Source organism: Blastococcus sp. TML/C7B (assembly GCF_016612845.1).
Classification (GTDB): Bacteria; Actinomycetota; Actinomycetes; order Mycobacteriales; family Geodermatophilaceae; genus Blastococcus.
Map to the genome: position 1 here is coordinate 280,086 of NZ_JAEOAA010000001.1, position 55,854 is coordinate 335,939.

Annotated in this window: 57 protein-coding genes, 1 tRNA gene and 3 pseudogenes (1 of these 61 cut by a window edge); 32 read left to right on the forward strand and 29 right to left on the reverse strand. The window is 74.5% G+C overall.

Features of this window, described 5'->3' with window-relative positions:
- The 22 genes from fliG to JKP76_RS01500 form a co-directional block, all read left to right on the forward strand.
- Positions 1–95, forward strand: the 3' end of a protein-coding gene (gene fliG, locus JKP76_RS01395; protein ID WP_242471143.1) for a flagellar motor switch protein FliG. Its footprint begins 973 nt before the window's first position; the window shows 95 of its 1,068 coding nt (coding positions 974–1,068); its start codon lies off the left edge, out of view; it ends in the stop codon at positions 93–95.
- Positions 92–919 carry a FliH/SctL family protein gene (locus tag JKP76_RS01400; RefSeq protein WP_309229462.1) on the forward strand — a complete coding sequence of 276 codons (828 nt, stop codon included), beginning with the start codon at positions 92–94 and terminating at the stop codon, positions 917–919. The genes fliG and JKP76_RS01400 overlap by 4 nt, the downstream gene beginning before the upstream one ends.
- Entirely contained in the window at positions 916–2,229 is a 1,314-nt protein-coding gene (locus tag JKP76_RS01405; RefSeq protein WP_200489262.1) for a FliI/YscN family ATPase, read from the forward strand. Before JKP76_RS01400 ends, JKP76_RS01405 begins: the two co-directional genes overlap by 4 nt.
- Positions 2,226–2,675 carry a flagellar export protein FliJ gene (locus JKP76_RS01410; protein WP_200489263.1) on the forward strand — a complete coding sequence of 150 codons (450 nt, stop codon included), beginning with the start codon at positions 2,226–2,228 and terminating at the stop codon, positions 2,673–2,675. The genes JKP76_RS01405 and JKP76_RS01410 overlap by 4 nt, the downstream gene beginning before the upstream one ends.
- Entirely contained in the window at positions 2,663–3,616 is a 954-nt protein-coding gene (locus JKP76_RS01415) for a transglycosylase SLT domain-containing protein (protein WP_200489264.1), read from the forward strand. The genes JKP76_RS01410 and JKP76_RS01415 overlap by 13 nt, the downstream gene beginning before the upstream one ends.
- Positions 3,613–4,905: a flagellar hook-length control protein FliK gene (locus tag JKP76_RS01420; RefSeq protein WP_200489265.1), complete on the forward strand. Its 1,293-nt coding sequence runs from the start codon at positions 3,613–3,615 to the stop codon at positions 4,903–4,905. Before JKP76_RS01415 ends, JKP76_RS01420 begins: the two co-directional genes overlap by 4 nt.
- Before the next feature lie 15 nt (positions 4,906–4,920).
- Positions 4,921–5,376: a flagellar hook assembly protein FlgD gene (locus JKP76_RS01425; RefSeq protein WP_200489266.1), complete on the forward strand. Its 456-nt coding sequence runs from the start codon at positions 4,921–4,923 to the stop codon at positions 5,374–5,376.
- Positions 5,377–5,412: 36 nt separating this feature from the next.
- The gene (locus JKP76_RS01430; RefSeq protein ID WP_200489267.1) at positions 5,413–6,654 is read left to right on the forward strand and encodes a flagellar hook protein FlgE; all 1,242 of its coding nucleotides are present in this window, start codon (positions 5,413–5,415) and stop codon (positions 6,652–6,654) included.
- 224 nt (positions 6,655–6,878) lie between these two features.
- Positions 6,879–7,148 carry a flagellar FlbD family protein gene (locus tag JKP76_RS01435; protein ID WP_309229461.1) on the forward strand — a complete coding sequence of 90 codons (270 nt, stop codon included), beginning with the start codon at positions 6,879–6,881 and terminating at the stop codon, positions 7,146–7,148.
- Between the two features lie 3 nt (positions 7,149–7,151).
- Complete coding sequence (locus tag JKP76_RS01440) at positions 7,152–7,922, forward strand: motility protein A (protein WP_200489269.1); 771 nt, start codon at positions 7,152–7,154, stop codon at positions 7,920–7,922.
- Positions 7,919–8,818: a flagellar motor protein MotB gene (locus JKP76_RS01445; RefSeq protein ID WP_200489270.1), complete on the forward strand. Its 900-nt coding sequence runs from the start codon at positions 7,919–7,921 to the stop codon at positions 8,816–8,818. Before JKP76_RS01440 ends, JKP76_RS01445 begins: the two co-directional genes overlap by 4 nt.
- Positions 8,815–9,273: a flagellar basal body-associated protein FliL gene (gene fliL / locus JKP76_RS01450; protein ID WP_200489271.1), complete on the forward strand. Its 459-nt coding sequence runs from the start codon at positions 8,815–8,817 to the stop codon at positions 9,271–9,273. Before JKP76_RS01445 ends, fliL begins: the two co-directional genes overlap by 4 nt.
- 200 nt (positions 9,274–9,473) lie before the next feature.
- The gene (locus tag JKP76_RS01455; RefSeq protein WP_309232793.1) at positions 9,474–10,457 is read left to right on the forward strand and encodes a flagellar motor switch protein FliM; all 984 of its coding nucleotides are present in this window, start codon (positions 9,474–9,476) and stop codon (positions 10,455–10,457) included.
- On the forward strand, positions 10,454–11,185 hold the full coding sequence (fliN, locus tag JKP76_RS01460; protein ID WP_200489273.1) for a flagellar motor switch protein FliN: 732 nt from the start codon (positions 10,454–10,456) through the stop codon (positions 11,183–11,185). The genes JKP76_RS01455 and fliN overlap by 4 nt, the downstream gene beginning before the upstream one ends.
- The gene (locus JKP76_RS01465; protein WP_200489274.1) at positions 11,182–11,619 is read left to right on the forward strand and encodes a flagellar biosynthetic protein FliO; all 438 of its coding nucleotides are present in this window, start codon (positions 11,182–11,184) and stop codon (positions 11,617–11,619) included. The genes fliN and JKP76_RS01465 overlap by 4 nt, the downstream gene beginning before the upstream one ends.
- Positions 11,616–12,452 (forward strand): flagellar type III secretion system pore protein FliP, encoded by an 837-nt coding sequence (fliP, locus tag JKP76_RS01470; protein WP_200489275.1) that lies wholly within the window; start codon positions 11,616–11,618, stop codon positions 12,450–12,452. Before JKP76_RS01465 ends, fliP begins: the two co-directional genes overlap by 4 nt.
- A gap of 3 nt (positions 12,453–12,455) precedes the next feature.
- Positions 12,456–12,731, forward strand: coding sequence for a flagellar biosynthesis protein FliQ (gene fliQ / locus JKP76_RS01475; protein WP_200489276.1), 276 nt, complete (start codon positions 12,456–12,458; stop codon positions 12,729–12,731).
- Between the two features lie 3 nt (positions 12,732–12,734).
- A complete protein-coding gene (gene fliR / locus JKP76_RS01480; protein WP_200489277.1) occupies positions 12,735–13,499 on the forward strand; it encodes a flagellar biosynthetic protein FliR in 765 nt (254 codons plus the stop codon).
- Positions 13,500–13,515: 16 nt separating this feature from the next.
- Positions 13,516–14,667: a flagellar biosynthesis protein FlhB gene (locus tag JKP76_RS01485; protein WP_200489278.1), complete on the forward strand. Its 1,152-nt coding sequence runs from the start codon at positions 13,516–13,518 to the stop codon at positions 14,665–14,667.
- A gap of 84 nt (positions 14,668–14,751) precedes the next feature.
- On the forward strand, positions 14,752–16,797 hold the full coding sequence (gene flhA, locus JKP76_RS01490) for a flagellar biosynthesis protein FlhA (protein WP_200489279.1): 2,046 nt from the start codon (positions 14,752–14,754) through the stop codon (positions 16,795–16,797).
- The gene (locus JKP76_RS01495) at positions 16,778–19,612 is read left to right on the forward strand and encodes a hypothetical protein (protein WP_200489280.1); all 2,835 of its coding nucleotides are present in this window, start codon (positions 16,778–16,780) and stop codon (positions 19,610–19,612) included. Before flhA ends, JKP76_RS01495 begins: the two co-directional genes overlap by 20 nt.
- On the forward strand, positions 19,609–19,872 hold the full coding sequence (locus JKP76_RS01500) for a hypothetical protein (protein ID WP_200489281.1): 264 nt from the start codon (positions 19,609–19,611) through the stop codon (positions 19,870–19,872). The genes JKP76_RS01495 and JKP76_RS01500 overlap by 4 nt, the downstream gene beginning before the upstream one ends.
- An 18-nt stretch (positions 19,873–19,890) precedes the next feature.
- Here the strand turns inward: JKP76_RS01500 and JKP76_RS01505 are convergent, their stop codons facing one another.
- The gene (locus JKP76_RS01505; protein WP_255522491.1) at positions 19,891–20,865 is read right to left on the reverse strand and encodes a PhoH family protein; all 975 of its coding nucleotides are present in this window, start codon (positions 20,863–20,865) and stop codon (positions 19,891–19,893) included.
- On the opposite strand from JKP76_RS01505, the gene JKP76_RS23115 reads away from it, so the two are divergent.
- Positions 20,864–21,145 (forward strand): hypothetical protein, encoded by a 282-nt coding sequence (locus tag JKP76_RS23115; protein WP_309232794.1) that lies wholly within the window; start codon positions 20,864–20,866, stop codon positions 21,143–21,145. The genes JKP76_RS01505 and JKP76_RS23115 overlap by 2 nt on opposite strands.
- Here JKP76_RS23115 and JKP76_RS23120 read toward each other — a convergent pair.
- The 4 genes and pseudogenes from JKP76_RS23120 to JKP76_RS01520 all read right to left on the reverse strand — a co-directional run.
- Positions 21,050–21,337, reverse strand: a pseudogene (locus tag JKP76_RS23120) (PIN domain-containing protein); the annotation flags it as partial. The gene JKP76_RS23115 and the pseudogene JKP76_RS23120 sit on opposite strands and share 96 nt — an antisense overlap.
- A gap of 84 nt (positions 21,338–21,421) precedes the next feature.
- Positions 21,422–21,793, reverse strand: a complete 372-nt coding sequence (locus tag JKP76_RS01510) for a hypothetical protein (protein ID WP_200489282.1) — start codon at positions 21,791–21,793, stop codon at positions 21,422–21,424.
- 5 nt (positions 21,794–21,798) lie between these two features.
- The gene (locus JKP76_RS01515) at positions 21,799–23,016 is read right to left on the reverse strand and encodes a DUF885 domain-containing protein (protein WP_200489283.1); all 1,218 of its coding nucleotides are present in this window, start codon (positions 23,014–23,016) and stop codon (positions 21,799–21,801) included.
- A gap of 24 nt (positions 23,017–23,040) precedes the next feature.
- A complete protein-coding gene (locus tag JKP76_RS01520) occupies positions 23,041–23,820 on the reverse strand; it encodes an isoprenyl transferase (RefSeq protein WP_200489284.1) in 780 nt (259 codons plus the stop codon).
- 115 nt (positions 23,821–23,935) lie between these two features.
- Between JKP76_RS01520 and JKP76_RS01525 the strand changes: the two genes are divergently transcribed.
- Positions 23,936–24,751, forward strand: a complete 816-nt coding sequence (locus JKP76_RS01525; RefSeq protein ID WP_200489285.1) for a hemolysin III family protein — start codon at positions 23,936–23,938, stop codon at positions 24,749–24,751.
- Positions 24,752–24,758: 7 nt separating this feature from the next.
- Here JKP76_RS01525 and JKP76_RS01530 read toward each other — a convergent pair whose 3' ends face one another.
- From JKP76_RS01530 to mca, 7 genes are all read right to left on the reverse strand, one after another.
- Positions 24,759–25,805, reverse strand: a complete 1,047-nt coding sequence (locus JKP76_RS01530) for a hypothetical protein (protein WP_200489286.1) — start codon at positions 25,803–25,805, stop codon at positions 24,759–24,761.
- The gene (locus JKP76_RS01535; protein ID WP_200489287.1) at positions 25,802–26,137 is read right to left on the reverse strand and encodes a PadR family transcriptional regulator; all 336 of its coding nucleotides are present in this window, start codon (positions 26,135–26,137) and stop codon (positions 25,802–25,804) included. Before JKP76_RS01535 ends, JKP76_RS01530 begins: the two co-directional genes overlap by 4 nt.
- 88 nt (positions 26,138–26,225) lie before the next feature.
- Complete coding sequence (locus JKP76_RS01540) at positions 26,226–27,476, reverse strand: geranylgeranyl reductase family protein (RefSeq protein ID WP_200489288.1); 1,251 nt, start codon at positions 27,474–27,476, stop codon at positions 26,226–26,228.
- A 42-nt stretch (positions 27,477–27,518) separates the two neighbouring features.
- Positions 27,519–28,184 carry a maleylpyruvate isomerase N-terminal domain-containing protein gene (locus tag JKP76_RS01545; protein WP_200489289.1) on the reverse strand — a complete coding sequence of 222 codons (666 nt, stop codon included), beginning with the start codon at positions 28,182–28,184 and terminating at the stop codon, positions 27,519–27,521.
- Between the two features lie 69 nt (positions 28,185–28,253).
- Positions 28,254–28,871, reverse strand: coding sequence for a hypothetical protein (locus tag JKP76_RS01550; RefSeq protein WP_200489290.1), 618 nt, complete (start codon positions 28,869–28,871; stop codon positions 28,254–28,256).
- A 159-nt stretch (positions 28,872–29,030) separates the two neighbouring features.
- Entirely contained in the window at positions 29,031–29,354 is a 324-nt protein-coding gene (locus JKP76_RS01555; RefSeq protein WP_200489291.1) for a hypothetical protein, read from the reverse strand.
- Positions 29,351–30,238, reverse strand: coding sequence for a mycothiol conjugate amidase Mca (gene mca / locus JKP76_RS01560; RefSeq protein WP_200489292.1), 888 nt, complete (start codon positions 30,236–30,238; stop codon positions 29,351–29,353). The genes JKP76_RS01555 and mca overlap by 4 nt, the downstream gene beginning before the upstream one ends.
- A 244-nt stretch (positions 30,239–30,482) precedes the next feature.
- Here mca and greA point away from each other — a divergent pair, with 244 nt between their 5' ends.
- Complete coding sequence (greA, locus tag JKP76_RS01565) at positions 30,483–30,986, forward strand: transcription elongation factor GreA (protein ID WP_200489293.1); 504 nt, start codon at positions 30,483–30,485, stop codon at positions 30,984–30,986.
- Positions 30,987–30,994: 8 nt separating this feature from the next.
- Positions 30,995–31,315, forward strand: coding sequence for an RNHCP domain-containing protein (locus JKP76_RS01570; RefSeq protein WP_200489294.1), 321 nt, complete (start codon positions 30,995–30,997; stop codon positions 31,313–31,315).
- A 168-nt stretch (positions 31,316–31,483) separates the two neighbouring features.
- Here the strand turns inward: JKP76_RS01570 and JKP76_RS01575 are convergent, their stop codons facing one another.
- The 3 genes from JKP76_RS01575 to JKP76_RS01585 all read right to left on the reverse strand — a co-directional run bounded on the left by JKP76_RS01575 (position 31,484) and on the right by JKP76_RS01585 (position 35,480).
- Entirely contained in the window at positions 31,484–33,538 is a 2,055-nt protein-coding gene (locus JKP76_RS01575) for a M3 family metallopeptidase (RefSeq protein ID WP_200489295.1), read from the reverse strand.
- Positions 33,539–33,678: 140 nt separating this feature from the next.
- A complete protein-coding gene (locus JKP76_RS01580) occupies positions 33,679–34,485 on the reverse strand; it encodes an ABC transporter permease (RefSeq protein WP_200489296.1) in 807 nt (268 codons plus the stop codon).
- Positions 34,482–35,480, reverse strand: coding sequence for an ATP-binding cassette domain-containing protein (locus JKP76_RS01585; protein WP_200489297.1), 999 nt, complete (start codon positions 35,478–35,480; stop codon positions 34,482–34,484). Before JKP76_RS01585 ends, JKP76_RS01580 begins: the two co-directional genes overlap by 4 nt.
- A 178-nt stretch (positions 35,481–35,658) precedes the next feature.
- On the opposite strand from JKP76_RS01585, the gene JKP76_RS01590 reads away from it, so the two are divergent.
- The gene (locus JKP76_RS01590; RefSeq protein ID WP_200489298.1) at positions 35,659–37,125 is read left to right on the forward strand and encodes a sigma 54-interacting transcriptional regulator; all 1,467 of its coding nucleotides are present in this window, start codon (positions 35,659–35,661) and stop codon (positions 37,123–37,125) included.
- Between the two features lie 441 nt (positions 37,126–37,566).
- Here JKP76_RS01590 and JKP76_RS19955 read toward each other — a convergent pair whose 3' ends face one another.
- Positions 37,567–37,809: a hypothetical protein gene (locus tag JKP76_RS19955; protein ID WP_242471144.1), complete on the reverse strand. Its 243-nt coding sequence runs from the start codon at positions 37,807–37,809 to the stop codon at positions 37,567–37,569.
- Positions 37,810–37,916: 107 nt separating this feature from the next.
- On the opposite strand from JKP76_RS19955, the gene JKP76_RS19960 reads away from it, so the two are divergent.
- The 3 genes and pseudogenes from JKP76_RS19960 (at position 37,917) to JKP76_RS22870 (ending at position 41,584) form a co-directional block, all read left to right on the forward strand.
- Complete coding sequence (locus tag JKP76_RS19960) at positions 37,917–39,116, forward strand: VWA domain-containing protein (protein ID WP_242471145.1); 1,200 nt, start codon at positions 37,917–37,919, stop codon at positions 39,114–39,116.
- A gap of 101 nt (positions 39,117–39,217) precedes the next feature.
- Complete coding sequence (locus tag JKP76_RS01600; RefSeq protein ID WP_200489299.1) at positions 39,218–40,228, forward strand: SGNH/GDSL hydrolase family protein; 1,011 nt, start codon at positions 39,218–39,220, stop codon at positions 40,226–40,228.
- Positions 40,229–40,361: 133 nt separating this feature from the next.
- Positions 40,362–41,584 (forward strand): annotated as a pseudogene (locus JKP76_RS22870) (acetyl-CoA C-acetyltransferase).
- Between the two features lie 136 nt (positions 41,585–41,720).
- Here JKP76_RS22870 and JKP76_RS01610 read toward each other — a convergent pair.
- The 10 genes and pseudogenes from JKP76_RS01610 to eno all read right to left on the reverse strand — a co-directional run bounded on the left by JKP76_RS01610 (position 41,721) and on the right by eno (position 48,544).
- Positions 41,721–42,518 carry a Bax inhibitor-1/YccA family protein gene (locus tag JKP76_RS01610; RefSeq protein WP_200489300.1) on the reverse strand — a complete coding sequence of 266 codons (798 nt, stop codon included), beginning with the start codon at positions 42,516–42,518 and terminating at the stop codon, positions 41,721–41,723.
- Positions 42,519–42,693: 175 nt separating this feature from the next.
- Positions 42,694–44,232: a M28 family metallopeptidase gene (locus tag JKP76_RS22875; protein WP_200489301.1), complete on the reverse strand. Its 1,539-nt coding sequence runs from the start codon at positions 44,230–44,232 to the stop codon at positions 42,694–42,696.
- A gap of 81 nt (positions 44,233–44,313) precedes the next feature.
- Positions 44,314–44,387 (reverse strand) — tRNA-Leu (locus JKP76_RS01620).
- Between the two features lie 43 nt (positions 44,388–44,430).
- Positions 44,431–45,171, reverse strand: a complete 741-nt coding sequence (locus JKP76_RS01625; RefSeq protein ID WP_309229457.1) for a uracil-DNA glycosylase — start codon at positions 45,169–45,171, stop codon at positions 44,431–44,433.
- Positions 45,172–45,201: 30 nt separating this feature from the next.
- A complete protein-coding gene (locus JKP76_RS01630; RefSeq protein ID WP_200489303.1) occupies positions 45,202–46,152 on the reverse strand; it encodes a Ppx/GppA phosphatase family protein in 951 nt (316 codons plus the stop codon).
- Positions 46,149–46,397, reverse strand: a complete 249-nt coding sequence (locus tag JKP76_RS19975) for a DUF501 domain-containing protein (protein WP_242471354.1) — start codon at positions 46,395–46,397, stop codon at positions 46,149–46,151. The genes JKP76_RS01630 and JKP76_RS19975 overlap by 4 nt, the downstream gene beginning before the upstream one ends.
- Before the next feature lie 67 nt (positions 46,398–46,464).
- Positions 46,465–46,659, reverse strand: a pseudogene (locus JKP76_RS19980) (DUF501 domain-containing protein); the annotation flags it as partial.
- Complete coding sequence (locus JKP76_RS19985) at positions 46,656–46,826, reverse strand: hypothetical protein (protein ID WP_242471146.1); 171 nt, start codon at positions 46,824–46,826, stop codon at positions 46,656–46,658. The gene JKP76_RS19985 and the pseudogene JKP76_RS19980, both read right to left, overlap by 4 nt.
- Positions 46,813–47,163, reverse strand: a complete 351-nt coding sequence (locus JKP76_RS19990) for a hypothetical protein (RefSeq protein WP_242471147.1) — start codon at positions 47,161–47,163, stop codon at positions 46,813–46,815. The genes JKP76_RS19985 and JKP76_RS19990 overlap by 14 nt, the downstream gene beginning before the upstream one ends.
- Positions 47,164–47,263: 100 nt before the next feature.
- Entirely contained in the window at positions 47,264–48,544 is a 1,281-nt protein-coding gene (gene eno, locus JKP76_RS01645) for a phosphopyruvate hydratase (RefSeq protein WP_200489304.1), read from the reverse strand.
- Positions 48,545–48,895: 351 nt separating this feature from the next.
- Between eno and JKP76_RS01650 the strand changes: the two genes are divergently transcribed.
- Entirely contained in the window at positions 48,896–50,092 is a 1,197-nt protein-coding gene (locus tag JKP76_RS01650) for a glycosyltransferase family 2 protein (protein ID WP_200489305.1), read from the forward strand.
- 5 nt (positions 50,093–50,097) lie between these two features.
- A complete protein-coding gene (locus JKP76_RS01655) occupies positions 50,098–50,253 on the forward strand; it encodes a hypothetical protein (protein ID WP_200489306.1) in 156 nt (51 codons plus the stop codon).
- Between the two features lie 42 nt (positions 50,254–50,295).
- Here JKP76_RS01655 and JKP76_RS01660 read toward each other — a convergent pair whose 3' ends face one another.
- Genes JKP76_RS01660 through mfd form a run of 3 tightly spaced genes read right to left on the reverse strand, consistent with a single transcriptional unit; the run spans position 50,296 to position 55,828 of the window.
- Positions 50,296–51,213 carry a MazG family protein gene (locus tag JKP76_RS01660; protein WP_200489307.1) on the reverse strand — a complete coding sequence of 306 codons (918 nt, stop codon included), beginning with the start codon at positions 51,211–51,213 and terminating at the stop codon, positions 50,296–50,298.
- Positions 51,214–51,217: 4 nt separating this feature from the next.
- The gene (locus JKP76_RS01665) at positions 51,218–52,216 is read right to left on the reverse strand and encodes a peptidylprolyl isomerase (RefSeq protein ID WP_200489308.1); all 999 of its coding nucleotides are present in this window, start codon (positions 52,214–52,216) and stop codon (positions 51,218–51,220) included.
- Between the two features lie 60 nt (positions 52,217–52,276).
- Positions 52,277–55,828, reverse strand: a complete 3,552-nt coding sequence (gene mfd / locus JKP76_RS01670; RefSeq protein WP_200489309.1) for a transcription-repair coupling factor — start codon at positions 55,826–55,828, stop codon at positions 52,277–52,279.
- Positions 55,829–55,854: the final 26 nt, after the last annotated feature.

The following is a 55,854-nucleotide window of genomic DNA, read 5'->3' on the forward strand; positions in this document are numbered from 1 at the left end:
AGGCCCAGGCCAAGGTCGTCGGCGTCATCCGGACGCTCGAGGAGCAGGGCGTGCTCACCATCTCGCGCGGCGGCGACGACGAGTTCGTCTCGTGAGCCAGGCCCCCGTGGACTCCCTGCCCGTCGTCCTCCGCTCGGCGGAGGCGGCGGGCCCGCCCGCTCCGCGGGTCCCGCGCGAGGGCGCGGTGCTGCGCGGCGGTGCCGCCGCCACCGCCCGGCCCTACCGGCAGCCGTCCGGCGACGAGACCCCCGCGATCCCCCCGCAGCCCTCCCCGCTCGAGCGGCGCCGGACGGTCCGCCGCGCGGAGGACCAGCCCGTCGTCGCCGGCGGCCGGCCGACGGTCCGGCTCGGCGAGGTCTACGCCGACGAGCTCGAGCGGCTGCGCCGGCAGGCGCACGCCGAGGGCTTCGCGGCCGGCCACGCCGAGGGGCTGACCGCCGCGGCGGACGTCGTCGCCCAGGCCGAGCGCGACGCCGAGCAGCGGCTGGCCGCGACCCAGGAGCGCTGGGAGCGGCGGATGGCCTCGGCCACCGCGGCGCTCGGCGCCGCCGCCGCCCGGCTGGACGAGGCCGGCGTCCCGACCGCCGACGACGTGCGGGAGACCGTGCTGGCCACCGTGCTCACGCTGGTCGAGGACCTGCTGGGCCGGGAGCTCGCGATCGCCGACTCCCCCGCCCTGGACGCCGTCCGCCGGGCGCTCACGCTCTGCCCCGCCGACGCGCCGGCGGTCGTCCGGGTGCACCCCGACGACCTCGCCGAGCTGCCCGACGACGCCCTGGCCGACCTCCCCGCCAGCGTGCGCGTCGTCGGCGACCCGGCCGTCGAGCGCGCCGGCGCCGTCGCCGAGAGCGGGTCCCGCCGCATCGACGCCCAGCTCGCGGCCGCGCTCGAGCGCGTCCAGGCGGTGCTGTCCTCGTGACCTCGGTCCTCCCCACCACGCTGCTCACCCGCGCCCGCGCCGCCGCCCGCCCCCAGGTGACCGGCGTGGTCACCGGCGCGATGGGCCTGACGCTCACCGTCGAGGGCGTCGTCGCCGCCGTCGGCGACCTGGTCGAGATCGACCCGGGCACCCGCCCGCTGCTGGCCGAGGTGGTCGCCGTGGGCAACGGGCGGCTCACCTGCATGCCGCTGGGCACGCTGTCCGGCGTCGTCGCGGGCGCCCCCGTCCGTGCCACCGGCCTGCCCCTGCAGGTGCCGGTCGGCGAGGCGCTGCTCGGCCGCGTCCTCGACGGCCTCGGCCGGCCGGTCGACGGCGGCCCGCCCCTGGCGGCGCGCGTCTCCTGGGTCGACCTGGCCAGCGAGACGCCGCACGCGCTGGCCCGCACCCGCGTGCAGGAGCCGCTCACCTTCGGCGTCCGGGCGCTGGACACCCTCGTCCCCTGCGGCAAGGGGCAGCGCCTGGGCATCTTCGCCGGCTCCGGCGTCGGCAAGTCCAGCCTCCTCGCCCAGATCACCCGCGGCACCGACGCCGACGTGCGCGTCATCGGCCTCATCGGCGAGCGCGGGCGCGAGGTCCGCGAGTTCATCGAGGAGAACCTCGGCCCCGAGGGCATGGCGCGCACCGTCGTCGTCGTCGCCACCTCGGACGAACCGCCGCTGGTGCGGCTCAAGGCCGCCTTCGTCGCGACCCGCATCGCCGAGGCCTTCCGCGACCAGGGCCGCGACGTCCTGCTGCTCATGGACTCGATCACCCGCACCGCCATGGCGCAGCGCGAAGTGGGGCTGTCGGCGGGCGAGCCGCCGGCCACCCGCGGCTACCCGCCGAGCGTCTTCGCGATGATGCCGCAGCTGCTGGAGAAGGCCGGCACCGGCGCGACCGGCTCGATCACCGGTCTCTACACCGTGCTGGTGGAGGGCGACGACCACAACGAGCCGATCGCCGACACCGCGCGCTCCATCCTCGACGGGCACGTCGTGCTCACCCGCAAGCTGGCGACCGTCGGGCACTTCCCGGCGATCGACGTGCTGGAGTCGATCTCCCGCGTCGCGAGCGCGGTCGTGCCGCCGGCCCTGATGACCGACGCGCGGGAGATCCGCCGGCTCATGGGCGCGCTGCGGGACGTCCGGGAGCTGATCGAGATCGGCGCCTACCAGGCGGGCAGCGACCCGCTGGTGGACCGCGCCCGCGCACTCGCGCCCCAGATCGAGGCGTTCCTCCAGCAGCCGATGGGCGAGTCGACGCCGACGCCCGAGGCGTGGGCCTGGCTGCAGCGGATCGTCCGGTCGTGAAGCAGGCACCCTTCCGCCTCCAGCCGGTGCTCGAGCTGCGCCGCACCGAGGAGCGCGCCGCCGCGGTGGCCTCGGCCCGCGCGGCGCAGTCCGCCCTCGAGGCCGCGGAGCGCGCGGAGCTCCACGAGACGACGCTGGCCGCGGCCGTCCTGCCCCGCTCCCTCCCGGCCGGTGACTTCACGGCCGCGATGACGCTGCTGCGGATCGCCGCCACGGACGCCTCCGACGCCCGGGCCGCGGCGATCGCGTCGGCCCAGCAGGCCGAGGCCGTCCGCGCCGAGTGGACGGCGGCCGCGCAGCGCACCAAGGCGCTCGAACGGCTGCGGGAGCGGCACAGGGAGGCCCAGGCCCGCGCCGCGGCGGCCGCCGAGGAGCGCGCCGTCGACGACCTGGTGACCGGACGGGCCGGCCGGCCCACGACCGAGGAGCTGCCGTGGACGGGCTGAGCGCGGTGCAGGCGCGGATCAGCGAGATCCAGACGCGCTTCGCCCCGCAGATCCGCCCCACCACGACCGGCTGGGCGTCGGCGGCCGCGTCCGCCGGCCTCACCGGCACGGCGGCGACCTCCGGCAGCTCCGCCCCGGCCGCCGCCGGCACCGCCTCCGAGACCGCGGTCGTCACCGAGGCCGGCAAGTACCTCGGCGTCCCCTACCTGTGGGGCGGCACCGACCCGGCGAAGGGGCTGGACTGCTCCGGCCTGGTGCAGCTGGTCTACGGCAACCTCGGCATCGACCTGCCCCGCACCGCCTCGCAGCAGGCCACCAGCGGCACCGCGGTCGCCTCGCTCGCCGCCGCGCGGCCGGGCGACCTGGTCTTCTTCGACCACTCGTCCGCGCGCGCCGGGATCGACCACGTCGGCATCTACGTCGGCAACGGCAAGATGATCGCCGCCCCGCAGGCCGGCGAGGTGGTGAAGCTGCAGGACGTCGGCACCCCGACGTCCATCCGGCGGGTCCTGCCCTCGGCCGCGACGGGCACCGCGGCCACCGGCTCGGCGGCGGGCGTCGCCGGTGTCCCGTACGCCAACCTCTTCTCCGCCGCCGCGGGCCGCCACGGCGTCGACGCCGCGCTGCTGGCCGCGATGGCCTCGACCGAGTCGGGCTTCGACCCGACCGCGGTCTCCCCCGCCGGCGCGCAGGGGCTCATGCAGTTCATGCCCGCCACCGCGGCCGGCCTCGGGGTCAACGCGCTCGACCCGGCCTCCGCCGTCGACGGCGCGGCCCGGTACCTGAAGAGCCTCACCGGTCAGTTCGGCTCCACCGAGCTGGCGCTGGCGGCCTACAACGCGGGCCCGGGGACGGTCAGCCGCTACGGCGGCATCCCGCCCTACCCCGAGACCCAGAACTACGTCCGCACGGTGATGAGCAAGGCGGAGGCCTACCGATGAGTGCTCCAGTCCTGCCCGCGGCTCCGGCCGCCCGGGCCCCGTCGACCGGCGCCACGACCGAGGCCGGGGCGGCCGGCAGCGCGACGCCCTTCGCCTCCGCGCTGGACGGTGCGCTGGCCGAGGGCCGCGCCGCGGTAGGCGACGGCACCACCGGCGAGGACGAGTCGCAGGACCCCGGGACGACGGCCGGGCCTGCGATCCCGGGCGCCGTCGCCGCCGAGGTGACCGCTGCCGCAGGCCTCCCGGCCGCGCTCTGGGCCCTCGCCCTCCCCACCCCGCAGACCGCCGGCCAGCCCGGGGTCGCCCCCGGCCCGGACGCGGCTGCCGCCGCCGTCGGGGAGGTCGTCGGCACCGCGGCCGCCGCCGGCGCCCCGGGCCTCCCGGCCGGTGCGGGCGTCACTCCTGCCGGCGTCCCGACCGGGTCCGTCCCCGTCCCCGCCCTGCCCGTCGACCTCGTCGTCGCCCCGGGGCAGGGCGACGTCGACCCGACGACGCCGGGCACCGCCGCGGGCCCGACCGCTGCACCCGCCGCCGCGACCGCCGTCGGCGCCGCCGCGCTCGTGGGCGCTGCGGGCGCCGCCCCGACGCCGACGACCACCGCCCCCGTCGCGCCCACCGGCGCCACCGTTCCCGCCCCGGCGGGGATGCCGGTTCCCGCGGCCTCCTCGCCCGCCGGCGCGGGCACCGGCGGACCCGGCGGTCAGGACGCCGGTGGCTCCGCTCCCCCGGCCGGTGCCGCCGAGCCGGTCCCCTCCGGCGTGCCCCTGACGGGACCGGCGTCGCCGGCGGCCGCCCTCGCGGCTCCCGGCGCCGCCGCCACCGGGGACGCGGCGAGCCTGCCGGTCGCCGGCCAGGTCGCCCGGCACGTGGCGGTGCTCCGCGGCGCACCGGACGGCTCGCACACGATGACCCTGGTCCTCACCCCGGAGACGCTGGGCCCGGTCGAGGTCTCGGTCACCGTCTCGAAGGGGACGGTCGACCTGGTGCTCCGCGGGGCGCACGAGCACGGCCGGGTCGCGCTGCTCGACGCCCTGCCCGACCTCCGGCGCGACCTCGAGTCCGCCGGGCTCACCACCTCCCGGCTCGAGGTCGCCAAGGACAACGGCGGGGCCTGGCTGGACCGGCACGCCGCCGGCCAGCAGGCCCAGCAGGGCTCCGGGGACCGCGCGGGGCAGCAGGGTCCTGCCGACGGACGGTCACGACCCTGGCTGCGGGCTGCCGATAGCGGAGAGACCAGGACCGTCCCGACCACCGGATCGCCGTCGTCGGGCGTCGACGTCCGCGTCTGAACAGGAGAGACCCCCATGCCTGACGCAGTCAGCGACACCCCGAGCATCCCCACCACGTACGCGACCACCCAGGTCGACCGCGGCGACCAGATGGGCAAGGACACCTTCCTCAAGCTCCTCGTCGCCCAGATGCGCTACCAGGACCCGTCCAAGCCGGTCGACTCCTCGCAGATGATCGCCCAGACCGCGACCTTCACCCAGGTGGAGAAGCTGGAGCAGATCGCCGCGACCAGCGCCACGGCGCTGATCCTCCAGGAGCACGCCGCCGCGGGCGCCATGGTCGGCCGCCAGGTGACCTACACCGACAGCACCGGCGTCGCGGTCACCGGGCTGGTCAGCTCCGTCCGGCTCGCCTCCGGCGACTCGGAGGCCATCGCGGTCGTCGACGGCCAGCAGGTCCAGGTCGGCCGCATCACCACGATCTCCACCCCCACGCCGAGCTCAGGGACGAGCTCCTCCGCGGCGTCCTGACCCACTTCCCGCACGACTCCCGAGGAGACCCCCCGCATGCTCCGCTCCATGTTCTCCGCCATCTCCGGCCTCAAGGCCCACCAGGCGAAGATGGACGTCACCGGCAACAACATCGCCAACGTCAACACCGTCGGCTTCAAGAGCAGCAGCGCCGTCTTCCAGGACACGCTGTCGCAGGTCGTCCGCGCCGGCGGCGCGCCCGCCGCCGAGCGCGGTGGTACCAACCCGGCGCAGATCGGCCTGGGCGTCAAGCTCGCCGCGATCACCACGAACTGGACCAACGGCGCGGCCCAGTCCACCGGGCGCTCCACCGACTTCATGATCGAGGGCGACGGGTTCTTCGTCACCCAGGGCGCCGGCGGCGAGCAGCTCTACACCCGCGCCGGCTCGCTCTCCTTCGACGCCACCGGCCGGCTGGTCACCCCGGACGGCGGCATCCTGCAGGGCTGGATCGCGGGGGCCGACGGCACGATCAACCCCAACGGCCCGATCGAGGACCTGTCGGTGCCCTACGGCGCGGCCGTGCCGCCCACCGCCACCAGCGCCTCGGTGGTCGAGGGCAACCTCGACTCCGCGGCGGCGACGGGCGCGTTCGTCCAGACCCCGGTGCGCATGTTCGACCAGATGGGCGTCCGGCAGGAGGTCACCTACACCTTCACCAAGACCGCCACGCCGAACACCTGGACCCTGTCGGTGGCCAACGGCGGCACCGCGCTGCCGCTCACCAACGCCGACGGCACCGCCTTCGACGGCACCATCACCTTCGACGTCGACGGCCGGATGTCCGCCCCCGCGGCCGGCATCCGCTTCGAGCCGGGCACCGCCAGCTGGCCCGGCCTGGTCGACGTCGACCTGTCCGGCATCGACCAGTTCGGCGGCAAGAGCGAGGTCGTTCCCACCGACGTCGACGGCTACGCCATGGGCACGCTCCAGGGCTTCTCGCTGTCCAACGACGGCACGATCACGGGCACGTACTCCAACGGGCTGCGGCAGAACCTCGGCCAGCTGGCCATGGCGTCGTTCAACAACCCGAGCGGCCTGGAGAAGGCCGGCAGCTCCTCGTTCCGGGTGGCCCAGAACTCCGGCGAGCCGATGGTCGGCGTCGCCGGGGCCGGTGGCCGCGGCGTGCTCTCCTCCGGCGCGCTGGAGATGTCCAACGTGGACCTCTCCGAGGAGTTCACCAGCCTGATCGTCGCCCAGCGCGGCTTCCAGGCGAACAGCCGCGTGATCACCGCCTCCGACGAGCTCCTCCAGGACCTGGTCAACCTCAAGCGCTGATCCTCGGCGAGATCGCCGGTCTCGCACGCCCTCCGCCCCCGGAGCGTGCGACACCGGCGATCTCGCCGGACACCGGGGCAGGGACCCCCCTCCCGCATCCGGGGCGGGCCGCGCCGGGCGGCTTCGGCTCAAGGAGTCCGCGCGCCGCGCCGATGAACCCCGTGACGATTCCCGCCCCACCGACGAACCAGCACCACCGAGCCAGAGGACCGACCGTGATCCGTGTGAGCCGCCTGAACGGGGACCAGTTCGCGCTGAACCCCGACCTGATCGAGCGGGTCGAGGCGCACCCGGACACCGTCGTGTTCCTGACCGACGGCACCCGCTACGTCGTCACCGAGACCGTGGACGACGTCGTGCGCGACATCCGCGAGTACCGCGCGGAGATCCTCGCCACGAGCTACGAGATGGACCGCGGCGAGTACCGCCCGAGCCGGCCCGAGCTCGCCTCGGGCAACACGGTCGTGCCGTTCCCGGGCACCGAGGAGCGCTGACCCGTGGATCCCGTCACCCTCATCGGCTTCGGCATCTCCATCGTCGCCCTCTTCGTCTTCATGACCCTCGAGGGCGTCGCGCCGATGACGCTGCTCTTCCTGCCCGCGATCGTGCTGGTCATCGTGGCCACCCTCGGCGCGGCCCTGGCCAGCCAGACCATGGCCGACCTCAAGAAGCTGCCGTCCTGGTTCAAGATGGCCGTCCTCCCGGCCAAGGTGCCGGCGCCGACCGAGCAGATCCAGACCCTGGTCACCCTCGCCGAGAAGGCCCGCAAGGAGGGTCTGCTCGCGCTCGAGGCGCAGGTCAAGGCGATCGAGGACCCGTTCCTCCGGCGCGGCCTCCAGATGGGCATCGACGGCACCGACCCGGAGGAGCTGCGCACCGTCCTGGAGAGCGAGATCTCGGCGAAGAAGGCCGAGGACAAGGTCGCCGCGAAGTTCATGAACGCGATGGGCGGCTACGCGCCGACCATCGGCATCCTCGGCTGCATCGTCGGCCTGATGAACGTCATGGGGAACCTGAACAACCCCGAGACGCTGGGCCCGATGGTGTCGGCGGCGTTCATCGCCACCCTGTGGGGCGTCATGGCGGCCAACTTCTGGTTCCTGCCGATGGGCGCCAAGATCATGCGGGTCAGCGAGCTGCAGGCCGCCCAGATGGAGCTGCTCGTCGAGGGCATCGCCGAGATCCAGGCCGGCACCAGCCCGCGCGCGGTCCGCCAGAAGCTCAACGCCCTCATCCCGCCGAGCGAGCTGGCCAAGGCCGCAGCGTGAGTGCCGGGCACGGCGGCCGGCGCCGCACGAAGCACGAGGAGCACGAGGAGCACGAGAACCACGAGCGGTGGCTCGTCTCGGCGTTCGACATGATGACGCTGCTGTTCGTGCTGTTCGTCGTCCTCTTCGCGATGAGCAAGGTGGACGAGGAGAAGTTCGCCGCCCTGGCCAAGGGTCTGGCCGAGTCCTTCGGGCAGCCGGTGAGCGTGATGACCAGCCCCACCCCGGACGGCGCCGTCCTCGACGGGCTGCCGGGCGTCGTCGACATCGCCTCGGCCATCCCGCCGGACACGACCGTGCAGCAGGCGGAGATCGACGCGGCGGCCGCGGCGGCCGCCCTGGAGCGCGCGGCCCGCGTGGCCGCCGAGGCGCAGACCGCCTACGACGAGCTGGCCGCCGCGCGCGAGCAGCTCGAGGCCGCCCTGGCCGAGGCCGGCTACTCCGGCGCGGCGCGGTTCGAGATCGACGAGCGCGGGCTGGTGGTGCACATCGTCGCCGACGCCGTCCTCTTCGACGCCGAGGACGCCGCTCTCCGCCCGGAGGGCGACGCCATCCTGGCCGCCGTCGCCCCCACCCTCACCGGCCTGCCCAACGTGCTGCGCATCGAGGGCCACGCCAACCACCTGCCGGTCACCCGCGGCGGCCCCTGGCCGTCGAACTGGGAGCTGTCGGGCTGGCGGGCCAGCACCGTGCTGCGCGCCCTGGTCGGGGACGGCGTCCCCGAGGACCGCATGTCCGCGGCCGGCTACTCGTCGACGAAGCCGCTCGTGCCCATCTCCGACCCCACGGCGATCAGCGTGAACCGTCGCGTCGACGTCGTCGTCCTGTCCACCGCCTCGGCCGAGGCCAACGCACTGCTGCCGGGCATCGACGCATCCCAGGAGGGGACCCCATGAGCAAGGAACCGAAGCCCGAGACCGACGAGGACGCCCCCAAGGGCAAGAAGAAGCTGTTCCTCATGATCGGCGCAGCCGTGCTGGTCCTGGCCGGCGCCGCCTACTTCTTCCTGTTCTCCGGCGGCAGCGCCGAGGCCGCCGCACCCGAGCACGGCGGGTACACCGCGCTGGAGCCCATCGCGGTGAACCTCTCCGGCGGCGGCTACCTGAAGATCGGGATCACGCTGGACTACACGGCGGCCGCCGCGGGCGGCGGTCACGGAGGCGGCGGCGTCGACGGCGCCAAGGCCTACGACGCGATCATCTCCACGTTCTCCCAGGCCAACCCGGCCGACGTGACCGGTGCCCGCGACGCGCTCAAGGAAGCGCTCGAGCAGAAGATCATCGCGGCGTACACCGAGCACGACGTCCCGATGGTGATGGGCATCTACTACACGGAGTACGTCACCCAGTAGCCCGTCGCGGGCGCCAGGGCAGAAATGGCCATTTCTGCCCTGGCGCGCCCGGCGCGCGCTCCCCCTCGGGGACGACGACGGCCCGGCACCCGCACCCCGGCGCCCCCTCGCGCACCACCCGCCCCACCGCTCCCGTCGCGATCGGGAGCGCCCCCGCAGGCCGGTCAGGGTCCCCCCGGTCCCCGCCGATGAGTTCCTGCGTGACCACCCCCGAGACCGGCCCGGCCCCCCGCGCGGGCGGCGCGCAGGCACCGGCTGCGGTCCCGGTCAGCGGCGCCCGCAGCCGCCGGGGCGAGCCCCGCACCTACGACTTCCGCCGCCCCACGAAGCTCTCCCGCGAGCACGTGCGGGTCATGCAGATCGCGCAGGAGGGGTTCGCCCGCCAGGCGACGACGATCCTCACCACGTTCCTGCGCACCGGCGCCCGCTTCGAGCTGGCCGGCGTCGAGCAGTTCTCCTACGACGACTACGTCAAGACGCTGCCCGACCCGGTGTTCATCACGACGTTCACCATCGAGCCGATGGCCGGCAAGGGCATGATCGCCTTCCCGCTGGACATCGCGATGGCGATGGTGGACCACCTGCTCGGCGGCTCCGGTGCCGCCGCCCAGCCGAACCGGCCGATGACGGCGATGGAGACCACCATCACCACGCACCTGCTGGAGCGGCTGCTGGCGGAGTTCGCCACCTCGTTCGGCACCATCACCGAGCTCCAGCCGGCGATGCTGGGATTCGAGTACAACCCGCAGCTGGCGCAGGCCGCCGCCGGGTCCGACACGGTCATGGTCGCCACGTTCGCCATGGCCGTGGGCGCCCGGGAGGGCGAGGCCACCCTGGTGCTGCCGTTCTCCTCGTTCGCGCAGTCGCTGAACAACGCCGCCTCCCCGCAGCTGTCGGAGTCGGCGCTGCGCAAGCGCAAGAAGGCCGCCGAGGCCCTCACCGCCCGCCTCAACCTCGTGCCGGTGGACGTCAGCGTGCGGTTCGCGCCGCTGTCGGTCTCCTCGGCCGACCTGCTCTCCCTCGCCGTCGGCGACGTCGTCCTGCTGCGCCACCCGCGGGACAGCCCGCTCGAGGTCACCACGAACGACACCACGTTCGCCTACGCCATCGCCAGCAACCACCGGCGCCGGCTGGCCGCCTCGATCGTCCCCACCCCGCACGCTGCCGTGAAGGACACCGCATGAGCACCGACACCACCCAGGACTCCCAGACCGTCACCGCCGTGGTGGCGGCCGCGGCCCGCGCCGCCGCGTCCCTGGTCCCGGCCAGGACGCAGCTCGTCACGGGCACCCCCGCCAGCGATCCCGACGGCGTGCCGCTCCCCCCGGGTGCGGCGCAGGCGGTCGCTGCCGGCCTCTCGGGCGAGGTCACCGGTGACGTCGTGCTGGTCGTGTCCGCCGACGTCGTCGAGGCGCTGAGCAACTCCCCCGTCGGCCGGATGGACGTCGCCGCCGCGCTGCGCCCGGCCCTCGAGGCGGCCGCGGCCACCCTCGGCCGCGTCCGGGTCGCCTCCGAGCGGCTTGTCGAGCCGGTCGCCGCGCTGGACGGGCTGCGGGACAAGGGCATGTTCGTCGCCGTCCCCCTCCTGGCCGACGGCGAGCACCAGGCGACGTTCGCGCTCCAGGTGGACCTGCCCGCCGCCCGCACGCCGAGCGGCAGCCTGGACCTGCTGCGGCACGTGGCCATGGAGGTCACCGTCGAGATCGGCCGCACCCGGATGACCGTCCAGGAGCTGCTCTCGCTGCACCCGGGCGAGGTCGTCGAGCTCGACCGCGCGGCCAGCGCCCCCGCGGACCTGCTGGTCAACGGCACCCTCATCGCCCGCGGCGAGGTCGTCGTCGTCGACGAGGACTTCGGCCTGCGGATCAGCGAGATCGTGAGCGACGCCGCCGAGCTCGGGGTCAACGCATGACCTGGATGATCCTGCGGCTGATCCTGTCGCTGGGGTTCGTCGCCGCGGTGCTGGTGTTCGCCGCCCGGCTGGCGAAGAAGCGCGGCCTGGGCCAGTCCAGCGGCCTCATCGACGTCGTGGCCCGCCAGCGGATGGGCCGCACGAGCTCGCTCAACGTCGTCCGCATCGCCGACGTCGTCCTGGTCGTCGGCGCGACCGAGGAGCAGGTCACCCTGCTCGCCGAGCTCGACCCCGAGACCGTGGACGCCGCGCTGCGCGAGCGGAACCCGGTGCGCCTGGCTCCCGCCGGCGAGCCGGCCGCGGACTCCCCCACCGCCACCTCCACCCTGGTCGCCCGGTCCTCGACCGGCCCGCTCGCCGGCTCGGTCCTCGACCGCGACGGCTGGGGCAACCTGGTCCACCAGCTCCGCGAGCGGACGGTCCGCCGGTCATGACCGCCCCGCTCCAGCGGCGGCCCGCAGCACGGTGGCGGGCGACGCTCGTCCTGCTGCTGACGCTGCTGGCCGGGTTCGCGGCGGTGCTCGCCGCCGGGCCCGCCGCCGCGGCGCCCACCGACCCCACCGCTCCGACCGACCCGACCGTGCCCGCCGTCGGCGGGGCCGACGGCGGCGTGGACATCTCGATCGGCGGCGGCTCGGCGAGCACCTCGATCACGCTCATCCTGGCGATCACCGTGCTGTCGGTGGCGCCGTCGGTGCTGCTGCTGGCGACCTCGTTCACGAAGATCATCGTCGTCCTGGGCATCACCCGGAACGCGCTGGGGCTGCCGACCTCGCCGCCCAACCAGGTGCTCACCGGCCTGGCGCTGTTCCTGACCCTGTTCGTGATGGGGCCGGTGCTCGGCGACATCAACGAGGTGGCGATCCAGCCCTACATGGACGGCACCGTGACGGTCTCGCAGGCCTACGAGGCCGGCGTCGTCCCGCTGCGCGAGTTCCTGCTGAGCAACACCCGCGAGGACGAGCTCAAGCTGATGATCGGCCTCTCCGGCGAGGAGGCGCCCGCCGACGCGAGCGCGGTCAGCATGACGACGCTCGTCCCGGCGTTCGTCCTCTCGGAGCTCAAGAGCGCCTTCATCATCGGGCTGGTCGTCTTCATCCCGTTCCTGGTGCTCGACATGCTGGTCAGCGCCTCGCTCATGTCGATGGGCATGATGATGGTGCCGCCCACGATCGTCTCGCTGCCGTTCAAGCTGCTGCTGTTCGTGGTGGTCGACGGCTGGTCGCTGATCACCACGGCCCTCGTCGGCTCGTACGGGGGTGGCTGACCCGTGAGCGACACCGATGTCACCGAGATCGCGCTGGAGACGATGGTGCTGGCGGCCAAGATCGCCGCGCCCATCCTGCTCACGGCGCTGGCCGTCGGCTTCCTGATCTCGCTGTTCCAGGCGGCCACGCAGATCCAGGAAGCGACCCTGTCGTTCGTCCCCAAGATGATCGCCGTGGCCATCGCGCTGCTGCTGACCGGCAACTGGGTCCTCTCCTCGCTGGTGGACTTCACCGAGCACCTGTTCGACCAGCTGCCACGACTGCTCGACCGGACCTGAGCCATGGACCTCTCGGTCCCCGCGGTCACCCTGGTGGCGCTGCTGCTCGGCACCGCCCGGGCAGCCGGCTTCGTGCTGCTGGCGCCGCCGTTCAACTCGCGCACGATCCCCGGGCCGGTCAAGGGCGCGCTGGCGCTGGCGCTGTCGATGCTGCTGTCGACGCAGATCGCACCGACCCTGCCCGAGCCGACCGCCGGGTTTGTCGTCGTCGCCGCCGTCACCGAGGTGGTCATCGGTGCGGCGCTGGGCTTCGTCGTGCAGCTGCTGTTCACCGCCGTCCAGATGGCCGGCGACCTCATCGACGTGACCGGCGGCTTCTCGCTGCAGCCGGCGTACGACCCGCTGGCGATGACGCAGAACGCCACCATCGGCCGGCTGCACTACCTGCTGGCCACCACGCTGCTGTTCACCAGCGGCGGCCACCTGCTGCTGGTGAAGGGGTTCGCGACCTCCTACGAGGGGATGCCGGTCGGGGGCGAGGTGCCGGTCGACCAGCTCGGCGCGGTGCTCATCCAGGCCGTGTCGATGATGTTCCTGGCCGCGCTGCAGATCGCCGGGCCGATGGTGGCCGTGCTCCTGCTGGCCGACGTCGCGCTCGCCCTGCTCAGCCGCGCCGCCCCCGCGCTCAACATCTTCGCCTTCGGCTTCCCGGTGAAGATCATGCTGACGCTGCTGATGCTGGGCCTCACCTTCCCGCTGCTCCCGCCGGCGCTGGACGCGCTGCTCGAGCACGGCGTGCAGGCCATGACCTCGCTGCGGAGCGGGTGACCCGTGGCGGTGTCCCGTGGCTAAGGACGGTCCCGGCGGTGAGAAGACCGAGAAGCCCACTCCCCAGCGCCTGAAGAAGGCGCGCAAGGAGGGGCAGATCCCGCGCACCCAGGAGCTGGGCACCTGGGCGGGCATGGCGGCGGCCAGCGTGCTGCTGCCGATCATCGCCGGCACCGGCTTCCAGGAGGTCCAGCAGCTGTTCGTGCAGATCAGGCGGGTGGCCGAGCACCCGGAGACGGCGATGATCCCGCCCCTGCTCGGGCACTCCCTGACGGCCTTCATGACGACGGTGCTGCCGCTGGCCCTCGCGCTGATGGTCGTCGGCATCGTCTCCTCGGCGACCCAGGGCGGCATCACCTTCGCCACGAAGGGGATGAAGCCGACGCTGAAGAAGTTCAACCCGATGACCGGCCTGAAGCGCATGTTCGGCACCCAGGGGCTCTGGGAGGTGACCAAGGCGCTGATCAAGACCGTCGCGCTCGCGGTGGTCGTCGTGGTGACCAGCGACCGCGCGCAGACCCTGGTCTCGTCGGCCGGCTCCCTGCCGCTCTCGGCGGTGGTGGACGTGTTCGTCGACTCGGCGATCCTCATGTTCCGCGTGGTCGCGATGACCGGCCTGGTGCTGGCGATCGCCGACTACCTCGTCGTCCGCAAGAAGATGATGAAGCAGCTCAAGATGAGCAAGTACGAGATCACCCAGGAGAACAAGCAGGCCGAGGGCGACCCGCACATGAAGGCCCACCGCCGCGGCGTGCAGATGTCGATGTCGCGGAACCGGATGATGGCCGAGGTCGCCGAGGCCGACGTCCTGCTGGTCAACCCCACCCACGTCGCCGTGGCGCTGAAGTACGAGGCCGCCAAGGGCGCGCCGCGGGTCGTGGCCAAGGGCGCGGGCGAGGTCGCGGCGAAGCTCCGCGAGGTCGCGGCCGAGGCGCGGGTGCCGATGGTGCAGGACATCCCGCTGGCCCGGGCGCTGCACGCCTCCTGCGACCTCGGCCAGGAGGTGCCGCCGCAGCTGTTCACCGCCGTCGCCCGCGTGCTCGCCTTCGTCATGCACCTGGGAGCCCGCGGGGTGCGCGGCGGGCTGCACCGTCCCGGCTTCGAGCCGCCGGACACCACCGACCTGCCCAAGGCCGGCCGCCGCCGCGCCGTCGCGCCCGCCGCCTGACCGCGCGGTACCGGGTGCGCCCGGACCTGCCGATGAAGGGGGCGTGAGCCAGCCCCTGCCGTCCGCGCCCCCGGTGGAGCGCGCGTGAAGGGCATCAGCAAGGCCGCGGTGCCCGTCGGCGTCGTCGCGATCGTGCTCATGCTGGTCGTGCCGATGCCGGCCGCCCTCATGGACCTGCTGATCGGCCTGAACCTGGCGATCGCGCTGCTGGTCCTGCTGGTGGCCATGCAGATCCGGAAGCCGCTGGACTTCGCGGTCTTCCCGTCGCTGCTGCTCATCGCCACGCTGTTCCGGCTGGCCCTCAACGTCTCCTCGACGCGGCTGGTCCTCACCGACGGCTACGCCGGCAAGGTGATCGAGGCCTTCGGGCACATCGTCATCTCCGGCTCGTTGGTCGTCGGCCTGGTGATCTTCGTGATCCTCACCGTGGTCCAGTTCGTGGTCATCACCAACGGCGCCGGCCGCGTGGCCGAGGTCGGCGCCCGCTTCACCCTCGACGCCATGCCGGGCAAGCAGATGGCGATCGACGCCGACCTGAACGCCGGGCTGATCAACGAGTCGCAGGCGCGCAAGCGCCGCCACGAGGTCACCGCCGAGGCCGACTTCTACGGCTCCATGGACGGTGCGTCCAAGTTCGTCAAGGGCGACGCCATCGCCGGCATCATCATCACGCTGGTCAACCTGATCGGCGGGTTCGCGATCGGCATGATGCAGCGGGGCATGGCCCCCGGCGAGGCGGTCTCGACCTACTCGCTGCTGACCGTCGGCGACGGCCTGGTCTCGATGATCCCGGCACTGCTGATGTCGACGGCGACCGGCATCATCGTCACCCGGTCGGCCACCGAGGGCGACATGGGCACCGACCTGATCGCCCAGCTCGGCCGGTTCAAGCAGCCGGTCCGCATCGCCGGCGGCGCCGCTCTCGCGCTGTGCCTCATCCCCGGCCTGCCCAAGCTGCCGTTCCTGCTCGTCGGCGGGCTGTTCCTCCTCGCCGCCGCCCGCATGACCGAGACCCCCGTCGTCGACGAGGACGCCGAGGCCGCGGCGGCCGCCGCCGACGCCGAGCCGCAGCCGGACTCCCCCGAGGCGATCGTCGAGAAGATGCGGGTCGACCCGCTGGAGCTCGAGGTCGCCTACGACCTGGTGGAGCTGGTCGACACCTCCCGCGGCGGCGACCTGCTCGACCGGGTCAAGGCGCTGCGCCGGAAGGTCGCCATGGAGACCGGCCTGGTCATCCCCCTGGTCCGCACCCGCGACAACCTCGACCTGCAGGGCTCGCAGTACGTCATCTGGCTCAACGGCGTCCCGGCTGCCAAGGGCATCTCCCCCGCCGGCACCGTGCTCGCCATCGGCGACAACCTCGACGGGCTGCCCGGCAAGGCGACCCGCGAGCCGGTCTTCGGGCTGGCCGCCAAGTGGGTCCCCCTCGAGCTGCAGCGCGCCGCGGAGATGGCCGGCGCCACCGTCGTCGACCGCTCCTCGGTGATCACCACGCACCTGGCCGAGGTCGTCCGCCAGAACGCCGCGGACCTGCTCGGCCGGGAGGACGTGCGGCTGCTCGTCGAGATGATCCGCCGCACGCACCCCGTCGTCGTCGAGGAACTGACCCCCGCCCTGCTCACCCTGGGAGAGGTGCAACGGGTGTTGCACGCGTTGCTCGAAGAGGGTGTGTCGATCCGGGACCTGGTGCGCATCTTCGAGGCACTCTCGGTGCGTGCGAAGCAGTCGACCGACCTGGACGGGCTGGTCGAGGCCGCGCGCGGCGCACTCGGCTCGGCGATCAGCCACCCGTACGTGACGCCGGACGAGCGCCTGCACGTCTTCACCCTGGATCCGGGCTTCGAGCAGCGGCTCCTCGAGTCGCTGCGGCAGAGCGAGGCCGGCGCCGTCCTCGCCCTCGACGCCGGCGCGGTCGACGCGCTCGTCGTGGGCTGCAGCGGGTTGCTCGAGGAGGCCGAGCGCCAGGGTCTCTCCCCGGTCCTCGTGTGCTCGCCGCAGGTCCGTTCCGCCCTGGCGCGGCTCATGCGCCAGGTCCTGCCCCGCCTCCCGGTCATCTCCTACGCCGAGGTGTCCCGGACGGCTCAGATCGAATCGCTGGGAGTGGTGAGCGGTGCCGTTGCGATCCGTTGAGGCAGCGACGCGGGACGACGCGATCGCGGCCGCGCACGAGCAGTTCGGCCCGGCGGCGCGGGTCGTCGGCGTCCGCCGCATCCGCTCCGGCGGCGTGCTCGGGTTCTTCGCGACCGAGCGCTACGTCGCCGAGGTGGCGCCCGAGCCGGCCGGCCTGCCCGGCCTCCCCGGACTGCCCGTCGCCGCGCCCGCCCGCCCCGCCGGCGCCCTGACCGAGGACCCCGACACCGGCTCGCTGGCCGCCTACGGGTCGCCGCTGGCCGCCGCCGCCCTCGCCACCGCCGCTCCCCCGCGCGCCCGCACCGCCCCGCCGCGCAACGGCGCCGCCGCGTGGGCCGCCGAGGCCGCGCGCACCGGCAACCCCGCACCGCTCGCGCCGGCTCCGCGCGCCACCCCGGCGCCGGTCGGTGCCGGCCGGGTGCCCGGGCTCGCCGACGACCTCCGCGTCGACGAGCTGGCCGGCCTGCTCGGCCTGCCGTCGCAGCCCTCGGCCCCGCGCCCGGCCTGGTCGCCCGCCGACGAGGACGACGAACCGGTGTCCCGGTTCGGCGTGGCCCCCGCCAGCTTCCCGCGCACCACCCGCACCCGCGTGGCCCCGGCCTCGCCGGCCGAGGACGAGCACGACGACGTCGCACCGTCCGTCGTCCCGGCGGCACCGGTGGCCGGTGCGCCCTCGCCGTTCACCGCCGCGCTGGCGCGGATGGTCGCCGGCGACCGGGACGTGCAGCACGCCGTCCGGGAGGCGCTGGAGACCTCGGACGGCGTCCGGTCCGACGCGGAGCGGGACGTCCCGGCGCCCGCGAGCACGAGCACGTCTGCAGAGCTGCCGGTCGCGACCGGCCAGGAGGAGGAAACGGTGGGAGACCAGGTCATCGCGCCGCCCTCTCCGTCGGTCGTCGAGCGGGTCGAGGTCGGTTCCTGGGCGGACGAGCCGTTCGAGCTGCCGTCGTTCGAGACCCCGTCGTTCGAGGCGCCGTCGTTCGAGAGCCCGTCGTTCGAGGTGGAGCCCGTCCTGCCGTCGTTCCTGACCGAGCCGGTCGCCACCGAGTCCGCTGCCGCCGAGCCGGTGTCCCGCGAGGACGCCATCGCCGAGGTGCTGCGCGCCGCGCTGGCCGAGGGGCACTCCGACGACGCCCTCGCCGGCATCCTGCGCAAGGTCGTCGCCGGCGACGCGCCGCAGGACGTGCTGCCCGAGCCGATTGCACCGGTCGAGCAGCCCGTGGTGGAGGAGCCCGTCGCCGAGGCCGAGGAGCCCACCGTCGAGCAGCCCGCGGTCGAGGCCGAAGCCGAGACCGAGGTCGAGGTGCCCGTCGCCGAGCCCGCCGCCGTCCCCGCGTTCCACCTGTTCGGCCCCGCCACCCCCGCCGCGCCGGTGGCCCCGGCCGCTCCGGTGACGTCGCCCCCCGTGCAGCTGTGGGGCGAGGTCGCCGCTCCGGCCACCGCGACCCCCGCACCCGTCGACGCCCTCATGTGGGCCGATGCGCCGCGGACCGCCTCCCCGGCGGCGTCGCTGCCCGGCACGCCGCTCGACGCCCCGCTGCCCGCAACCGAGGCCGTCGAGGTGCCCGCGCTGTTCGGTGCCGCCGAGGAGGTCGCGCCCGCCGTCGAGGAGCTCGCCACCGGGCAGGCCGTCGCCGAGGACTCGGTCGCCGACGAGGCCGTCGCCGAGGACCCCGCCACCTCCCTCGACGTCGAGGTCGCCCCCGTGCTCGCCCGCACCGCCAGCGACCCGGCGCCGCTGACCCCGCCGGCGGCCATGGACGCCACCACCGTCCTGCCGCCCCTGTCGCTCCTGCCCGGGTCGTCGTCGCGTGGCCGGGGCCTCCCGCCGGTGCCGCCGCGCGGTGGCCGCCCGCCGGTGCCGCCGACGCAGGCCCGCGGCGCCGGCGGTCCGTCCGCGACCGCCGCTCCCCCGCGCCCGTCGTCCTCCGCCGGCACGAGCGAGTCGCTCGCCACCGTGACCCGGCTCCCCGTGGCGCCGCTCATGGCGACGCCCGAGACGCCGGAGCTCTCCGAGCTGACCGGCCTGGCCGGCCTCGCCGCCCTCCTCGAGGCCGACGCGCCGGGTCTGCTGGACACCCCGGTGCTGCCGGCCGCCGTGCCGGCCCGCCCGGCCCGGGTCCGCATCGCCCCGCCGCGCACGCCGGCCGAGGTGGTCTCCCGGCTCTCCGCCCTCGGTGTCCCCGACGACCTGCTCGACGCCGCGTTCCTCGCCGATGTCGAGGCCGACGGCACCTACGCCGCGCTCACCCGCGCCCTCGGGAACCGGCTGCCGGAGGCGCCGGAGCTGCCCACCGGTGCCGGGGACGTGCTGTTCGTCGTCGGCCCCGGCATCGAGACGCTGCGCACCGCCCGCTCGCTGGCCGCCACCCTGCGGCTGGACCCCGACCGCGTGCAGTGGGCCAGCCGCGGCGACCTCGCGGGCCTGGCCCCCGAGGCCGCCCGGATGGCCACGATCGACGCCGCGCTGCGCCGCCGGCAGGACGCCGCGACGTCCGGCACGGTGACCGTCGTGGCCGTGGACGCGCCGCTGCGCACCGACGCCTACTGGATGACCCAGATGCTGGCCATCTGGTCGCCGGTCGCGGTGTGGGCGGTCGTCGAGGCCACCCGCAAGCCCGAGGACCTCGAGCACTGGCTCGGCGGCCTGGCCCGCGTGGACGCGCTGGTCGTCCAGGACACCGATCTCTCCGCCGATCCGGCCGCCGTGCTGGACCGCGTGGCCGTGCCGGTCGCCGTCGTCGACGGCGTGCGGGCCACCCCGCACCGCTGGGCCTCGGTCCTCTGCGAGCGCCTGGAGAGCGCGCCGGCATGAGCCCGCTCCGGTGGGACGTGCTGCTGGTCGGCTTCCTGCTGGCCCTGCCGGTGCTCGCGCTGGGCGTGCGCGGGGACTTCACCGCCGAGGAGGTGGCCCTCCGGGTGCCGTGGTGCCTGGCCGCCGGCTGGGCGGCGGTGGCGCTGCTGCGCTGGGCGAGCGCGCCCCCCGCGCCCGCGCGGACGCCCGCCCGCACGTCCGCCCGCACCCCGGCCGACCCCGCGGCTGCGGAGCCGGCCGAGGGCGGACCCGCGGCCTGAGCCCGCGGCCCGCCCGGCTCAGAGCGGCAGGTCCTCCAGCATCTCGGTGACCAGCGCGGCGATCGGCGAGCGCTCCGAGCGGGTCAGCGTGAGGTGCGCGAACAGCGGGTGCCCCTTGAGGTTCTCCACCACCGCGGCGATGCCGTCGTGCCGGCCGACCCGCAGGTTGTCCCGCTGCGCGACGTCGTGGGTGAGGACCACCCGTGAGCCGGCACCCAGCCGGGAGAGCACGGTGAGCAGCACGCCGCGCTCCAGCGACTGCGCCTCGTCGACGATGACGAACGAGTCGTGCAGCGAGCGGCCGCGGATGTGGGTGAGCGGCAGCACCTCGATCAGGCCGCGGTCGGCGATCTCGTCCAGCACCGCGGTGGAGACCAGCGCGCCGAGGGTGTCGTAGACCGCCTGCGCCCAGGGCGACATCTTGTCCCCCTCGGTGCCCGGCAGGTAGCCGAGCTCCTGCCCGCCGACGGCGTAGAGCGGCCGGAAGACGACGACCTTCTTGTGCGCCCGCCGCTCCATCACCGACTCCAGGCCCGCGCACAGCGCCAGCGCCGACTTGCCGGTGCCCGCCCGGCCGCCGAGGGAGACGATGCCGATGTCCGGGTCCAGCAGCAGGTCCAGGGCGACCCGCTGCTCCGCCGAGCGGCCGTGCAGGCCGAACGCCTCGCGGTCGCCGCGCACCAGGCGGACGTGCTTGTCCGGCAGCACCCGGCCCAGCGCCGAGCCGCGGGCGGAGGCCAGCACCAGCCCGGTGTGCGTGGGCAGCTCCGCGGCCGCCGGCACGAACAGCTCGCCGGCCTCGTAGAGCTCCGCCAGTGCGTCGTCCTCGAGGTGGACCTCCGCCATGCCGGTCCACCCCGTGTCGACGGCGTCGTGCACGCGGTACTCGTCGGTGGCCAGCCCGACCGCGGCCGCCTTGACCCGCAGCGGCACGTCCTTGGTGATCAGCCGGACGTCGCGGCCCTCGGCCCGCAGGTTGAGCGCCACGACCATGATCCGGCTGTCGTTGGAGTCGTGCCGGAACCCGGCCGGCAGCAGCCGCGGGGTCGCTGTGGTTGAGCTCGACGTGCAGCGTGCCGCCCGCATCCCCCACCGGCACCGGGGCGTCGAGCCGCCCGTGCCGCACGCGGAGGTCGTCGAGCATGCGCAGCGACTGGCGGGCGAACCAGCCCAGCTCCGGGTGGTCGCGCTTGTCCTCCAGCTCACCGATGACCACGAGCGGGAGCACCACGTCGGAGTTCCCGAAGCGCAGCAGCGCACCCGGGTCGGATAGCAGGACGGAGGTGTCGAGGACGTACGTGCGGCGAGGATTCACGTGTCGGCTCCCGGAGGGCGCTGCGCGCGCCCCTGCTCGAAGGTGGCCGGGCCCCGGCTCGGAGGCCGGGTGCCGGCCTCCCTGGTCGACGAGTTCGTCAGCACCATCCGGGCCTCCCGTGAGCGGCACGGGCAGTTCCGGGCCGCTCACCGCGGACGCTAGGACCTGCCACCGACAGGAAGGCGGCGCACCACGCCGCGAAACCTGACGTTCACCCGACGGAGCACAACCGCCTCAGCCGTCCCAGCGATGCCCCGGCTCCCACGGCGGCCGGACGGCGGGGCGCTCGACGGTGTCGGTGCGGTACCCGGCGGGCGGGTGGGGAGGGTGGCCGTCGTCCCAGTTCCCGTCGCCGTCGTCCCAGGCGTCGTCGTCCCAGTCGTCGTCCCAGTCGTCGTCCCAGCCGTCCTCGTCGTCCGTGACCCCGTTCCGCGCCGCCCGGCGCGGGCGGAGCGCCACCAGCGCCCAGAGCAGCGGGACGGCGAGCACCGGCCACTGCACCGACGGCTCCCCCAGCCGCACCATGCCGACGACCAGGAAGACGGCGAGCCAGCCCGCCGTCCACAGCCCGAGGACCCGGGCCTGCGTGGCGGAGCGGCGGCGCACGGCGCTCAGGCGGCCGCGAGCTCGCCGGCGACGGCGGCCGGCGTCAGCGGCTCGTCGAGCAACCGGAGGAAGCGGTCAGCGGCGGGCTGATCCGCCGGCCGCGCGTCCAGCCAGCGCGCGAGCAGCCCGAAGCCCTCGACGTACGTGGAGATGTAGGCCCGCCACAGCGGATCGGTGAGGAAGCGGATCTGCTGCCGGGCCCGGTCGCCGGCCACGAGCGACCACCGCTGCAGGTAGGCCGCCACCTCGTCGGCGTCCGCTCCGCGGTCGTGCAGCAGGATCGCGGCGTCCTGGCGCACCCGGTTCAGCGGCGCGGCGGCCGCGGCGATCCGCTCGGCCAGGTGCCCGTCGAAGCGCAGCCCGAGGTCGCCGAGGATCTCCGCCGACCACGGCCCCCACCCGTCGCCGATCGCCGCCTCCACGCCGAGGTCGGCCAGCCCCTCGGCCATGAGGCACTCGGGGGTGTTGACCAGGAACACCGTGTGCTCCACCCGGCCGGCGCGCTCGACCAGTCCGCGCTCCTTGCGGCAGTGCTCGGTGTGGTGCCCGGGGTAGGACTCGTGGGCGACCAGGTGGACGAGCTGGGAGAGCCGGTGCGGCAGGTCGGCGTTGATCGCGACCCGCGACCGGAAGTCGCCCTCGTAGTAGTTGAAGCCCGACCACGGCTTGTCGGTGACCACCTCGTACCGCACGGTCTCCGATTCCGGCAGGCCGTACTGCCCCCGGACGCGGTCGCGCAGGGCGCTGGACAGGGCGTGCACCGCGGCCTCGAGGCGGTCCGGCGGGCACTCCTCCCGGCGGCGGTGGGCCGCGTACCGCTCCGTCAGCGACCCGGTGCCGGGCAGCAGCGCGTCGAGCTCGGCGTGCGCGGCCGCGTAGGTGGCCTCGTCGCCGAGGGTGACGTCGACCTGGAAGTAGCGGGACACCTCCTCGACGAAGGGGACCGGCTCGCCGCTGAGCTTGCGGGCGCTGCACTCCAGGCCGGTCAGCTGGCCGCGCAGGAACGCCGTCCGGTCGGCCGGCAGCTCGGCCGCGTCCAGCTCGCGGAGCAGCTCCCGCGCCCGGTCGCGCAGCTGCTGCGGCGTCGGGGCGGGCTCGTCGCGCACCTGCGCCCGGGTGCGCGGATCACCGGTGAAGGCGTCGACGAAACCGGGCTCGAGTCGGTCGAACCGCAGCCCCAGCCGCACGTACTCGGCGGGCAGGTCGAGGGCTCCGGCGCTCATGCGCAGCAGTCTGGCAGCCCGCGGCTACTCGCCGAAGCGGCGGTGCCGGGCCGAGTAGTCGCGCAGCGCACGCAGGAAGTCCACCCGGCGGAAGTCCGGCCAGTAGACGTCGGTGAAGTGGAACTCGGCGTTCGCCGTCTGCCAGAGCAGGAACCCCGACATCCGCTGCTCGCCGCTGGTCCGGATCACCAGGTCGCAGTCGGGCTGGCCGCGGGTGTAGAGGTGCTCGGCGATGTGCTCGACCTCGAGGGCCTCGACCAGGTCGTCCAGCGACGTGCCGCGGGCCGCGTGCTCGGCCAGCAGCGAGCGCACCGCGTCGGCGATCTCCCGCCGCCCGCCGTAGCCGACGGCGAGGTTCACCACGGCGCCCGGCCGGTCCCGGGTGTCCTCCTCCGCCTGCTTGAGGACGGCGACGGTCTCCGGCGGCAGCACCTCCGAGGCGCCCATCGAGTTGATCCGCCACCGGCGGCCCGGGCCGGCGAGATCCGCGGCGACGTCCTCGATGATCCGCAGCAGCGCGCTGAGCTCCGGCTCGGGGCGGCGCAGGTTGTCGGTGGAGAGCATGAACAGCGTGACCACCTGCACGCCGGCGTCGTCGCACCAGCCCAGCAGGTCCACGATCTTGCTGGCGCCGCGGCGGTGCCCGTGGGCGACGTCCTCCAGGCCGATCGAGCGGGCCCAGCGCCGGTTGCCGTCCATGATCACGCCGACGTGCCGCGGGAGCTCCGCGCCGACGAGGGCACGGGCCAGCCGGTACTCGTAGACACGGGTCAGCGCGTCCCGGACGCTGCGCCGCACACCCACGACCGCTCACCCTAGGCCCCGGCCGGCGTCCCCGTGGGGGCGGCACGGCTCCCCTGGCAGCAAGCTCACATGCGGTGCGGATGACGCCGGACCTACGGCTCCGTAACCTCGGCCCATGACCACCCCGTCACCCCCCGATCGCGAACCCGTCCGGGTGGAGGCCGACAGCGCCGAGCTCGAGGCGCCGCGCGGCCAGGCGGTCGCCGCCGTCCTCGAGGAGGGTGCGCAGGTCGAGCGCGCGTGGACCGCCGAGGACTTCGCCGACCCGGACTGGAACCACCCCGACACCCGGCCCCGGATGCGCGGCTGGCTGCACCTTTTCTCGTTCTTCGGCGCGATCGTCGCGGGCGCGGTGCTGATCCCGCTGGCCTACGTCGAGAGCGCCCGCGCCGGCCTCTCGGTCACCCTCTACTGCCTCGCCATCTGCGGGCTGTTCGGCGTCAGCGCCCTGTACCACCGCCGCCGCTGGTCACCGCGCGGCTGGCGGATCATGAAGCGGCTCGACCACTCGATGATCTTCCTGTTCATCGCCGGCACCTACACGCCGTTCGCGCTGCTCGCCGTCGACCAGGTGACCGGGTTCTGGGTGCTGGCCGTGGTGTGGATCGGGGCGCTCTGCGGCGTGACGCTGAAGATGACCTGGCCGACCGCGCCGCGCTGGGTGGGGGTGCCGCTCTACATCGCCCTGGGCTGGGTCGCGGTGTTCGTCCTGACCGACATCCTGCACTTCGCGGGCGTCGCCTCGCTGGTGCTGCTGGCGGTCGGCGGGGTGCTCTACACCCTCGGCGGCATCGCCTACGGCGTGAAGAAGCCCAACCCCTGGCCGGGGACGTTCGGCTACCACGAGGTGTTCCACGCGATGACCGTCGTCGCCGCGATCTGCCACTACATCGCCGTCTACTTCGCGATGTACAACTCGCCGCTGACCTGAGCCAGGGCTAGGGCGTCGGCTCCGCCGGGGGCGCAGGCACCGGCTGCACAGGCGTGGGCACCACCGGCTCCGGCTCCACGGGGGCGGGGTCCACGGGGGCCGGCTCCACGGGTGCGGGGTCCACGGGTGCGGGACCCTGCTCGACCCAGGTCTCGCGGCCGAACTCGTCCCAGGTCAGCACCCGCTGCCGCTGCGGGAAGGCGTTGGCCGGCGCGGGCGGGTCGGCGTCGATGCGCTGCACCTCGTCGCCGTCCTCGGTGTACTCCGCCAGGTTGTCGATCGGCCGGCCGTCCTGGTCGTAGAGCAGCACGCCCTCGAGCGGCTCGCCGGTCGACGAGTACGGGTGGATGTTGGTGATCGGCGTGCCGTCCTCGTGCGCCAGCTCCGCGTCTCCGGGCTCGGGCCCGGGGTAGGAGGCCATGGCCGGCTCCGGCTGGCCGCCCGCGCCGAAGACCGCCACCAGCGCGAGCAGCGCCAGGGCCGCGTTCCCGGCCACCGCGAGCCGGGCCCGGCCCAGGGAGGGGTCCTCCCGCACGCGCAGGCCGCGCCGCACCGACCACGTGACGGCGGCGCCCGTCAGCAGCAGACCGATCAGCGGGCTGGTGCCGAACGTCGGCACCGGGAACGACGTGCTGCCGAGCAGCAGCGCGTCGAGGGCCACCAGGGCCGCCCAGGCGCGCACCACCCACCAGGCGGGCCGCAGTTCGGGCAGGAACTCCTGCACCGCGAGCCAGGGCCGGGAGCGCTGCGCCCGGGCGAGGCCGGCGGTCAGCTCGGCGTGCCAGGGGGTGCGCGCCGGCCCGGCCGGGGCACCGGCCGCGGGCGGCTCACCCAGACCGGCGGAGCGGCGCAGCTCGGCCGCGTACCCGGACGCGGGTCCGAGCCGGTCGGCCAGCGGTTCGCCACCCTCGGCGGCGACCTCGACGAGGTGCTCCTCCAGGTCCTCCAGCAGCTCGGCCACGCGCGCGGCCGGCAGGTCCGCCAGCGCGGCGCGCACCTGGCGGGCGTAGGCACGCACCTCGACGTCGGGCCCGGCGTGCGGGTCGGCGGTCATGCCGCCACCTCCTTCCGGGCGGCCAGCAGGGCCGCCATCGTGTCGGCGAACCCCGACCAGGTCTTCGCCGCGGCGTCCAGCTCGGCGCGGCCCGAGGCGTTCAGGCCGTAGTACTTGCGGTGCGGCCCCTCGACGGAGGGGACGACGTAGGACGTGAGGTGCCCGGCGGCGAACAGCCGGCGCAGCGTCCCGTACACGGAGGCGTCCGCGACGTCGTCCAGCCCGGCGGCGCGCAGCCGCCGGACGACGTCGTAGCCGTAGCCGTCCTCGTCGTCGAGGACGGCGAGGACGGCGAGGTCCAGCACGCCCTTGAGCAGCTGTGTCGTGTCCACCTATACCTCCGGTCCGGTGGCACGGACGGTACTGCGCACTGCGCACTAGTGGGCGCACCGGGGCCCGCCCCGGCGTGGCGCAGGGGGATCAGCTGAACGGCGGCCGGTCGTCCAGCCGCACCGACAGCCGGCCCGCGGCCCGCCACAGGCGCGCGGTGAGGTCGCGGTCGGCGTCGGTGACGAGGTTGCCCATGACCCGCAGCGCGACGGTCATCAGCGGGCGCGACCGCATGCCCACCGGCCCGGCTGCGGGCAGGAAGCGCGGGATGGTGAGCAGCCCGGCCAGCCGCCGCGCGATGGAGAAGGCCTCGCCGTAGTGCCGGCGCAGCGTCTCGGGCCACGCCGCCGACCAGTCGGGCTCGTCGAGCAGCTCCACGACCGTCCGGCCGGTCTCCAGGCCGTAGTCGATGCCCTCGCCGTTGAGCGGGTTCACGCAGCCCGCGGCGTCGCCGACCAGCGCCCAGTTGCGCCCGGCCACGCCCGAGACCGCTCCGCCCATCGGCAGGAGCGCCGAGGCCGGGAGCCGGACGTCGCCGTCGATGCCCCACTCCTCCCGGCGGGCGTCGGTGTAGCTCTCCAGCAGGGCCTTGAGCTGCACCCCGGCGGGCCGACGCGAGGTGGCCAGGGTGCCGACGCCGATGTTGACCTCGCCCGCCTCCGCGCCGAGCGGGAACACCCACCCGTAGCCCGACAGCAGCTCGCCCTCGACCCCGCGCAGCTCGAGGTGGGAGGAGATCCACTCGTCGTCGCTGCGGGACGAGCGCACGTAGCCGCGCGCGGCCACGCCGTAGGCGGTGTCCCGGTGCCACTCGCGGCCGAGCACCCGGCCCAGCGGGGAGCGCACCCCGTCGGCGACGACGAGCCTCCGGCACGCCACCGTGCTGCGCGTCCCGTCGGCCAGCTCGAACACGACGCCGCGGACCTCCTCGCCGTCGCGCTCGACGTCGACCGCTCGGGCGCCGTCCACCGCCGTGACGCCGTCGTCCAGGGCCACCTGCCGGATCCGCGCGTCGAGCTCGGTGCGCGGGACGGCGCTGCCGTGGTCGGGCAGGTCGCCGCCGGGCCAGGGCAGCTGCCACTCGCGGCCGAAGCCGGCGGCCCGCAGCCCGCGGTTGCGCGCCCTGCCGCGCGCCCAGTCGCCGAGATCGAGCCGGTCCAGCTCGGCGACCGCGCGCGGGGTCAGGCCGTCGCCGCAGGTCTTGTCGCGCGGGAAGACGGCAGCATCGGCGAGGACGACCTCGCGTCCCGCGCGGGCGGCCCAGGCAGCGGCGGCGGAGCCGGCCGGGCCCGCTCCCACCACGAGGACGTCGGTCGCGGCGGGGACGGGACTGGCGAGCACGTCGCCCAGTGTCCCTGGTCGGCCGACCGACGCCGCACGCGCTCAGCCGAACAGGGGGAACGCACCCGCCCGCACTCCGAGCTCCGCCCGGTCCTCGTCGGTCAGCGGCTCACGCCCCGTGCCGCGGCGGGCGGCGGTGACGTCGTCCCACCGCGACGGGAGCGACCCGTCCAGCAGCCCTTCGAGGACGCGGCGGACCTCGGCCAGCGGGCCGGGTCCCGGCCCCGGCCGGTCCAGGTGGGCGACCAGGTCGAGGTGGTGCACGGCCGCCTCCACCACGAGCGTGGCCAGCAGGTCCTCGACCTCCATCACCCAGCCCTGGGTGCGGACCAGCTCTCCCGCGGGCACCCGCCCGGCCGCCACCAGCACCGCCGCGGCGACCTCGGCGTAGTCCTCGACCAGGTCGGGGAAGTCCACGGCGGTGCTCGCGACCGCCCGGGTCCGGCGCAGCGCCTCGTCGTCGCCGGGCTCCGGCGGCGACCAGGCGCCCCAGTAGGTGACCGCGTCGCGGTCGGCGGGCCCGGGCGCGGGGGTGGCCAGGCCGACCAGCGCCCGCCGCGCGTCCCCGAGGAGGTGGAAGGCGAGGTCGTGCACGGCCCACCCGCGGCAGCCGGTGGGTGCCCACGCCTCGCCGTCCGCGGCCAGGTCGTGCAGCAGCCCGGCGAGATCCGCGTACGCGGTGCGCAGCAGGTCCAGACGGTCGGTCATCCGCGCAGCCTCGCAGACCTCCCCGCCTGCGGCGCCTCGCCCATCACCCCGCCTGCGGCCTCGCGTCCATCACCCCGCCTGAGGCCCCCGCGCCCGGACCTCCTCGACCGAGGCCATGGCCGCCCGCAGCTCGGCCAGCCACTCCTCGGCGTTGCTGCCGACCAGGCGGACCGCCCAGACCAGCGCCTCCGAGCGGGACCGGGCGACGCCGGCGTCCACGAGGGTGTCGAGGACGAGCCGCTCGGGCTGGCGCAGCCGGGTCATCACCGGAACCGAGAGGGTGGTGAAGACCTCACGGGTGCCGCCGCAGGCGGCGCCCCACGCCACGGAGCGGCCGTACCGCTCCTGCGCTGCGTCGGCGATCGCCATCCGCTCGCGGCGGGTGTCCTCGCGGAAGCGGGCGATCCGGCCGGCCTGCGCGGCGGCGGGGTCCCCCTCACCCGCGGCGGGCTCGGGCAGCGTGCCGATGACGGCGATCTCGTCCCGGTCGATGACCAGCTCGACCGGCCCGGTGAACCAGGCATCGGGCAGCCGGCCGGCGAACCAGCCGGCCACCTCGGCGCGCTCCACCGGGGGTGCGTCCTGCCCACGGCCACCCTGCCCACGGCCACCCGGCCCGCGGCCGCGTCCGCGGCGGAAGGCGGCGGCGAGGTCCGGGCCGACATCGGCGAATCGGGATGCGTGCATGGCGGCCTCCTCGGCAGCGGTGATTACACGCTTACGCGCGTAGGCCGATCAGCCGGGGAGGGCAGCCCCCTCGTTCCGCCTGCGGCGAACGGCGCCGGGGCCCCTGCTGTGGTACCGGGGCCGCTCCCGCCGGCGCGACGTCACCCTGACCGGCCCGCATCAGCCCTGGGCCGAGGGGTTCTCCGGCCGGGTGTCGCCGTCGCGCGGCGGCTCGATCGCCAGCGGCGCCCGGCGCAGCGTGTCCAGCAGCTCCTGACCCGGCTCGTCGCGTGCATCGAGGCCGGAGAGGTCGTCGGGGACGAGCACCTCGTCCTCCGGGTCGAAGCTGCGCGGCAGCTTCTTGAGGTGCCCGGACATCGACTTCACCAGCAGCGCCGTGGCGATCAGGAGCACGACGATCAGCAGCAGCCCGAGCGGGCCGGCCTTGCCGACGTCCTCGGGCAGCTGGTCGGCGGCCAGGACGGTCTGGACGGCGGTGCTCATCGGACTCCCACCTCGCTGCGCAGGCCGGCGAACAGGTCGTCCTCCGGCGAGGGTGCGTCGACCAGGGACCGGGCCAGCTCGTAGTCCTCGGTCGGCCAGATCTGCTGCTGGGTCTCGATCGGGCAGGCGAACCAGCGGCCCAGCGGGTCGATCTGGGTGGCGTGCGCGATGAGCGCGGCGTCGCGGACGGCGAAGTACTCCCCGCACGGCACCCGGGTCGTGACCCGGTGCGACATGTCGCGGGCCGGGTCCCAGTTCGCCAGCCACTCCGTGTACGGCGACTCCGCCCCCGTGGCGAGGATCGCCTCGTGCAGCGCCTTCGTCCGGGGCAGCGTGAAGCTCATGTGGTAGTAGAGCTTGCTCGGCTGCCAGGGCTCGCCGAGCTCCGGGTACCGGTCCGGATCGCCGGCCGCCTCGAAGGCGTGCATCGAGATCTCGTGCGTCTTGATGTGGTCGGGGTGCGGGTAGCCGCCGCGCTCGTCGTAGGTGGTGACGACCTGCGGCTTGAACCGGCGGATCAGCGCCACGAGCGGCGCGGCGGCCTCCTCGACCGGCACGAGCGCGAAGCAGCCCTCCGGCAGCGGGGGCAGCGGGTCGCCCTCGGGCAGGCCGGAGTCGACGAAGCCGAGGAACTCCTGCTCGATGCCGAGGATGTCGCGGGCCTTGGCCATCTCCTCGGCGCGGATCTGCGGCAGCCGCTCCCACACCTCGGGACGGTCCATCGCCGGGTTGAGCACGGAGCCGCGCTCGCCACCGGTGCAGGTGGCGACCATGACGCGCACCCCCTCGGCGACGTACTTGGCCATGGTGGCGGCGCCCTTGCTCGACTCGTCGTCCGGATGGGCGTGGACGGCGAGCAGGCGCAGCTGGTCGGGTCGGGTCACCGGTGCATCATCCCCCGTCCCGGCGGAATGCCGGTGGGTGCTCCCGGCGCGCGGTCCGAGACCGCGCTGGTCGGTCCCCCGGACGGGGGAGATGTGCTCTCGGTCACGCCCGATCCGGTAGCGTTCCGCATCTCCGGGGGCCGCCCCGGATCCGTGCATGCGGCCCGAGCCCGGTGTTAGCTTGGCCGTTCGTCCACCGGCCGTCCCCGCACGGGGGCGGCCTCCCGATTCTCAGGAGTCCGTCGTGTCCACCCCCACTGACGAGCAGGACCAGGGCGTCTGGCTGACGCAGGACGCCTACGACCGCCTCAAGGCCGAGCTCGACCAGCTGGTGGCGAACCGTCCGGCCATGGCCGCCGAGATCAACGCGCGCCGCGAAGAGGGCGACCTCAAGGAGAACGGCGGCTACCACGCCGCCAAGGACGAGCAGGGCAAGCAGGAGGGCCGCATCCGGCAGCTCACCGACCTGCTGCGCAAGGCACGTGTCGGCGAGCCGCCCTCGACGGCGACGAACGCCGCCCTCGGCACCGTCATCACCATCCGCTTCGCCGGCGACGACGACACCGAGAAGTTCCTGCTCGGCTCGCGCGAGATCGCCGGCACCACCGACCTGACCGTCTACTCCCCTGAGTCGGCGCTGGGTGCGGCGATCATGGGTGCCGCGCCGGGCGCGACGGTGACCTACCAGGCGCCCAACGGCCGCGACATGACCGTCGAGGTCGTCGGCGTCGAGCCCTTCGTCCCCTGACCCGCACCGTGACCCGCTCGCGTCGGGCAGAGAACACCGGCTTCGCGTGCGTGCACTGCGCGATCCCGGTGCCCGCCAACACCGACGGGCACTACCGCAACCACTGCCCGTACTGCCTGTGGTCGCTGCACGTCGACGAACTGCCCGGCGACCGCGCCAGCGAGTGCCGGCAGCCGATGGAGCCGATCGGGCTGGTCGAGAAGTCGGGCAAGGGCTGGCAGGTGGTCCACCGCTGCACGACGTGCGGCCACCGCCAGCCCAACCGGCTGGTCCGCGAGGGCTCGGCGCCCGACGACCTGGACCTGGTGCTCGCGCTCCCCTGGCTGTGACACCGCGCTCGTGACACCGCGCTCGTGACACCGCGCTTCTCCGGACCGCACCGCGGCCACGACCCGTCCCCGGGCGACCGTCCTCCCTCAGCGCAGCGCGTCCTCCCTCACCGCACACCACGAGGGAGGACGCGCGACGATCAGGTCACCTGATCCCAGCGCGGGGAGTCAGCGCAGCCCGCGGCGCTCGAGCAGCGGGGTCGGGTCGGCGTCGCGGCCGCGGACGGCGCGGAAGGCGTCCATCGGGTCGATCGAGCCGCCTACGGCCAGCAGCTTCTCGCGGAACGCGTCCCCGTTCGCGCGGGTCAGCCCACCGTTCTCCTTGAACCACTCCACGGTGTCGGCGTCGAGGACCTCCGACCAGATGTAGGAGTAGTAGCCGGCCGAGTAGCCCCCGGCGAAGACGTGGTTGAAGTACGTCGTCCGGTAGCGCGGCGGCACGAGATCGGAGGCGACGCCGGCCTGCTCCAGCGCGGCCCGCTCGAACGCGACCGGGTCGTCGATCTCGGCGTCGGGCGCGACGCGGTGCCACGCCTGGTCCAGCAGCGTGGCGGCCAGGTACTCCAGCGTCGCGAAGCCCTCGCCCCACAGGCGGGCCGCCTCGACGGCCTCCACCGCCGAGGCGGGGATCGGCTCCCCGGTCTCGACGTGGCGGGCGTAGTGCGCGAGCACCTCGGGCCAGGTCGCCCACATCTCGTTGACCTGGCTGGGGAACTCGACGAAGTCGCGCGGGACGCTGGTGCCCGCGAACCGCGGGTAGGTCACCGCGGAGCTCAACCCGTGCAGCGCGTGCCCGAACTCGTGGAACAGCGTGTCCACCTCGTCCAGCGTGAGCAGCGCCGGTGTGCCCTCCGGCGGGCGGGACACGTTGAGGTTGTTCACCACGACCGGTGAGGTGCCGAGCAGCCGGGACTGGGTGACGAAGGAGTTCATCCACGCGCCGCCGCGCTTGCCCTCGCGGGCGAAGTAGTCGCCCAGGTAGAGCCCGACCGCGCTCCCGTCGGCGTCGGTGACCTCCCACACCCGGACGTCCGGGTGGTAGCCGGGCAGGTCGGGGCGCGGGGTGAAGCGGAAGCCGTAGAGCAGCCCGGCGGCGTGGAAGACACCGTCGACCAGCACGCGGTCCAGCTCGAAGTAGGGCCGCAGCGCACCGGTGTCGACGGCGTAGCGCTCGGCACGCACCTGCTCGCTGTAGAACGCCCAGTCCCACGGGGCGAGCTCCACGCCGTCGCGGGCGGCGACCTCGGTGAGCACCGCGGCCTCCGCCTCGGCGTTGGCCACCGACGCCGGCACCATCGAGGCGAGCATCGCGTCCACCGCCTCGGTGGTGCGGGCGGTCTGGTCGGCGAGCACGAGGTCGGCGTGGGTGTCGAAGCCGAGCAACCGGGCGCGCTCGGCCCGCAGCAGCGCGATGCGGACCGCGACCGGACCGTTGTCGTGCTCGCCCGAGGAGGCACGGCCCACCGACGCCTCGTGCACCCGGCGGCGCAGCTCCCGGTCGCGCAGCTTGGCCAGCAGCGGCTGGCGGGTCGGCAGGAGCAGCGGCAACAGCCAGCCCTCCAGGTCGCGGTCGGCCGCGGCGGTGCGGGCCGCGGCCACCTCCTCGCCGCTGAGCCCGGCCAGCTCCTCGACGTCGGTCACGTGCACCGCCGCCGCCTCCATGGCCAGCTGCACGTTCTGGCCGAAGGTGGTCGTCAGGCCGGAGAGCTCCTGGTTCAGCTCGGTCAGGCGGGCCCGGCCCGCCTCGTCCAGCTGCGCGCCGGAGAGCCGGAAGTCCAGGTGGTAGCGCTCCACCAAGCGGACCTGCTCCGCGTCCAGCCCCAGCTCGTGCCGCGCCTCGTGCACCGCGTCGATGCGCGCGAAGAGCGCCGGGTCCAGCCGCAGGGCGTCCGAGTGGGCCGCCGACAGCGGCGCGATCTCCCGCTCGATCTCCCGCAGCCGCGGCGAGGACACCGACGAGGTCAGGTTGCCGAACACGCTCCAGGCCCGGACGAGCAACCGGCCCGAGCGCTCCATCGCCGCGACGGTGTTCTCGAAGCCCGGCGGCTCCTCGGACCCGACGATCGCCGCCACCTCGGCCCGCTGCTCGGCCATCCCGGCCAGCAGCGCCTCCCGGCAGTGCTCGGGGGTGATCTCGCCGAACGACGGCAGCCCGAAGGGCAGCGGCGAGGGGCGGAACAGCGGGTTGTCGGCGGTCACCGGGGCAGCGTCTGCGGCGTTCATCGGGAGCACTACATCGCGATCCCCCGCATCCCACCCGCTCCGGGAGCGACCACCCGGTCGATCATCGTCATCCGGTCGCCCGCCACGCCGGAGAGGCCGACCGGATGACGATGATCAACAACTGGGGAGGAGTGCGGACCTCAGCGCGCGGCGGTCCGGCGGTAGACGCGCACCGACAGCGGCACGAACACCGCGAGGATCACGGCGGTCCACAGCAGCGTGTAGAGCACCGGGTTCTGCAGCGGCCAGGCGTCGGGCACCGGCGCCCCAGGGACGGTGTTGCCGAACAGCTCGCGCGCCCCCTGCACGACCGTGGACACCGGGTTCCACTCCGCGAAGGTCCGGAGCACCGACGGGAAGGACTCCAGCGGCACGAACGCGTTCGACGCGAACGTCAGCGGGAAGATGACCATGAAGCTGGCGTTGTTCACGACCTCCGGCGTGCGGACCAGCAGCCCGACCAGCGCCATCAGCCAGCTGATCGCGTACGCGAAGACCAGCAGCAGGAGGAACCCGCCGAGCGCCTCGACGACCGAGGAGTTGATCCGCCAGCCGACGGCGAGGCCGGTCAGCGCCATGACGGTGATCGAGATGACGTTCAGCCCGGCGTCCGCGACCGTCCGCCCGATGAGCACCGCCGCACGGGACATCGGCAGCGACCGGAACCGGTCGATGAGCCCTTTCTGCAGGTCCTCGGCGATCGAGGCACCGGTGACCGTGGACCCGAAGACGACGGTCTGGGCGAAGATCCCCGGCAGCAGGAACTCGGCGTAGTTGATGCCCGGGGGCAGGTTGATCGCGCCGCCGAAGACGTACCGGAACAGCAGCACGAACATGATCGGCGACAGGGTCGCGAAGACGATCAGGTCGGGCACCCGCTTGACCTTGATCAGGTTGCGCTTGGTGATGACGGCGCTGTCGGACAGCGTCGCGGCGAGGCTGCTCATCGGACTCCTCCGGTGACGGCCGGCTCGGCCGGCTGCTCGTGGTCGGTGCCGACCTCTTCGGCCGCGTGCCCGGTCAGGGCCAGGAAGACGTCGTCGAGGTCGGGCCGGCGCAGGCCGATGTCGAAGATCTGCGCGGTCGCGCCGTCGAGCCGGCGCAGCGCCTCGGCCAGCACGTCGGCGCCGCCGCTGACCGGCATCGAGAAGCGCCGGCTCGCGACGTCGACGTTCGGCTCGTCGACGCCGAGCGGGCGCAGCGCCTCGACCATCCCGGGCAGCGCCGCGGCGTCGGTGACGGTGAACTCGAGCCGCTCCCCGCCCACCTGGGCCTTCAGCTCGTCGGCGGTGCCGCGGGCGATGACCTGGCCGCGGTCGATGACGACCATGCGGTCGGCCAGCCGGTCGGCCTCCTCCAGGTACTGGGTGGTGAGCAGGATCGTGGTGCCGCCGTCGGCCAGCTCGGCGATGAACTCCCACATCGCCAACCGGCTGCGCGGGTCGAGCCCCGTGGTCGGCTCGTCCAGGAACAGCACCCGGGGCCGGTTGATCAGCGACGCGGCGATGTCCAGCCGCCGCCGCATGCCCCCGGAGTAGGTCTTCGCCGGGCGGTTGGCGGCGTCCACGAGGTCGAAGCGCTCCAGCAGCTCGCCCGCCCGCGTGCGCGCCTCCGCCTTGGGCAGGCGGTAGAGCCGGCCCACCATCTCCAGGTTCTCGAACCCGGTCAGGTACTCGTCCACCGCGGCGTACTGGCCGGTGAGCCCGATCGCGGCGCGGACGGCGTCGGCGTCACGGACCACGTCGAGCCCGGCCACCTCCGCCCGGCCCTCGTCGGCCGCCAGCAGCGTGGTCAGGATCCGCACCACGGTGGTCTTGCCGGCACCGTTCGGGCCGAGCAGCCCGAGCACGGACCCCTCGGCGACGGTCAGGTCGACCCCGTCGAGCGCGGTGGTGGCACCGAAGCGCTTGACGAGGCCCTCGACAACGATCGCGTCGTTCATGCCGGCCACGCTAGGGCCGGGTACCGACAGTTCCCGAGAGCTTTTCGCGGACGGCGGTCGAGTTGCAGCGGTGGCATGCCGATGACGACCGCGCCGGAGCCGGGAACTCATCGGCCGACGAACGGGAACCCGCCGACGAGCGCCCCGTTCCCGGCGTCGGCGTCGTACCGTTCCTGGGGTGACGGACACCGCCGGAGTCGCTACCGGACCGACCACCCCTTCCCCCGCTGCCACGACCCTGGGCGAGCTGCGCGCGAGCGGCGCCGTCCCGCGCCCGGTCAAGGCCGAGATCCGCGCCAACCTGCTCGCCCGCCTCGGCCGCGGCGAGCCCAGCCTGCCGGGCATGGTGGGCTTCGAGGACACCGTGCTGCCCGAGGTCGAGCGGGCGCTCATCGCCGGCCACGACCTGGTGCTCCTGGGCGAGCGCGGCCAGGGCAAGACCCGGCTGATCCGGACCCTCGTCGGCCTGCTCGACGAGTGGACGCCCGTCCTGGTCGGCAGCGAGCTCAACGAGCACCCGCTGGCCCCGATCAGCGTCTGGGCCCACCGGCAGATCGCCGAGCACGGCGACGCCACGCCGGTCGGCTGGCTGCACCGCAGCGAGCGGTTCGGGGAGAAGCTCGCGACCCCCGACACCAGCGTCGGCGACCTCATCGGCGACGTCGACCCGATCAAGGTCGCCGAGGGCCGCACGCTCGGCGACCCGGAGACGGTGCACTACGGGCTGGTCCCGCGCACCAACCGCGGCATCTTCAGCGTCAACGAGCTGCCCGACCTCGCCGAGCGGATCCAGGTCGCCCTGCTCAACGTCCTGGAGGAGCGGGACATCCAGATCCGCGGCTACCGGGTGCGGCTGCCGCTGGACCTGCTGCTGGTCGCCAGCGCCAACCCCGAGGACTACACGAACCGCGGGCGGATCATCACCCCGCTCAAGGACCGGTTCGGCGCCGAGGTGCGCACCCACTACCCGATCGAGCTCGCCGACGAGATCCGGCTGCTGCAGCAGGAGGCGCAGACCTCCGCGCTGGGCGGCGACGGGCACTCCGCACCCCTCGTGCCCGAGCACCTGGTGGAGATCGTCGCCCGCTTCACCCGGCTGGTCCGCGAGTCCAGCCACGTCGACCAGCGCTCCGGCGTCAGCGCCCGGTTCGCCATCGCCGGGCTGGAGACCGTCGCCGCCTCCGCCGTCCGCCGGGCCGCGATCGCCGGGGAGACCCGGCCGGTGGCCCGCGTGGTCGACCTGCCCAGCGTCGTCCCGGCCAGCCGCGGCAAGGTGGAGTTCGCCGACTCCGGCAGCGACAACGACGACGACCGCGAGCTGGAGATCCTGGACCACCTGCTCCGCCAGGCGACCGCCCAGACGTTCCGGGCGCGCTGCGCGGGCCTGGACCTCACCGGGCTCCAGGAGCACTTCACCGGCGGCGAGACGGTCGAGTCCGGGGAGCTGGTCAGCGCACCGGCGCTGCTCGGGCAGCTCGGCACGATCCCGAAGCTGGCCGAGCTGCTGGGCCGCCTCGGCGTCCCGGAGGGCGAGCAGTCGGCCGAGCAGGCGGCGGCCGCGGTCGAGTTCGCGCTCGAGGGCCTGTACCTGACCCGGCGGCTGGCGAAGGACACCGACGGCGGCCGCACGATCTACGGGGCCTGAGGTGACCACCCGCCGCGGGCCCAAGGGGTACCGCTACGGACGCTGGCGCGGCGGGCCCGACCCGCTCGCCCCGCCCTACGACCTCGGCAACGCCGTCGACGAGATCGGCGACTCCGTCCTGGCCGGCAGCGGGGTGCGCGAGGCGCTGCGCGAGCTGCTGCGCCGCGGCGCCGAGGGCCGGCGCGGCCTCGACGACCTGCGCCGCTCGGTGCGCGAGCGGCTGCGCAAGGCGCGCACCGCCGGCCGGATGGACGGCACCCTGCAGGAGGTCCGCGAGCTGCTGGACCGCGCCGTCGAGGCCGAGCGCCGGGAGCTCTTCCCCGATCCCGACGACGCCGCCCGGCTGGCCGAGGGCGAGCTCGACGCACTGCCCGAGGACACGGCGGGCGCGGTGCGCGCGCTCAAGGACTGGCAGTGGCGGTCGGAGGAGGCGCGCCAGGCCTACGAGCAGATCCAGGACCTGCTCCGCAAGGAGGTGCTCGACAGCTCCTTCGCCTCGATGAAGCAGGCGCTGGAGAACGCCGGCGAGCAGGACATGCAGGCGATCAAGGACATGGTCGCCGACCTCTCCCAGCTGGTCGACGCGCACAACCGCGGCGAGGACACCGACGAGCGGTTCGCCGACTTCATGGAGAAGCACGGCCAGTTCTTCCCCGACGACCCGCAGTCGGTCGAGGAGCTCATCGACTCCCTCGCCCGGCGCGCCGCCGCGCAGGAACGCATGATGGCCGGGCTCTCCCCCGAGCAGCGGGCCGAGCTCGCCGACCTCATGGCCCAGACCATGGGAGGACATGGGGCTGGCCAGCGAGATGGCCCACCTCGGCGACGCGCTGCGCCAGGCCCGCCCCGACCTGCCGTGGGGACGACGGGGCCAGGTGCCCGACGGCGAGCAGGCGCTCGGCATGGGCGACGCCACCTCCGCCGTCGCCGAGCTCGCCGACCTGGAGGCGTTGTCCAACCAGCTCTCCCAGGGCTACGCCGGCGCCTCGCTGGCCGACATCGACGAGGAGCTGCTCGAGCGGGCGCTCGGCCGGCCCGCCGTCGACGACCTCGCCGCGCTGCGCCAGATGGAGACCGAGCTGGAGCGGCAGGGCTACCTCAACCGCTCCGGCGGCAAGCTGGAGCTCTCCCCCAAGGCGGTGCGCCGGCTCGGGGCGACGGCGCTGCGCCGGGTGTTCGCCCAGCTCGACGCGGCGGGCCGCGGGGACCACGACGTCGCCGACGCGGGTGCGGCGGGCGAGCTCACCGGCAGCTCCCGGGAGTGGCGGTTCGGCGACGAGCAGCCGCTGGACGTCGTCCGCACGGTGAAGAACGCCGTGCTGCGGACGGCGCACGAGCCCACGCGGGAGCACGACCGCCGGGTGCGCATCGCCGTGGAGGACTTCGAGGTCGTCGAGACCGAGCGGCGCACCGGTGCGGCCGTCGCGCTGCTGGTCGACCTCTCGTACTCCATGGCGCTGCGCGGCACCTGGGGTGCGGCGAAGTCCACCGCCATGGCGCTGCACTCGCTGGTCACCACCCGCTTCCCCCAGGACGCGATCGAGATCATCGGGTTCGCCTCGACCGCCCAGGTGCTCAAGCCCTCGACGCTGGCCGAGCTCTCGGTGGACACGCTGCAGGGCACCAACCTGCAGCACGGCCTCATGCTCGCCCGGCGGTTCCTGGCCCGGCACCACGACGCGGAGCCGGTGGTCCTGGTGGTCACCGACGGCGAGCCGACCGCGCACCTGGAGGACGACGGGACGCCGTTCTTCTGCTGGCCGCCGATGCCCGAGACGATCGCCCGCACGGTGGCCGAGGTCGAGCGGGTGGCCCGGTCCGGCGCCACGGTCAACGTGTTCGCCCTCGACCCCGACCCGGGTCTCGTGCACTTCGTCCACGACCTCACCGAGCGGGCCGGCGGCCGGGTGTTCACGCCCGACAGCGACCGGCTGGGCGAGTTCGTCGTCGCCGACTACCTGCGGTCCCGGCGCGGCCGCAGGAGCCGCTGACGGCACCCGCACGGCGGGCTCCTCCTCCCGGGGGACACCGGTCCGACCTGCGGGTCCGGTCCGGATAGCCTCGGGACGGGAGACCGACGGGGGGAGGCACCGTGACCCGAGCGACCGTGGCCCGGCGGCTGGCGACCGGGGCCGCCTACGGCGGTGGCGGGGTCGGCCTGGCCGGTGCCGCCCTGTTCGCGCTCATCCGCGAGGAGGCCCGCGCCGCGCGGCGCCGCGTCGACGCCCGCCGTGAGCCCGATCCGCCCTCCGGCAACGGGATCTACGGCGGCGGCCGCGGGAAGCCGATCCGCTTCACCGTGCTCGGCGACTCCAGCGCCGTCGGTCTCGGCGTGGAGCGGGCCGCGCAGACCCCGGGCGTGCTCATCGCCTCGGCGCTGGCCGAGCTCGCCGAGCGGCCGGTGCGGCTCACCCGGCTGGCCGTGTCCGGCGCGAAATCCCCGCAGCTGGACGCCCAGGTGGACGCCGCGCTCGAGGAGCGGCCCGACGTCGCGCTGATCATGATCGGCGCCAACGACGTCACCAGCCGGACCCGGCCGGCGGTCTCGGTCCGCCACCTCGGGGACGCCGTCCGCCGGCTCACCGCGGCCGGCGCGGAGGTCGTCGTCGGCACCTGCCCGGACCTCGGCACCATCCGGCCCATCCGCCAGCCGCTGCGCACGCTCGCGCGGCGCTGGAGCCGGCAGATGGCCGCGGCGCAGACGATCGCCGTCGTCGAGGCCGGCGGGCGCACCGTCTCGCTGGGCTCGGTGCTCGGGCCCTCGTTCGCCACCGACCGCTCGCTGTTCAGCCGGGACGAGTTCCACCCGAGCGCCTACGGCTACGCGCACGCCGCCGCGGTGATCCTGCCGTCGGTGGCCGACGCGCTCGGCGTGTGGCCGGAGTCGGCCGACCGCCGTCGCGGCCCCCGCCGCCGCGACACCGTGCGGCCGGTCGCCAGCGCGGCCGCCCGCGCCGCCAGCCGGCCCGGCAGCGAGGTGCAGCCCGCCGAGGTCCCCGGCACCGACACCGGCCCCTGGGGCGGCTGGGCGCTGCTGCGCCGCCGTCGTCCCCCGGAGCTGCCGGCGCCGGACGAGTCCGACCGGGAGCCGGTCGCCCCCTGACCGCGCGCGTGACGCGGGCCACAGACGGTCCCGCGGTGTGCCGGGGCTCATAACCCGGAAAGCGGCCGGGGTAGTTTCAGAGGCGACCCGACGTCCGGCGACCGTGGCCGGACCCCCTCATCGTGGAGGACCCATGCCCGAAGCAGTCATCGTCTCGACCGCGCGCTCGCCCATCGGCCGTGCCTTCAAGGGCTCCCTGAAGGACATGCGCCCCGACGACCTCGCCGCGACCATCGTCAAGGCCGCCCTCGACAAGGTCCCGGCTCTCGACCCGCGCGACGTCGACGACCTCATGCTGGGCGTCGGCCTCCCCGGCGGCGAGCAGGGCTACAACATGGGCCGCGTCGTCAGCGTCCTCATGGGCATGGACCACCTGCCCGGGACGACGATCACCCGCTACTGCTCCTCGTCGCTGCAGACCACCCGCATGGCGCTGCACGCCATCAAGGCCGGCGAGGGTGACGTGTTCATCTCCGCGGGCGTGGAGATGGTCTCCCGCTTCGTGAAGGGCAACAGCGACGGCCTGCCGGACACGAAGAACCCCGTCTTCGAGCAGGCGCAGGCCAAGGCCGCCAAGGACGCCGAGAGCGGCGCCGAGACGTGGGAGGACCCGCGCGAGAACGGCGAGCTCCCCGACGTCTACATCGGCATGGGCCAGACCGCCGAGAACCTCGCGCTGATACCAAGGGCGTCACCCGCCAGGAGATGGACGAGTACGCCGCGCGCAGCCAGAACCTGGCCGTCGAGTCGATCGACAACGGCTTCTGGGCCCGCGAGATCACCCCGGTCACCACGCCCGACGGCACCGTCGTCAGCCAGGACGACGGCCCGCGTCGCGGCACCACCGTCGAGGGCCTGTCCGGCCTCAAGCCGGCCTTCCGCCCCAACGGCCGGGCCACCGCCGGCAACGCCTGCCCGCTGAACGACGGCGCGGCCGCCGTGGTCGTCATGAGCGACACCAAGGCCGCCGAGCTGGGCCTGACCCCGCTGGCCCGCATCGTCTCCACCGCCGTCACCGGCCTCTCGCCGGAGATCATGGGCTACGGCCCGGTCGACGCCTCGAAGCTCGCCCTCAAGCGGGCCGGCATGACCATCGACGACATCGACCTCGTCGAGATCAACGAGGCGTTCGCCGCTCAGGTCATCCCGAGCTACCGGGACCTGAACATCGACATCGACAAGCTGAACGTCAACGGTGGCGCCATCGCCGTCGGCCACCCGTTCGGCATGACCGGTGCCCGCATCACCGGCACGCTCATCAACGGCCTGCAGACCCGGGACAAGACCTTCGGGCTGGAGACCATGTGCGTCGGTGGCGGCATGGGCATGGCGATGGTGCTCGAGCGCCTCTCCTGATCCAGCGCTGACCGCAGCGGCCCGGCTCCCTCTGGGAGCCGGGCCGCTGTGCGTTCCGGGCCGTGCCGGCCCGGAGACGACCGTGGCCCGGCCCCTCGCGGGGACCGGGCCACGGTCGGTTCGTGCCGGGGTGCGACTACTCGCGCAGGTAGCTGAGCAGTCGCAGGATCTCGACGTACAGCCAGACGACCGTGACGAGCAGGCCGAAGGCGACGTACCAGGCGAACTTCGCCGGGGCCCCGCGGCGGATGGCCTCGTCGGCCAGGTCGAAGTCCATGAGCAGCAGGAACGCCGCGATGCCGATCATGACCAGGCTGAACAGGATGCCCAGCGGGCCGTCGCTGCGGATGCCCAGGCCGTCGTCCAGCCAGAAGTAGGACACGAAGTTGGCGAGCATGAGCACCAGGGCGCCGATGAGCGCACCGAACACCCAGCGGGTCAGCTTCGGGGTCACCCGGACGGCACCGGTCTTGTAGACCACGAGCATGCCGCCGAAGACACCGAAGGTGCCGATCAGCGCCTGGATCACGATGCCGGGGTAGACGGTGTTGAAGGCCTCGCTGATCGCGCCGAGCGCGACACCGTAGAGGGCGCCGTAGCTGAGGGTCGCGATCGGGTTGGCGATCTGCTTGAACGAGATCACCAGGCCGAGCACGAGCGCGACGAGGATGGCCGGGATGGCCAGGCCCCACGCCGCGTCACCGGGGGCGGCCCACACGGCCGCCGCGGCGAGCACCGTCACCAGGAACGACAGGCCGGTCTTGGTGACGACGTCGTCCATCGTCATGTACCGCGTCGTCGTCGCCGCATAGGGCGAGGGGGCGGCGTACGGGTCCGCCGTCGGGGCGCCGTACTGGGGCTGGGCACCCCAGGCGGTGGCCTGCTGGCCGTTGCCGGCGCCGAGGCCCCGGAACGCCGGGTTGCTGCTGGGCATCGTCATCTCCTCGAGGTGACCGCTGGATCGTGGGGTACACGGTGGTGCACTCCACTCGGTCAGGTCAACGCACCGAGGGCCTGCGTAGTTCCGGCGTGTCGCGGGTTTCCCGCGGGGGTTGCCGCGGCGGCGGGGGCCGGGTGCATCCGGCCCCCGCCGCCGTCGTGCGCGCGGCTCAGGCGACGGCCGCCATCCCGCCGCCGTGCCCGGTCCCGCCGGCGTTCCCCGTGCCGCCGCCGTTGCCGTTGCCGCCGGAGTTGCCCGGGCCGGCCAGGGTCAGCGTGGCGTAGGCGATCGCGTCGGCGTTCTCGTCGAGCACCTGCAGGTCCAGGTTCGCGAGATCGTCGCAGGCCGAGTGGTAGCAGGGGTCGTACGCCTCCCCCGCCGTCCCGCCGTAGCGCGCCGCCTGCTCGGGGGTCTTGACGCCCTCGGCGCCGGTGAACAGGCCACCGGACGGGATGCCGGCCGACGCGAACGCGTCGTAGTCGCTGCGGCCGTCGAACTCGGTGTCCTCGTGCGCCAGCCCGCGGGCGTCGTAGAACTCCTCGAAGAGCCGCTCGATCGCGCCGGACTCCGGCGTCACGAAGCCCTCGGGCGCCTCGAAGTCCGAGCCGTCACCGTCGTAGACGAAGCGGGCGAAGTTCGGCGAGCCGACCATGTCGAAGTTCAGGTAGGAGCCGATGCGGGCGAGCTCGTCCTCGGGCAGCGAGTCGACGTAGTGCTGCGAGCCGACCAGGCCCAGCTCCTCGGCACCCCACCAGGCGAACCGCACCGGGTGGTCCGGCCGGGTCTTCCGCAGGTTCTCGGCGACCTCGAGGATCGCCGCGCTGCCGCTGCCGTTGTCGTTGATCCCCGGGCCCTCGGTGACCGAGTCGAGGTGGCCACCGACCACGACGACGCCGTCCGGGTCCTTGCCGGGCAGCTCGGCGACGACGTTCTCGGTGGTGCGCAGCTCGCTGACGGCCTGCAGGTCGATGGCGAGCGTCGTCCCCACCAGGGTCGGGCCGAGGGCCGCGGTGGTGTCGAGGACCGGGATGCCGACGGGGGTCCCGACGGTGCCGCCGATCAGCCCCTCGCGGTCCGGCGCCGCGCCGTCGTTGAAGATGACCGCGCCGGCCGCCCCGGCGGCCTCGGCGTTGGCCGCCTTGACCCCGAAGTCGCAGGTGCCACGCTTGATCAGCGCGATCGCGCCGGCGACCTCGGGGCCGAAGTCGGCCGCCTCGCAGCCGCTGTCGGCGCCGGCGATGTCCACCGCGACGGCGACCGCCTCGACCGCGCCGGAGCCGGAGAGGCTCATGTCCTGGAAGTCGGTGCCGTAGGCGTACGTGGCCGGCGCCGGCGCCGTCTGGCGCAGCGTCGGCTCCGCGGTGAGCTGGTAGAAGGGGAACTCGAACTCCTGCCGGTGCACGGTGTAGCCCGCGGCCTCCAGCCGGGACTCCACGTAGTCCGCGGACGCCGTGTAGCCGGTGGTGCCGGATGCGCGGTTGCCGTCGTGCGCGTCGGCGATGCCCTGGAAGGCCGCGAGGTGCTCCTGCACCCCCGCGACGGTCACGCACTCCAGCAGCTTGTCGATGCTGTTGTTGGTCCGCTGCTCGCACGCGTTGCCGCCGGCCTGCGCCGGCCCGGCGGCGACGATCGCCCCGGTGGCCGCCAGCAGCCCGGCCGCGGAGGTGGCGACGAGCCGCGCTCGGCGGCTCGGACGGGCATGGGTCATGGGGTCCCCCGGGGATCGTCTCGTCGGTCGCGCTCGTACGGACGGCTCAACGAGCCCGGCGCGCGGGGGTGACGGACGGAGTGCCCCCGGTCGGGTTCGAACCGACACTCGGACCCTTTTAAGGGGTCTGCCTCTGCCAGTTGGGCTACGGGGGCGGGCGGGCCGCGGTGCAGGGCTGCACGCTAGCGCCGCTGCGGGTCAGCCGGCCGACCCGGCCAGCTCCGTCGCCCGGGCGAGGACGGCGTCGAGCATCGGTTCGGTCAGCTTCCCGGTGAAGGTGTTCTGCTGGCTGACGTGGTAGCTGCCCAGCACGGTGAGCGGGCCGCGGGTGCCGGTCAGCTGCACCTCGGCGCCGTGCCCGAACACCGGCCGCGGCCGCGGGATCGCGTAGCCGGCCGCGGCGAGCACCGGCCAGAGCGCGGTCCACCCGAAGCCGCCCAGGACGACGACCACCTGCAGCCGGGGCAGCAGGTCCAGTTCGCGGGCCAGCCACGGCGTGCAGGTGTCGCGCTCCTCGGGCGTGGGCTTGTTGTCCGGCGGGGCGCAGCGCACGGTCGCGGCGACGCGGACATCGGTGAGCTCGAGGCCGTCGCCGACGTGCGTGGACGTGGGCTGGTTGGCCAGGCCTGCCCGCCACAGGGCGGCGAAGATCCAGTCGCCGCTGCGGTCGCCGGTGAACACCCGGCCGGTGCGGTTGCCGCCGTGGGCCGCCGGCGCCAGGCCGACGACGGCGATCCGCGCGTCGGCCGGGCCGAGGCCGGGCACCGGCCGGCCCCAGTAGTCCTCGTCGCGGAAGGAGGCGCGCTTGACCCGCGCGACCTCCTCGCGCCAGGCCACCAGGCGCGGACAGGCGTAGCAGCCGGAGATGCGCTGGTCGAGGACGGTGAGCTCACGGGTGGCCCGCGCCGACCGGACCACCCCGGCGGGCGTCCGCGTCACGGGGAACCCCCCGGCGTCGACGGCCACGGTTCAGCCCCGGGCGAGGCGCAGCGCGATGCCGTCGAGGATGTCGTGCTCGCTGACCACGACCTCGTCCATGCCGAACTCGTCGACGATGACCCGCAGGATGAGCGCGCCGGCGCCGATCACGTCGACCCGCCCGGGGTGCATGACCGGCAGCGCGGCCCGCTCCGTCCGCGGCATCGCGAGCAGCGACCCGCTCACCCGCCGCACGTCGGCGGCCGGGATGCGCGACCCGTGGATGACGTCGGCGTCGTAGGCGGGCAGGTCGAGGGCGAGCGCGGCGACGGTCGTGACCGAGCCGGCCAGACCGACCAGGCTCACTGCCTCGGCGACCGGCACCTCCTCGGTGACCAGGGCCAGGGCGGCGCGGATGTCGTCGACGGTGGCCTGCACCTCGGCGGGCGACGGCGGGTCGCCGTGCAGCCGCCGCTCGGTGAGCCGAACGCAGCCGATGTCGACCGAGCGGGCCGCGCGCAGGCCGTCCCCGTCGCCGAGGACGAACTCCGTCGACCCGCCCCCGATGTCGACGACGAGGAACGGGGGGCGGGGCGCGGCCGAGCCGTGCGCCGCGGCGGCCGTCTCCAGCGACGCCGTCGCCCCCAGGAAGGAGAGCTCGGCCTCCTCGCGGCCCGGGACGACGTCGGGGAGCCGGCCCAGGGTGCTGAGCACCATCTGCTCGAAGTCGCTCCGGTTGGCGGCGTCCCGGGTGGCGCTGGTCGCGACCATGCGGACGTCCTCGGCGCCGAGCTCGCGGGCGGTGGCCGCGTACTCGGCGAGCACGACGCGGGTGCGCTCGATGGCCTCGGGCGCCAGCCGGCCGGTGGCGTCGACGCCCTGGCCGAGCCGGACGACCTCCATCCGCCGCACCAGGTCGGTGGCGCCGCCGGTGGGCGGCACGTCGGCGACGAGCAGCCGGATGGAGTTGGTCCCGCAGTCGATGGCGGCGACCCGGGTCACGCGTCGTCCCCCGGGCCTTCGGGCAGCGCGCACGGCCCCTTGGCCCACCACTCCCCCATCTCGGCGACCGCGCGGTCGCCGATCGGGTTCACCCCGGGGCCGGCGGCCAGCGCGTGGCCGGCCAGGGCGTGCAGGCACTTGACCCGGTCGGGCATCCCGCCGGCCGTCATGCGGGTGGGCAGGACGTCCTTGGCGTCCCGCTCCGCGAGGTAGGCCTCGTGCGCCGCCCGGTAGCCGGCGGCCAGCTCCTCGTCGGTGGCCCAGCTCCTCCTGCCACTCGCGCATCCGGCCGGCCGACTCCAGCCGGCTCGCGGCCGCCGACGCCCGCGGGCAGGTCAGGTAGTACAGCGTCGGGAACGGGGTCCCTTCCTCGAGCCGCGGTGCGGTCTCGACGACGTCGGGCTGCCCGCACGGGCAGCGGTGCGCGACCCCCTCCAGGGCGCGGGGCGTCCGGCCCAGCTGCCGCTCGACGACGTCGCGGTCGGCCGGGGTGATCGGCTCGCTCACTCCTCGGGCTCCTCGGGCAGGTCGCCGTCGGCGCGGGCCACCGACTCCATGAGGCCCTCGAACCAGGGCTGCTGCTCGGCGGGTGCGGCCGCCTCGTCCAGGGTGCCGGCGTCGCCCTCGACGGCCTTGCCGTCGACGACCACGACCAGCCGGTCACCGGGCAGCACGTAGGTGAGCCGCTCGCGGGCCTGCCGCTGGGTCCACGCCGGGTCGCGCTGCTGCTCGATCTGCGCCTCGAGCTCGGCGCCCCGGCGGGTCCAGCTCCCGGCCCTCGGCCGTGAGCTCGGCGATCTCCTGCTGCCCCTCCATGTACTGGCGGACGGGGCCGGCCAGGGTGAGGGCGAGCAGCAGGACCAGCGCGAACAGCAGCACCGCCCGGCCGGTGAGCGGCGGGCGGCGGCGGGCGGTCGGCGTGGTCGTGGGCCGGGCGGGCCGGCGCGCGGCGCGGCGCTCCCCCGGCCGGCGGGTGGGGTTCGGCGTCCCCGTCCGCAGCCCGGTGCGCACCGGACGGGTCGTGTGGACCCGCGGTGCGCGACCGGTGCTGCGGGAGCCGGGCGGCGGTGTCCCGCCGCGCCGGCCGCGGACGCTGCTCACGACGGCCCGGTCAGCCCCGGGCCAGGCGCGGGAACGCGGCGGCGCCGGCGTAGCGCGCGGCGTCGTCGAGCTCCTCCTCGATGCGCAGCAGCTGGTTGTACTTGGCGACCCGCTCGCTGCGGGCCGGGGCACCGGTCTTGATCTGCCCGCAGTCGGTGGCGACGGCGAGGTCGGCGATCGTGGTGTCCTCGGTCTCGCCCGAGCGGTGGCTCATCATGCTGCGGTAGCCGTTGCGGTGCGCGAGGTTGACCGCGTCGAGGGTCTCGGTGAGCGTGCCGATCTGGTTCACCTTGACCAGCAGCGCGTTGGCCGCGCCGCGGGCGATGCCGTCGGCCAGGCGCGCCGGGTTGGTGACGAAGAGGTCGTCGCCGACCAGCTGCACCCGGTCGCCGAGGGCCTGGGTCAGCGAGATCCAGCCGTCCCAGTCCTCCTCGTCCAGCGGGTCCTCGATCGAGACGATCGGGTAGGCGTCGACCAGGCCGGTGTAGTACTCGGCCATCTCCGCGGCGGACAGCTGCTTGCCCTCGAAAGCGTAGGAGCCGCCGGAGTGGAACTCGGTGGCGGCGACGTCCAGGGCGAAGGCGACGTCGGTGCCGACGGTGTACCCGGCCTGCTCGACGGCGCGGACGATGAGGTCCAGGGCCGCCCGGTTGCTGGACAGGTTCGGCGCGAAGCCACCCTCGTCACCGAGGCCGGTGGACAGGCCGTCCTTCTTCAGCACGGCCTTGAGCGCGTGGTAGGTCTCGGTGCCCATGGCCAGCGCCTCGGCGAAGGTCGCCGCGCCGATCGGGGCGATCATGAACTCCTGCACGTCGACGTTGCTGTCGGCGTGGGCGCCACCGTTGAGGATGTTCATCATCGGCACCGGCAGCAGGTGCGCCGAGGGGCCGCCGACGTAGCGGAACAGCGGGAGGCCGGCGGAGTCGGCCGCGGCGCGGGCGACGGCGAGGCTCACGCCGAGCAGCGCGTTGGCGCCCAGGCGGGACTTGTCCGGCGTGCCGTCGAGGTCGATCAGCCGCTGGTCGACCAGCCGCTGCTCGCTGGCCTCGAAGCCCAGCAGCTCCGGCCCGATGACGTCGAGGACGCCGTCCACGGCCTTGGTCACGCCCTTGCCGCCGTAGCGGCTGCCGCCGTCGCGCAGCTCCACCGCCTCGAAGGCGCCGGTGGAGGCACCGCTCGGCACCGCCGCGCGGGCGATCGTCCCGTCGTCGAGGGCGACCTCGACCTCAACGGTGGGGTTTCCGCGCGAGTCGAGGATCTCCCGCGCGCCTACGGCATCGATGCTCGGCACGGGGGGCAGCCTAACCAGGAGACCTCTTCCGTCACGACAGCCTCGCCCGACGCCCGACCCGTCGGGGGGACCGATCACGATCCGTGAGCGCGTGGCACCCATCACGACCCCCGATCGAGGGACATCGGCCCGGATCGCTACTCACAGCGACGGTGCGTCGGTCAGCCTTGGTCGTCGGCGGCTCGGGGGAAGACCGTCGGCACTGGGGGAACAGCAATGCCATCGACCGCTGCGGCCGTGCTCGCGCCGCACCGCGGAACGCCGACCGCCGGCTCCGTCCGGCCGTCCGCGACCGTTCCGCACGCCCGCCGGGCGCCGGCGGGACCGCCCGCGCCCACCGTCACGGTGCTGGTGCCGGCCCACGACGAGGGTGCCCGCATCCTCGCCACGCTGGCCGGCCTCCGGGAGCAGACCCTGCGCCCGGACCGCGTCCTCGTCGTCGCCGACAACTGCTCCGACGACACCGCCACCCTCGCCCGGGCGGCCGGCGCCGAGGTCTACGAGACGGTGGGCAACCGCGACAAGAAGGCCGGGGCGCTCAACCAGGCGTGGGCGCTGCGGTTCCGGCGGGCCGCGGTCGGCGATCGGCGGGGCACCGACCGGCGCGGGTTCGACCGCCGCACGTCGGCCCTGCCTCTCGACGCCCCCGACCGGCGGTCCGGCGGACGGCGGCAGCAGGCGCGACGCGGTGTGATCGCGCGCCGCCGGTACACCGGCCCGGTGCGCCCCGACCGCAGCGACGACTCGCTCGTCGTGGTCCAGGACGCCGACTCGACGCTGGACCGTGGCTTCCTCGCCGGCGCGGCGCGGCACATCCGCCGCGACGAGCGCATGGGCGCGGTCGGCGGCACCTTCCGCGGCGACCCCGGAGGCGGCCTGGTCGGCCACCTCCAGCGCAACGAGTACGCCCGCTACGCCCGCGACGTCCGCCGGCTCAAGGGCAAGTGCCTGGTGGTCACCGGCACCGCGGCCATGTTCCGGGCCGGCACCCTGCGCCGGATCAGCGAGGCCCGGCAGAACGGTGAGCTCCCCCGCGGCGACGGCGCCGGCGGCATCTACGACACCACCGTGCTCACCGAGGACAACGAGCTGACCTTCGCGATCCTGCACCTGGGCTACACGGTCCTCAGCCCGCAGGAGTGCACGCTCACGACCGAGGTGATGCCCACCTGGCGGGCGCTGTGGCACCAGCGGCTGCGCTGGAAACGCGGCGCGGTGGAGAACTGCTTCCAGTACGGCGTCACGTCGATCACCTGGCGGTACTGGGGGCGGCAGCTGCTCACGCTGGCCGGCGTCCTGGTGACGCTGCTCTACCTGGGCTCGCTGGCGGCCTCGCTGGCGGTGTCCGGCTCCGTGCGGGTCGAGCCGTTCTGGCTGGCCGTCACCGGGATCTTCGTGCTCGAGCGCGTGGTCACGATCGCCGACCGCGGCTGGCGGCACATGCTCCTCGCCGCCAGCATGTACGAGCTGCTCTACGACGTCTTCCTCCAACTGGTCCACGCCAAGGCGTACCTGGACTCGGCGCTGCGTCGCGAGAGGAGGTGGTAGGCACCATGTACGACAACCCCTCCGCTCCGCTCGCGGCCGGTGGCTCGGGCTCCGTGCTGGCGTACACAGGCTTCGACAGCCTGTGGCTCGCCCTCGCGGCGTTCGCGCTGATCGCCGTCGGCACCGCGATCCTGCGGATCGTCCCGCGTTCTCAGGCCTGATCCCCTCCGGCCCGGACGCCGCGCGTCCGGGCCGGAGAGCGCTCAGCTCCCCGCGCCCCGCTCCTCGGCGGCCGCGTCCAGCTCGCCCGCGTACCGGCGCACCGCCTCGCGCAGCGCGTCCTCGACGTCCCAGCCGCGCGCCTGCGCCGCCGTCACCACGCCGAGCAGCCGCTCCCCCAGCTCCTCGGGGCTCCGGTCGGGGAGGTCGGCGACCTCCGGCGTCGGCAGCCCGGCCCGACCGGCGCGACGGACCAGCGCCGCACCCCACGAGCTCGCCGGCTGCGACCGGGAGACCCCCTCCGTCGGCGAGCGACGCTGCTTCTCCTGCTGCTTGATCTCGTCCCACCCGGCCTCGACCGCCGCCACGTCGCGCGGGCCGGCGTCCCCGAACACGTGCGGGTGCCGGCGGACCAGCTTGTCCACCAGGTCGCCGGCGACGGCGTCCACGTCGAACGCCCGTGCCGGGTCCGCCTCCGCCGCCACCCGGGCGTGGAAGACCACCTGCAGCAGCACGTCGCCGAGCTCCTCACGCATCGCGACCGGGTCGTCGTCGACGATCGCGTCGTAGGCCTCGTGCGCCTCCTCCAGCAGGTAGCCGCGCAGCGACGAGTGCGTCTGCTCGGCGTCCCAGGGGCAGCCGCCGGGCGAGCGGAGCCGGTCCATCACCCGCACCACGTCGAGCAGCCGGGCGCCGGCCGGCTCGGGCGGGGCGGGGACCACCTCAGCGCCGGGCAGCGCGGCCGGGTCGTCGGTCAGCAGGACGACGGCGTCGGGCCGTGCCTGCGCGGCCGCGGCGTCCGGGACCTCGCCGACCTGCCGGCCGGCCGCGCGCAGCACCGCAGCCGTCGCGGCCGCGCCGGGCACGGCGACCAGTGGCCGGTCGGCGAGCGTCTCCCAAGCGGCCGGTCCGAGCAGACCGGGCAGACGGGGGCTGACGACGACGACGCGGGCGACGGGCACCGGGTCAGTCTCCGGGAGCCGCCGGCTGCACCTCGGGCGGCCCCGACACGATCTCGACGACGCCGCCCTCGTTGCGCACCAGCCGTCCGTCGTCGTCCAGCACGCCGTAGCGCGGGTTCACCGCGAGGTCGAGGTCGGCGCGCACGCGGGCGACCACCTCCGCGCCGGCCGCCTCGGCCTCCTGCCCGGCCCGGCCCCGCAGCTCGTCGCGCAGCTCCTCGAACGGCGGGAACACCTCGCCGGTCACGAACCCGACGACGACCCCCAGGTCCTGCACCGGCACCGTGAACCCGGTGCCGGGCGCGGCGGCGGTGAACTGCTCGCGGAGCACCGGCGGCAGGTCCTCGGGGGCGCGGCGGGCGAGCGCGGGCAGGGTCGCGTCGCCGGGGTACCGGGCGGCCACGGCGGCGTACCCGTCGGGCGCGGCGGTGAGCTCGGCGAGCACCGCGGCCGCCGTCGCCTCGTCGGGCACGGTCACGTAGCCGATCTCCAGCTGCGCGAACTCCTCGCGGGCCTCGCCGTAGAGCTCGCGCAGCGCGTCGTCGTCCGTGCCGGCGGCGCCCTCGGCGGCGGCGACCTGCTCGCGCACCAGCTGCTGGCGGATCGTCTCGGTCACGTCGGTCCGGCTCACGCCCTGCGCGGCCAGCTCGGCGTAGACCTGGTCGGGGTCGTCGTCCCCCATGAGCTCGTCGATGCGGTCGCGCACCTCGTCGTCGCCGACGGCGAGGTCGTAGCGCTCCTGGACCTCGGCGTAGACCTCCCGCTCCACGAGGAAGCCGAGCACCCGGCGGGCGAAGTCCGGGCGGCTCCGGTCGGCGAACGCGGCCACGCCCTCGTCGGCGATCCGCTCGTCGATCCCGCGCTGGAGCTCGGTGACGGTCACCCGCGCGTCCCCGACGTAGGCGGCGACGTCCGGCGAGGTCCGGCAGGCCGCCAGCGCGGGCAGGGCGAGGGCGAGGGCGAGCCCGGCGGCCGCCACCCGGGGAGCGCGAGGGATCAGCACGCCGGGAGACTCCCACACCCGCCCGACCCCGGGGCAGACATGGCCGTTTCTGCCCCGGGGTCAGGAGGCGGCGGCCACCGGCTGCTCGAGGACGGCGGTGAGCGTCGCGCGGAGGTTCTCCAGCAGCGCGACGTCGCGCACCGGCGTCCGCCGGTCGGGGCCGACCGGCATCTTGAGCACGATCGTCTCCACCGCGGCCTTGTAGGACGCGCCCTCGGCGAGCCGGGCCAGCCGCATCTGCTTGGACTCGGGCAGCACCACCGGGCTGATCCGGATCGCCCGGCCCTGCAGCGAGACCTCGGTGATGCCCAGCGCCCGCATCGCCACCCGGAACCGGGCGACGGCGAGCAGGTTGAGCACCGGGGCCGGGGGCGCGCCGTACCGGTCGGTGAGCTCGTCGAGCACCGCCTGCGCCTGCTCCTCGTCCTGGATCGAGGCCACCTTGCGGTAGGCCTCCATGCGCAGCCGCTCGCCGGGCACGTAGTCGTGCGGCAGGTGGGCGTCGATCGGCAGGTCCACGCGGACCTCGACCGGCTCGGCCGGTGCCTCCTCGCCGGTGACCTGGGAGCGGTAGTCGGCGACCGCCTCGCCGACCAGCCGGACGTAGAGGTCGAAGCCGACGCCGGCGATGTGCCCGGACTGCTCGCCGCCGAGCAGGTTGCCCGAGCCGCGGATCTCGAGGTCCTTCATGGCGACCGCCATGCCGGCGCCCAGGTCGGTGTTGTTCGCGATCGTGGTCAGCCGGTCGACCGAGGTCTCGGTGAGCGTGCGGGTCGGGTCGTAGGTGAAGTAGGCGTAGGCCCGCTCCCGCCCTCGGCCGACCCGGCCGCGGATCTGGTGCAGCTGGGAGAGGCCGAAGGTGTCGGCGCGGTCGACGATCAGGGTGTTGGCGTTGGGGATGTCCAGGCCCGACTCGATGATCGTCGTCGCGACCAGGACGTCGTACTCCTTCTCCCAGAAGCCGACCATGATCCGCTCGAGCTCGTGCTCCTTCATCTGCCCGTGGCCGACGGCGACGCGGGCCTCCGGCACCAGGGCGCGGATCTTCGCGGCCGCCTTGTCGATCGACTGCACGCGGTTGTGGATGACGAAGACCTGGCCGTCGCGCAGCAGCTCGCGGCGGATAGCGGCGGCCATCTGCTTGTCCGCCCACGCGCCCACGTAGGTGAGCACCGGGTGCCGCTCCTCGGGCGGGGTGAGGATCGTCGACATCTCGCGGATGCCGGTCAGGCTCATCTCCAGGGTGCGCGGGATCGGGGTCGCGGACATCGACAGCACGTCGACCGCCGTCCGCATCGTCTTCAGGTACTCCTTGTGCTCGACCCCGAAGCGCTGCTCCTCGTCGACGATGACCAGGCCGAGGTCCTTCCACCGGGTCGTGGGCTGCAGCAGCCGGTGGGTGCCGACGAGGATGTCGATGTCGCCGGCCGCCAGCTGCCGCAGGATCTCGGTGGTCTCCTTCTCCGACTGGAAGCGGGAGAGCACCTTCACCGTGACCGGGAACTGGGCGACCCGCTCGGAGAAGGTCTTGAAGTGCTGGTTGGCCAGCAGCGTCGTCGGCACCAGGACGGCGACCTGCTTGCCGTCCTGCACCGCCTTGAACGCGGCCCGGATGGCGATCTCGGTCTTCCCGTAGCCGACGTCGCCGCAGATGATCCGGTCCATCGGGACCGACTGCTGCATGTCGGCCTTCACCTCGTCGATGGCGGCCAGCTGGTCGGGCGTCTCCTGGAACGGGAAGGCGTCCTCGAGCTCGCGCTGCCAGACGGTGTCGGGGCCGAAGGCGTGGCCCTGCGACGCCATGCGCGCCGAGTAGAGCCGGATCAGCTCGCCGGCGATCTGCTTGACCGCCTTGCGCGCCTTGCTCTTGGTGTTCTTCCAGTCCGCGCCGCCCAGCTTGGACAGCGCGGGCGCCTCGCCGCCGACGTAGCGGGTGAGCTGGTCGAGGGAGTCGGTCGGCACGAACAGCCGGTCCGGCGGCTGGTTCCGCCGGCCGGGCGCGTACTCGACGATGAGGTAGTCGCGCTGCCCGCCGTTGACCGTGCGGCTGATCATCTCGATGTAGCGGCCGATGCCGTGCTGCTCGTGGACGACGAGGTCCCCGGGCTGCAGCTGCACCAGGTCGACGGCGTTGCGCCGCCGGGCGGGCATCTTCACCGCGTCGCGCATCGACGTGCCGCGCTGGCCGGTCAGGTCGTGCTCGGTGAGCAGCGCCAGCCCGACGCCCGGGAAGGCGAACCCGGCCTCGAGGTTGCCCTGGGTGACCGAGGCCAGCCGCGGCTCGGGCGCGGTCTCGATGCCCGGCACGAGCGCGGCACCCAGCTCTGCCTCCGCGAACTGGTCGGCGGCGCGCTGGGCGGGCCCGGGGCCGGCGAAGGTGACGACGACCCGCCAGCCCTCGCGCTGCCAGCCGCGCATCGTCTCGACCGCCTTGGGCACGTCGCCGGCGAACCGGTCGACCACCGTCGCGTCCAGGTTGATCACGCCGTCGTCCGCCGTGTCATCAGCTGTGACCGTGAACGACCCCGTCGTCCACCACGGCAGGCCGCGCCCGCGGGCAGCGCTCTCGACGTCGGCCAGGTCGCGGAAGGAGGAGGCGCCGAGGTCGAGCGGGGCCTCCCCCGCCTCCGCGGCTGTGGCCCACGACGCGGCCAGGAACTCCTCGGCGGTGCGCACCAGGTCCGCCGAGCGGCTGCGCACCCGCTCCGGGTCGGCGACGAGCACGTGCGTGCCGGCCGGCAGCAGGTCGGTGAGCAGCTGCATCGCCTCGTCACCGATGAGCGCGGGCGTCAGCGACTCCATGCCCTCCACTGCGATGCCCTCGGCGAGCTTGCCCAGCACCTCGATGAGACCGGGGTGCTCGACGGCCAGCGCCGCGGCGCGGGCCCGCACCTCCTCGGTGAGCAGCAGCTCGCGGCACGGCGGGGCCCACAGCCGGTCGGGGCGCTCGTCGAGGGAGCGCTGGTCGGCGGCGGAGAAGTAGCGCAGCTCGTCGACCTCGTCGCCCCAGAACTCCACGCGGACCGGGTGCGGCTCGGTGGGCGGGAAGACGTCGAGCAGACCACCGCGGACGGCGAACTCGCCGCGCTTCTCGACCAGCTCGACGCGGGTGTAGGCGGCGTCGGCCAGCGCGCGGGCGACGTCGTCGAGGTCGGCGGCGTCGCCGGGCTTCAGCTCCACCGGGACGAGGTCGCCGAGGCCCGGGGCGAGCGGCTGGAGCACGCTGCGCACGGGCGCGACGAGGACGTCGATCGTCCCGTTCTCGCCGGGGTGGGTGAGGTCGCGCAGGACCGCCAGGCGGCGGCCGACGGTGTCGGCGCGGGGGCTGAGCCGCTCGTGCGGCAGCGTCTCCCAGGCCGGGAAGGTCGCGACCCGGTGCTCGGGGAGGAAGCAGCGCAGCAGGTCGGCGGTGACGTCGGCGTCCCGCTCCCCCGCCGTCACCAGCAGGACCGGCACGCCGGCCCCCGGCTCCCGGGCCGCGAGCGCCGCCGCGACCAGCGGCTGCACCGGCGGCGGCGCCGTGACGGCGAGCTCCGCGCTCCCCGCCGCCGCCACGACGCGCGCCATGCCGGGATCGCTGAGGACGACGTCGAGCACGCCGCGCAGACTCACGCTGTATCTCTCTCCTGGGATGCGGG

Coding starts and splice junctions, on each gene's coding strand:
- JKP76_RS01420 (WP_200489265.1), top strand. CDS start 3,613: ATGAGTGCTCCAGTCCTGCCCGCGGCTCCGGCCGCCCGGGCCCCGTCG.
- JKP76_RS01425 (WP_200489266.1), top strand. CDS start 4,921: ATGCCTGACGCAGTCAGCGACACCCCGAGCATCCCCACCACGTACGCG.
- JKP76_RS01430 (WP_200489267.1), top strand. CDS start 5,413: ATGCTCCGCTCCATGTTCTCCGCCATCTCCGGCCTCAAGGCCCACCAG.
- fliL (WP_200489271.1), top strand. CDS start 8,815: ATGAGCAAGGAACCGAAGCCCGAGACCGACGAGGACGCCCCCAAGGGC.
- fliN (WP_200489273.1), top strand. CDS start 10,454: ATGAGCACCGACACCACCCAGGACTCCCAGACCGTCACCGCCGTGGTG.
- JKP76_RS01465 (WP_200489274.1), top strand. CDS start 11,182: ATGACCTGGATGATCCTGCGGCTGATCCTGTCGCTGGGGTTCGTCGCC.
- fliP (WP_200489275.1), top strand. CDS start 11,616: ATGACCGCCCCGCTCCAGCGGCGGCCCGCAGCACGGTGGCGGGCGACG.
- fliR (WP_200489277.1), top strand. CDS start 12,735: ATGGACCTCTCGGTCCCCGCGGTCACCCTGGTGGCGCTGCTGCTCGGC.
- JKP76_RS01500 (WP_200489281.1), top strand. CDS start 19,609: ATGAGCCCGCTCCGGTGGGACGTGCTGCTGGTCGGCTTCCTGCTGGCC.
- JKP76_RS23115 (WP_309232794.1), top strand. CDS start 20,864: ATGATCCGGCTGTCGTTGGAGTCGTGCCGGAACCCGGCCGGCAGCAGC.
- JKP76_RS01505 (WP_255522491.1), bottom strand. CDS start 20,865: ATGGTCGTGGCGCTCAACCTGCGGGCCGAGGGCCGCGACGTCCGGCTG.
- JKP76_RS01515 (WP_200489283.1), bottom strand. CDS start 23,016: ATGAGCGCCGGAGCCCTCGACCTGCCCGCCGAGTACGTGCGGCTGGGG.
- JKP76_RS01525 (WP_200489285.1), top strand. CDS start 23,936: ATGACCACCCCGTCACCCCCCGATCGCGAACCCGTCCGGGTGGAGGCC.
- JKP76_RS01530 (WP_200489286.1), bottom strand. CDS start 25,805: ATGACCGCCGACCCGCACGCCGGGCCCGACGTCGAGGTGCGTGCCTAC.
- JKP76_RS01545 (WP_200489289.1), bottom strand. CDS start 28,184: ATGACCGACCGTCTGGACCTGCTGCGCACCGCGTACGCGGATCTCGCC.
- JKP76_RS01550 (WP_200489290.1), bottom strand. CDS start 28,871: ATGCACGCATCCCGATTCGCCGATGTCGGCCCGGACCTCGCCGCCGCC.
- JKP76_RS01555 (WP_200489291.1), bottom strand. CDS start 29,354: ATGAGCACCGCCGTCCAGACCGTCCTGGCCGCCGACCAGCTGCCCGAG.
- JKP76_RS01575 (WP_200489295.1), bottom strand. CDS start 33,538: ATGAACGCCGCAGACGCTGCCCCGGTGACCGCCGACAACCCGCTGTTC.
- JKP76_RS01580 (WP_200489296.1), bottom strand. CDS start 34,485: ATGAGCAGCCTCGCCGCGACGCTGTCCGACAGCGCCGTCATCACCAAG.
- JKP76_RS01585 (WP_200489297.1), bottom strand. CDS start 35,480: ATGAACGACGCGATCGTTGTCGAGGGCCTCGTCAAGCGCTTCGGTGCC.
- JKP76_RS19955 (WP_242471144.1), bottom strand. CDS start 37,809: ATGAGCTCCTCGACCGACTGCGGGTCGTCGGGGAAGAACTGGCCGTGC.
- JKP76_RS19960 (WP_242471145.1), top strand. CDS start 37,917: ATGGGGCTGGCCAGCGAGATGGCCCACCTCGGCGACGCGCTGCGCCAG.
- JKP76_RS01610 (WP_200489300.1), bottom strand. CDS start 42,518: ATGCCCAGCAGCAACCCGGCGTTCCGGGGCCTCGGCGCCGGCAACGGC.
- JKP76_RS22875 (WP_200489301.1), bottom strand. CDS start 44,232: ATGACCCATGCCCGTCCGAGCCGCCGAGCGCGGCTCGTCGCCACCTCC.
- JKP76_RS01655 (WP_200489306.1), top strand. CDS start 50,098: ATGTACGACAACCCCTCCGCTCCGCTCGCGGCCGGTGGCTCGGGCTCC.